At 67.1% G+C, this 56638-nt stretch carries 53 protein-coding genes (2 of these 53 cut by a window edge); 27 read left to right on the top strand and 26 right to left on the bottom strand.

Annotation, left to right across the window (positions count from 1 at the left end):
* From BST38_RS07560 to BST38_RS07545, 4 genes are all read right to left on the bottom strand, one after another.
* Positions 1 to 1634: the 5' portion of an ABC transporter substrate-binding protein/permease gene (locus BST38_RS07560; protein WP_420872561.1), read on the bottom strand. Its footprint begins 100 nt before the window's first position; only the first 1634 of its 1734 coding nucleotides appear in the window; the start codon lies at positions 1632 to 1634; its stop codon lies off the left edge, out of view.
* Between the two features lie 121 nt (positions 1635 to 1755).
* Positions 1756 to 2409, bottom strand: a complete 654-nt coding sequence (locus BST38_RS07555; protein ID WP_083142642.1) for a GntR family transcriptional regulator — start codon at positions 2407 to 2409, stop codon at positions 1756 to 1758.
* Between the two features lie 36 nt (positions 2410 to 2445).
* Positions 2446 to 3255, bottom strand: coding sequence for an LLM class F420-dependent oxidoreductase (locus tag BST38_RS07550; RefSeq protein WP_083142641.1), 810 nt, complete (start codon positions 3253 to 3255; stop codon positions 2446 to 2448).
* Positions 3256 to 3350: 95 nt separating this feature from the next.
* The gene (locus BST38_RS07545; protein WP_083142640.1) at positions 3351 to 5423 is read right to left on the bottom strand and encodes a PhoX family protein; all 2073 of its coding nucleotides are present in this window, start codon (positions 5421 to 5423) and stop codon (positions 3351 to 3353) included.
* 430 nt (positions 5424 to 5853) lie between these two features.
* Here BST38_RS07545 and BST38_RS07540 point away from each other — a divergent pair, with 430 nt between their 5' ends.
* A complete protein-coding gene (locus BST38_RS07540; RefSeq protein WP_133057212.1) occupies positions 5854 to 7707 on the top strand; it encodes a cadherin-like domain-containing protein in 1854 nt (617 codons plus the stop codon).
* On the opposite strand, the gene BST38_RS07535 is transcribed toward BST38_RS07540, so the two are convergent.
* Complete coding sequence (locus tag BST38_RS07535) at positions 7704 to 8600, bottom strand: Rv0045c family esterase (protein ID WP_083142638.1); 897 nt, start codon at positions 8598 to 8600, stop codon at positions 7704 to 7706. The two genes, BST38_RS07540 and BST38_RS07535, sit on opposite strands and share 4 nt — an antisense overlap.
* 66 nt (positions 8601 to 8666) lie before the next feature.
* Between BST38_RS07535 and BST38_RS07530 the strand changes: the two genes are divergently transcribed.
* On the top strand, positions 8667 to 9869 hold the full coding sequence (locus BST38_RS07530) for an enhanced intracellular survival protein Eis (protein WP_083142637.1): 1203 nt from the start codon (positions 8667 to 8669) through the stop codon (positions 9867 to 9869).
* A 98-nt stretch (positions 9870 to 9967) separates the two neighbouring features.
* Here BST38_RS07530 and BST38_RS07525 read toward each other — a convergent pair whose 3' ends face one another.
* The 3 genes from BST38_RS07525 to BST38_RS07515 form a co-directional block, all read right to left on the bottom strand.
* Positions 9968 to 11056 (bottom strand): inositol-3-phosphate synthase, encoded by a 1089-nt coding sequence (locus tag BST38_RS07525; RefSeq protein WP_083142636.1) that lies wholly within the window; start codon positions 11054 to 11056, stop codon positions 9968 to 9970.
* A 70-nt stretch (positions 11057 to 11126) separates the two neighbouring features.
* Complete coding sequence (locus tag BST38_RS07520; protein ID WP_083142635.1) at positions 11127 to 11672, bottom strand: PadR family transcriptional regulator; 546 nt, start codon at positions 11670 to 11672, stop codon at positions 11127 to 11129.
* Between the two features lie 139 nt (positions 11673 to 11811).
* Complete coding sequence (locus BST38_RS07515) at positions 11812 to 12690, bottom strand: DUF1707 SHOCT-like domain-containing protein (RefSeq protein ID WP_083142771.1); 879 nt, start codon at positions 12688 to 12690, stop codon at positions 11812 to 11814.
* 134 nt (positions 12691 to 12824) lie between these two features.
* On the opposite strand from BST38_RS07515, the gene BST38_RS07510 reads away from it, so the two are divergent.
* The 8 genes from BST38_RS07510 (at position 12825) to dnaB (ending at position 22081) form a co-directional block, all read left to right on the top strand.
* Positions 12825 to 13259, top strand: coding sequence for a DUF5318 domain-containing protein (locus tag BST38_RS07510; RefSeq protein WP_083142634.1), 435 nt, complete (start codon positions 12825 to 12827; stop codon positions 13257 to 13259).
* On the top strand, positions 13252 to 15864 hold the full coding sequence (locus BST38_RS07505; protein WP_435404618.1) for a transglycosylase domain-containing protein: 2613 nt from the start codon (positions 13252 to 13254) through the stop codon (positions 15862 to 15864). Before BST38_RS07510 ends, BST38_RS07505 begins: the two co-directional genes overlap by 8 nt.
* Positions 15865 to 15944: 80 nt before the next feature.
* Complete coding sequence (locus BST38_RS07500; protein ID WP_083142770.1) at positions 15945 to 17474, top strand: glycosyltransferase family 87 protein; 1530 nt, start codon at positions 15945 to 15947, stop codon at positions 17472 to 17474.
* A gap of 152 nt (positions 17475 to 17626) precedes the next feature.
* Positions 17627 to 17917, top strand: coding sequence for a 30S ribosomal protein S6 (gene rpsF / locus BST38_RS07495; protein ID WP_083142632.1), 291 nt, complete (start codon positions 17627 to 17629; stop codon positions 17915 to 17917).
* A 92-nt stretch (positions 17918 to 18009) separates the two neighbouring features.
* Positions 18010 to 18513, top strand: a complete 504-nt coding sequence (locus tag BST38_RS07490; protein ID WP_083142631.1) for a single-stranded DNA-binding protein — start codon at positions 18010 to 18012, stop codon at positions 18511 to 18513.
* A gap of 40 nt (positions 18514 to 18553) precedes the next feature.
* Positions 18554 to 18814: a 30S ribosomal protein S18 gene (gene rpsR / locus BST38_RS07485; RefSeq protein WP_083142630.1), complete on the top strand. Its 261-nt coding sequence runs from the start codon at positions 18554 to 18556 to the stop codon at positions 18812 to 18814.
* An 11-nt stretch (positions 18815 to 18825) separates the two neighbouring features.
* Entirely contained in the window at positions 18826 to 19281 is a 456-nt protein-coding gene (rplI, locus tag BST38_RS07480) for a 50S ribosomal protein L9 (RefSeq protein ID WP_083142629.1), read from the top strand.
* 484 nt (positions 19282 to 19765) lie between these two features.
* Positions 19766 to 22081, top strand: coding sequence for a replicative DNA helicase (gene dnaB, locus BST38_RS07475; RefSeq protein ID WP_083142628.1), 2316 nt, complete (start codon positions 19766 to 19768; stop codon positions 22079 to 22081).
* 181 nt (positions 22082 to 22262) lie between these two features.
* On the opposite strand, the gene BST38_RS07470 is transcribed toward dnaB, so the two are convergent.
* Both BST38_RS07470 and BST38_RS07465 read right to left on the bottom strand, forming a co-directional pair.
* Complete coding sequence (locus BST38_RS07470) at positions 22263 to 22547, bottom strand: DUF4873 domain-containing protein (protein ID WP_083142627.1); 285 nt, start codon at positions 22545 to 22547, stop codon at positions 22263 to 22265.
* Positions 22544 to 23455, bottom strand: a complete 912-nt coding sequence (locus BST38_RS07465) for an AurF N-oxygenase family protein (protein WP_083142769.1) — start codon at positions 23453 to 23455, stop codon at positions 22544 to 22546. Before BST38_RS07465 ends, BST38_RS07470 begins: the two co-directional genes overlap by 4 nt.
* Before the next feature lie 113 nt (positions 23456 to 23568).
* Between BST38_RS07465 and BST38_RS07460 the strand changes: the two genes are divergently transcribed.
* Together BST38_RS07460 and BST38_RS07455 are read left to right on the top strand one after the other, a co-directional pair.
* A complete protein-coding gene (locus BST38_RS07460) occupies positions 23569 to 24831 on the top strand; it encodes a PucR family transcriptional regulator (RefSeq protein ID WP_083142626.1) in 1263 nt (420 codons plus the stop codon).
* Entirely contained in the window at positions 24816 to 25187 is a 372-nt protein-coding gene (locus tag BST38_RS07455) for a nuclear transport factor 2 family protein (protein WP_083142625.1), read from the top strand. The genes BST38_RS07460 and BST38_RS07455 overlap by 16 nt, the downstream gene beginning before the upstream one ends.
* 43 nt (positions 25188 to 25230) lie before the next feature.
* Here the strand turns inward: BST38_RS07455 and BST38_RS07450 are convergent, their stop codons facing one another.
* Positions 25231 to 26070, bottom strand: a complete 840-nt coding sequence (locus BST38_RS07450) for an oxidoreductase (RefSeq protein WP_083142624.1) — start codon at positions 26068 to 26070, stop codon at positions 25231 to 25233.
* Positions 26067 to 26423 (bottom strand): nuclear transport factor 2-like protein, encoded by a 357-nt coding sequence (locus BST38_RS07445; RefSeq protein ID WP_083142623.1) that lies wholly within the window; start codon positions 26421 to 26423, stop codon positions 26067 to 26069. The genes BST38_RS07450 and BST38_RS07445 overlap by 4 nt, the downstream gene beginning before the upstream one ends.
* Positions 26424 to 26575: 152 nt before the next feature.
* Between BST38_RS07445 and BST38_RS07440 the strand changes: the two genes are divergently transcribed.
* Complete coding sequence (locus tag BST38_RS07440) at positions 26576 to 27403, top strand: MerR family transcriptional regulator (RefSeq protein ID WP_083142622.1); 828 nt, start codon at positions 26576 to 26578, stop codon at positions 27401 to 27403.
* A gap of 13 nt (positions 27404 to 27416) precedes the next feature.
* Here BST38_RS07440 and BST38_RS07435 read toward each other — a convergent pair whose 3' ends face one another.
* Positions 27417 to 28079 carry a CIA30 family protein gene (locus tag BST38_RS07435; protein WP_083142621.1) on the bottom strand — a complete coding sequence of 221 codons (663 nt, stop codon included), beginning with the start codon at positions 28077 to 28079 and terminating at the stop codon, positions 27417 to 27419.
* 2 nt (positions 28080 to 28081) lie between these two features.
* Positions 28082 to 28552, bottom strand: a complete 471-nt coding sequence (locus tag BST38_RS07430) for a DUF4174 domain-containing protein (protein ID WP_083142620.1) — start codon at positions 28550 to 28552, stop codon at positions 28082 to 28084.
* A 161-nt stretch (positions 28553 to 28713) separates the two neighbouring features.
* Between BST38_RS07430 and BST38_RS07425 the strand changes: the two genes are divergently transcribed.
* On the top strand, positions 28714 to 30453 hold the full coding sequence (locus tag BST38_RS07425; RefSeq protein WP_083142619.1) for a hypothetical protein: 1740 nt from the start codon (positions 28714 to 28716) through the stop codon (positions 30451 to 30453).
* A gap of 9 nt (positions 30454 to 30462) precedes the next feature.
* On the opposite strand, the gene BST38_RS07420 is transcribed toward BST38_RS07425, so the two are convergent.
* On the bottom strand, positions 30463 to 31233 hold the full coding sequence (locus BST38_RS07420) for an IclR family transcriptional regulator (RefSeq protein WP_083142618.1): 771 nt from the start codon (positions 31231 to 31233) through the stop codon (positions 30463 to 30465).
* Positions 31234 to 31302: 69 nt separating this feature from the next.
* On the opposite strand from BST38_RS07420, the gene BST38_RS07415 reads away from it, so the two are divergent.
* Positions 31303 to 32775, top strand: coding sequence for an MmgE/PrpD family protein (locus tag BST38_RS07415; RefSeq protein WP_083142617.1), 1473 nt, complete (start codon positions 31303 to 31305; stop codon positions 32773 to 32775).
* Entirely contained in the window at positions 32772 to 33311 is a 540-nt protein-coding gene (locus BST38_RS07410; RefSeq protein ID WP_083142616.1) for a YbhB/YbcL family Raf kinase inhibitor-like protein, read from the top strand. The genes BST38_RS07415 and BST38_RS07410 overlap by 4 nt, the downstream gene beginning before the upstream one ends.
* A 2-nt stretch (positions 33312 to 33313) precedes the next feature.
* Here the strand turns inward: BST38_RS07410 and BST38_RS07405 are convergent, their stop codons facing one another.
* On the bottom strand, positions 33314 to 35134 hold the full coding sequence (locus BST38_RS07405; protein ID WP_083142615.1) for a helix-turn-helix domain-containing protein: 1821 nt from the start codon (positions 35132 to 35134) through the stop codon (positions 33314 to 33316).
* Between the two features lie 49 nt (positions 35135 to 35183).
* A complete protein-coding gene (locus BST38_RS07400) occupies positions 35184 to 36590 on the bottom strand; it encodes a glutamine synthetase family protein (RefSeq protein ID WP_083142614.1) in 1407 nt (468 codons plus the stop codon).
* 244 nt (positions 36591 to 36834) lie between these two features.
* Here BST38_RS07400 and BST38_RS07395 point away from each other — a divergent pair, with 244 nt between their 5' ends.
* Complete coding sequence (locus tag BST38_RS07395; RefSeq protein ID WP_236645047.1) at positions 36835 to 37605, top strand: creatininase family protein; 771 nt, start codon at positions 36835 to 36837, stop codon at positions 37603 to 37605.
* Positions 37602 to 38387: an alpha/beta fold hydrolase gene (locus BST38_RS07390; RefSeq protein ID WP_083142612.1), complete on the top strand. Its 786-nt coding sequence runs from the start codon at positions 37602 to 37604 to the stop codon at positions 38385 to 38387. Before BST38_RS07395 ends, BST38_RS07390 begins: the two co-directional genes overlap by 4 nt.
* A gap of 22 nt (positions 38388 to 38409) precedes the next feature.
* On the opposite strand, the gene BST38_RS07385 is transcribed toward BST38_RS07390, so the two are convergent.
* Complete coding sequence (locus BST38_RS07385; RefSeq protein WP_083142611.1) at positions 38410 to 39279, bottom strand: alpha/beta fold hydrolase; 870 nt, start codon at positions 39277 to 39279, stop codon at positions 38410 to 38412.
* Between the two features lie 124 nt (positions 39280 to 39403).
* On the opposite strand from BST38_RS07385, the gene BST38_RS07380 reads away from it, so the two are divergent.
* The 3 genes from BST38_RS07380 (at position 39404) to BST38_RS07370 (ending at position 42672) form a co-directional block, all read left to right on the top strand.
* Positions 39404 to 40321: an LLM class F420-dependent oxidoreductase gene (locus BST38_RS07380; RefSeq protein ID WP_083142610.1), complete on the top strand. Its 918-nt coding sequence runs from the start codon at positions 39404 to 39406 to the stop codon at positions 40319 to 40321.
* A 46-nt stretch (positions 40322 to 40367) separates the two neighbouring features.
* Positions 40368 to 41552, top strand: a complete 1185-nt coding sequence (locus BST38_RS07375; protein ID WP_237160696.1) for an epoxide hydrolase family protein — start codon at positions 40368 to 40370, stop codon at positions 41550 to 41552.
* Between the two features lie 142 nt (positions 41553 to 41694).
* Positions 41695 to 42672: a methyltransferase gene (locus BST38_RS07370; protein WP_237160695.1), complete on the top strand. Its 978-nt coding sequence runs from the start codon at positions 41695 to 41697 to the stop codon at positions 42670 to 42672.
* Positions 42673 to 42685: 13 nt separating this feature from the next.
* Here BST38_RS07370 and BST38_RS07365 read toward each other — a convergent pair whose 3' ends face one another.
* From BST38_RS07365 to BST38_RS07335, 7 genes are read right to left on the bottom strand one after another with little or no spacing between them, the layout of a single operon-like run.
* A complete protein-coding gene (locus BST38_RS07365; RefSeq protein ID WP_083142608.1) occupies positions 42686 to 43405 on the bottom strand; it encodes a TetR/AcrR family transcriptional regulator in 720 nt (239 codons plus the stop codon).
* 53 nt (positions 43406 to 43458) lie between these two features.
* Positions 43459 to 45117, bottom strand: coding sequence for an MCE family protein (locus tag BST38_RS07360; protein ID WP_083142607.1), 1659 nt, complete (start codon positions 45115 to 45117; stop codon positions 43459 to 43461).
* Positions 45117 to 46289: an MCE family protein gene (locus BST38_RS07355; protein ID WP_083142606.1), complete on the bottom strand. Its 1173-nt coding sequence runs from the start codon at positions 46287 to 46289 to the stop codon at positions 45117 to 45119. The genes BST38_RS07360 and BST38_RS07355 overlap by 1 nt, the downstream gene beginning before the upstream one ends.
* Positions 46286 to 47611, bottom strand: coding sequence for an MCE family protein (locus BST38_RS07350; RefSeq protein ID WP_083142605.1), 1326 nt, complete (start codon positions 47609 to 47611; stop codon positions 46286 to 46288). Before BST38_RS07350 ends, BST38_RS07355 begins: the two co-directional genes overlap by 4 nt.
* A complete protein-coding gene (locus BST38_RS07345) occupies positions 47608 to 48675 on the bottom strand; it encodes an MCE family protein (RefSeq protein WP_083142604.1) in 1068 nt (355 codons plus the stop codon). Before BST38_RS07345 ends, BST38_RS07350 begins: the two co-directional genes overlap by 4 nt.
* Positions 48665 to 49696 (bottom strand): MCE family protein, encoded by a 1032-nt coding sequence (locus BST38_RS07340; RefSeq protein ID WP_083142603.1) that lies wholly within the window; start codon positions 49694 to 49696, stop codon positions 48665 to 48667. The genes BST38_RS07345 and BST38_RS07340 overlap by 11 nt, the downstream gene beginning before the upstream one ends.
* On the bottom strand, positions 49696 to 50898 hold the full coding sequence (locus BST38_RS07335) for an MCE family protein (protein WP_083142602.1): 1203 nt from the start codon (positions 50896 to 50898) through the stop codon (positions 49696 to 49698). The genes BST38_RS07340 and BST38_RS07335 overlap by 1 nt, the downstream gene beginning before the upstream one ends.
* Positions 50899 to 51131: 233 nt before the next feature.
* Between BST38_RS07335 and BST38_RS07330 the strand changes: the two genes are divergently transcribed.
* The 3 genes from BST38_RS07330 to BST38_RS07320 are packed head-to-tail and all read left to right on the top strand — an operon-like array spanning position 51132 to position 53224.
* Positions 51132 to 51893, top strand: coding sequence for a hypothetical protein (locus BST38_RS07330; RefSeq protein WP_083142601.1), 762 nt, complete (start codon positions 51132 to 51134; stop codon positions 51891 to 51893).
* A 60-nt stretch (positions 51894 to 51953) separates the two neighbouring features.
* Positions 51954 to 52412, top strand: a complete 459-nt coding sequence (locus BST38_RS07325) for a MarR family winged helix-turn-helix transcriptional regulator (protein ID WP_237160694.1) — start codon at positions 51954 to 51956, stop codon at positions 52410 to 52412.
* Positions 52409 to 53224 carry an NAD-dependent epimerase/dehydratase family protein gene (locus BST38_RS07320; protein ID WP_083142600.1) on the top strand — a complete coding sequence of 272 codons (816 nt, stop codon included), beginning with the start codon at positions 52409 to 52411 and terminating at the stop codon, positions 53222 to 53224. The genes BST38_RS07325 and BST38_RS07320 overlap by 4 nt, the downstream gene beginning before the upstream one ends.
* Positions 53225 to 53247: 23 nt before the next feature.
* Here BST38_RS07320 and BST38_RS07315 read toward each other — a convergent pair whose 3' ends face one another.
* Positions 53248 to 53751, bottom strand: coding sequence for a GAF domain-containing protein (locus BST38_RS07315; RefSeq protein ID WP_083142599.1), 504 nt, complete (start codon positions 53749 to 53751; stop codon positions 53248 to 53250).
* 121 nt (positions 53752 to 53872) lie between these two features.
* Here BST38_RS07315 and BST38_RS07310 point away from each other — a divergent pair, with 121 nt between their 5' ends.
* The 3 genes in view from BST38_RS07310 to BST38_RS07300 are tightly spaced (each overlapping or abutting the next) and all read left to right on the top strand, a layout consistent with a single transcriptional unit that may run on beyond the window.
* Positions 53873 to 54862, top strand: coding sequence for a TIGR03885 family FMN-dependent LLM class oxidoreductase (locus tag BST38_RS07310; RefSeq protein ID WP_083142598.1), 990 nt, complete (start codon positions 53873 to 53875; stop codon positions 54860 to 54862).
* Positions 54859 to 56538: an alpha-amylase family protein gene (locus BST38_RS07305; protein WP_083142597.1), complete on the top strand. Its 1680-nt coding sequence runs from the start codon at positions 54859 to 54861 to the stop codon at positions 56536 to 56538. The genes BST38_RS07310 and BST38_RS07305 overlap by 4 nt, the downstream gene beginning before the upstream one ends.
* On the top strand, positions 56496 to 56638 hold the beginning of the coding sequence (locus BST38_RS07300) for an epoxide hydrolase N-terminal domain-containing protein (protein ID WP_336385738.1). 286 nt of this gene lie beyond the right edge of the window; the window shows 143 of its 429 coding nt (coding positions 1-143); the start codon lies at positions 56496 to 56498; its stop codon lies off the right edge, out of view. The genes BST38_RS07305 and BST38_RS07300 overlap by 43 nt, the downstream gene beginning before the upstream one ends.

Raw genomic sequence — 56638 nt, 5'->3', positions numbered from 1 at the left:
AGCGGGATCGTCAGCGCCAAGTAGAACAGGCCCGCGGCGACCAGCGGGGACAGATTTCCGGTCTGCGCGTTGAGGTCACGGCCGACCTGGAACAGCTCCCGCTGATTGGCGATCAGGCCGAGGAAGTACACCAGCGACGACGCCTTCAGCAGCGAGATGAACTGGTTCATCAACGCGGGCAACACCCGGCGGACGCCCTGCGGGATCACGACCAGCCGCATCGACGTCGAATAGCTGAAGCCCAGTGCGCGCGACGCTTCCAACTGGCCGGGATCGACGCTCTGGATGCCGGAGCGGAAGATCTCCCCGATGTAGGCCGCAGCCATCAAGCCGAGCGCGGCGATGCCGAGCGGGTACGGGTTGTTGCCGGTGAGGTGCCCCACGACCGGCCCGATGCCCAGGCCGATCAGCAGGATGATCACCACTTCGGGCAGGCCGCGGAAGATGTCGGTGTAGACGCGCGCCGGCCAGCGCAGCCAGCGCGACCGCGAGATGCCGGCCACCGCGAGCGCCATGCCGAGCACCAGGCCGATGATGCTCGCCGACACCGTCAGGATCAGTGTGTTCGGCAGCCCGGTCGTGAACAGGTCCGGGATGGCCCGCTTGTACAGATCCCAGTCCAGGAACGCGGCCCGCAGCTGGGACAGTGTCGATTTCGGTTCGGCGGGACCGGCCGGGGCAGCACTTTCCTTGTTGCGTTCGGCCAGTGCGGTGAAGTCGGGCAGTTGCGGGTCGGGTGCCGCCTTGGACCCCGGCTTCCAGCCCGGCGGCAACGCGCGCGGCACCCAGTCGGAGTACAGCCGCGCCCAGGTGCCGTCGGCGATGATCGCGTCGAGCCCGGAGTTCAGCGCGTCGATCAGTGGCTGATTGTCCAGCGCCACCGCCCACGCGACGAAATTGTCGAGACTGAAAGTGTTTTCGATGATCTGGGCGGGATCCCCGGGCTGTACGGTGCCCTGTGCCTGCTGTGACGGCGCCACCCACGCGTCGAGCTGACCGGACTTCAGGCTCGCGTACACGGTGTTGTAGTCGGGGTACTTCACCGGTTCGAGCTTCAGCGTGTCGATCACGTAGGCCTCCTGCACGGTGCCCTGCACGACACCGATGCGTTGACCTTCGGCCAGCTTGTCGAAGCCGGTGATCGGTGAGCCCGTCGGCACGACAAGGGAGAAGTAGCCGAAGTCGTAGCCGTTGGTGAATCCGACGGTGCGGCGGCGCGCGTCGGTGGTGGTGATCGACGAGGAGCCGACGTCGAAGCGCCGCGCCGCCACCTGGGCCAGCAGCCCGGAGAACTCGGTGCCGACGAAGTTGATCTGCAACCCGAGCTTGTCGGCGACCGCGCGCAGCAACTCGTTGTCGAATCCGGTGAACTGCCCGGCCGAGTCGATGCAGATGCTGGGCGGCGCGTCCGAGAGCGTGCCGACCGTCAGTGTTCCCGGCTGGCTCAGTCCGAGCGCGGTGACGTCGACGGAGTCCAGCGGTTGGACGTCCGGGGTGGTGTATCTGTCGGCTTCGGGGCCGGTGGCCGCGGTGGCGAGGTTGGTCGGCAGCGCGCTGGCGCTCTCGGGACCGGGCGGTGAGCACTGGTCCGTCTGCGCGGCGGCCGGCGCGGCCAGGCCCATCGCGGCGATCATCCCGATGACCAGTGCCAGGGCGAACGTCTTCACGGACAGTGGCGATACCCGCAGGCTGCTCATTCAAAGCAACGTAGCGCGCCCCCGGCCCGGCCCCAAGGGGGACCGGGGAGCGAGGGTGTCAGCCGCGCAGCACCCCGCGCCGGATGAGATCGGCCATCAGGATTCGCGCCATCGTCTCGGACCACTGCGCACACGCCTTGCGCGCCGACTCGGGGTCGCGGCCGCGGATGGCCGTGAGCTCGACCTCGTAGAAGGGCAGCATCGCGTCTCGGTGTTGCAGGTAGGACTGCCAGAACGCGTGGGGGATGAACGTCTGTGACGAGTCGATCGCGGCCTGGAGCCGGGGTCCGGCGTAGTGGGCGTTGATGGTGGTGCGGAACCTCGTGGTGTGAGTGTCGAACTGGCGGCAGTCACATCCGTTGCGCATCTGAGTGATCTCCGCGGTGAGCTCGGAGACGATCGCCGGGTCCGCCGCGGCCGCCGCCCGCGCCGAGGCCAGCCCGCTGAGTACTCCGTAGAGCTCGTGATGCTCTCGCAGCGTGTACTCGTCGAATCTCTGCACATACGCGCCACGGTGGTATCGCGTGGCCAGGATGCCGTCGTGCTCGAGCTGGACCACCGCCTCCTGCACCGGAACCCGGCTCAAGCCCAGTGCATGCGCGATCTCGTTGCGGTCCAAGCGATCTCCGGTGCGGAGCCGACCGGTCAGCACCATATCGACCACGTGAGCGACCACGAGGTCCTTCTCCTTCACCCCGTACTTCTTGGGCATGGCGGCGCCTGTCTTTCACGATGCCGGTCGGCAGGGTCAGTTGGTACCGGCGTGGCGGTCGCGCCACCGGCACAGCGTCTCGGCCTGGGACAGGTCGTAGTCGGGGCCGTTCACGCCGACGGTCAGCATCGTGACACCCAGCGACGTCAGCGCCTCGGCGTTCTCCAGCAGCGCGTCCTCGGTGCGGCCTTTGGCCTCGGCGGCCCGCTCGATGGTCGCCGGATCGCGCCCGACGTCGGAGCAGTGGCGCGCCAGGACCTCGGACTTGCGCGGGTAGGTCTCGGTGTCGGAGAAGGAATGCCAGATGTGGGCGTGCTGGGCGACGAGCCGCAATGTCTTCTTCTCGCCGCCACCACCGATCAGGACCGGGATGTCGCGCAGCGGTTGCGGATTGAGCTTCGACAGCCGGCTCTCGATACGCGGTAGCGCGGCCGCGAGGTCGTCGAGGCGGCTGCCCGCCGTGCCGAATTCGTAGCCGTACTCGTCGTAGTCCTTCTCCTTCCACCCCGATCCGATGCCGAGGATCAGCCGCCCGTCACTGATGTGGTCGACGGTGCGCGCCATATCGGCCAGCAGCTCGGGGTTGCGGTAGGAGTTACAGGTGACCAGCGCGCCGATCTCGATGCGCGACGTCTGTTCGGCCCACGCGGCGAGCATGGTCCAGCATTCGAAGTGCGCGCCGTCGGGGTCGCCGTAGAGCGGGAAGAAGTGGTCCCAATTGAAGGCCACGTCGACGCCGAGGTCTTCGCAGCGCTGCGCCGCGGCGCGGATCAGGTCGTACCGCGGCGCGTGCTGAGGTTGGAGTTGGACGCCGATGCGGACGGGTCGGCTGGTCTCGGAGGTCATGCCCGAGGTTAGCCCCCCGCGAGCACACACAAACTCGCAACGACACGCGGCGACACGCCGGAGTTTGTGTCTGCTCGCGAGGGAGAACGCGGGGCCTACACGCCGATGTTGCCGCCTGTCTTCCACACCGCCACCACCGACGGCCGGGCCGTGCCGTTTCCGCCTTCGGGCCAGCGGGATTGCGGACTGTCGATGGTGTTCTCGTCGTTCTCCCCGGGGTGCTGCACGCACACGGTGACGAGGTCGTCGGTGACGACAGGCCCGCAGGTCTCTGCGCCGAGCGGCACGGTCAGGAACTGTTTGGTCTCACCCCGATTCGGGCCGTCCAGCGCCACGGCGAACAGGCCGTCGTTGGAATCCAGCGCGTTGCCGTCGGTGGAGATCCACAGGTTGCCGTGGCTGTCGAAGGCGAGGTTGTCCGGGCAGGAGATCGGACTGACCTTCGTCTTGTCGAATCCGCCGTAGTAGGTGTCCGCGGCGGCCGGATCCCCGCAGACCAGCAACAGATCCCAGGTGAACGTCGTGCCGGCGTGGTCGTCGGTGATCTCCAGGATCTGGCCACTCTTGTTGTCGTTGCGGGGATTCGGTGCATCGGCGGGTGCCTTGCCGTCCGCGCCACGCCGGTCGTTGTTGGTCAGCGCGACGTAGACCTTGCCGGTCTTCGGGTTGGTCTCGATGTCCTCCGGGCGGTCCATCTTGGTGGCACCGACCTTGTCGGCGGCCATCCGGGTGAACACGGCGGCCTCCGCGGCGGTGACCCCGCCGACCAGGGACTGGGCCTGCCCGTCCGGTCCCGACCGCAGCAGCGGAATCCACGTGCCGGAGCCGGCGAACGATCCGTTCGCCGGCAAGGCGCCCGAGCCGTCGATCTCTTCGGCCGGGATCTCGCTGGAGAGCTTGGCGACGTAGAGGGTGCCCTCGTCGAGGATGGCCATGTTGTTCGCCATCGCGGCGGGATCGGCGCCGGGCTGAATTCTGCGGGAGGAGACGAACTTGTACATGTAGTCGAAGCGCTCGTCGTCGCCGGTGTAGGCCACGACGGTGCCGTCGGCGGTCACGTGGATGGTGGCACCCTCGTGTTTGAGCCGCCCCAGCGCGGTGTGCTTGACCGGCGTGGACGTCGGGTCCCACGGATTCAGCTCCACCACGTAACCGAAGCGGTTGACCTCGTTGGGTGTCTCGTCCAGGTCGAACCGGGGATCGAAGGTTTCCCAGAGCAATTCAGAGGGTTCGTACGAGATGCCGTACCGGCGCCGGCGGTCGGCGTCGACGGGTGTGGGCGCGGCGGAGCCTTCCTCCGCGCCGAAATAGCCGTGGAAGTTCTCCTCCCCGGACAGCACGGTGCCCCACGGTGTCACCCCGCCGGCACAGTTGGCGATGGTGCCGAGGACGGTGCGGCCGTCCGGGTCGGCCTGGGTCTTGACGAGCGGGGTGCCGGCCGCCGGTCCGGTGAGCAGGAACGGGCTGTCGCCGGTGATGCGGCGGTTGTAGCGCCCCATCACAGGCCTCAGGCCGCCGCCAGGTGTGCGTTCGACCTCCACGACACCCATCCCCATCGAGGCGATCTCGACGTCGAACTGATCCCGCGTCGGGGCGGCGGCGTCATAGCCGGGGAACATGAATTGTGGTGTGGCGTACTCGAAGTTGGTGACCAGCAGGAAGCGGTCCGACTGTCCGGGGACCGGCAGCAACCCGGCGAAGTCGTTGTTGAAGCCGAACTGCGTGCGCTGGGTGGCGCCGGTCTGCTTGGTGACGTCGAAGGCCGGGGCGCCGGGCAGGACGGGGTCGCCCCAGCTGATGACCACGGCCTGCTGGTAGCCGTCGGCGACGACGACGGCGTCCTCACTGTTGGGGGCGACCGACACGAAGTTCATGCCGGCCGGCGGCTGGGCAGCAGCGGACGCCGACGAGGTCGTCGGCGCGGGCTCGGAGGTGTTCGAGCATGCGGCCAGGACGGAACCGGCTCCGACGGCGAGCACGGCGACGCCGCCGGCCTGCAGGACGGAGCGGCGCGAGACGGCCTTGGCGATGTCGCCGAAGTACTCGTTGCCGCTCGTGTTCGGCGCCGGCTTCGAACACGCGTTACCGCACTTGTGGACACAGGTCACGTGCTGGCGCTTCGATTTGCCGTCATGGGTGACAAGGAGATTGAGCGGCACGAGCGCCATGGGATGTGATTCCTTCCAGCGGGGAGTTCGACCGGGGCTGGTCGGCCGAATGTGCGGGAAGTTACGGCAGCCAGACCAGCAGCAGGCGGATTACGGGTGAACAACAGTCGACGGACCGGTGTTCGCGCCGCTCCCTCGCCGGTCTGAGCCGTCCGAGGAATCTATGCGGAATTTGCTGACAGATGACAAAGCTGTGCGGTAGCGTCCCGCCCAGACTGTCGAGGGGGTCAATTATGTCGCAGCCGCGCGCGAAACGACCACGGATAAAACAAGATCAAAGTCCGCGGCGCGTGGCAGACCTCCCGGTTCGGCAGTGGCTGAAACTCGGCGCAGCTTCTGCGGGCATGGGCGCGGCATTGCTGGGCTTCACGCGCGAGCAGTCACTGGATCACGGTCATCGCAACATGGAAAGCACATAGGGGGCCGACACATGTCCACAGCCAGGCATCGCAAGGCGCGCAGGTCTGAAGATTTCGCGGTACGCCGCTGGTTGCACGCCGGCGCCGTGACGGCGGGCATGGGGGCCGCTCTGCTCGGCTTCGGTCTGCTCGGTGCGGAGATCGCCACCGCGGCAGCCGATACCGGCAGCGAGTCCGCGTCCTCAGGTGCAACCAACGCGGGCCCCTCGGCCGGCGAGGATCGCGGTTCCACGACGTCGGATGCCGACGCGTCGGATGCTGCGTCGGATTCCGGGTCGGGCGCCACCGGCACGGCAGATAACGCCGACGCCGACACCGACACCGACACCGACGACACCGACACCGACGACGCCGACGACGACGCCGTCGCCGAACGCGTGTCGGTCAAGCCGAAATCCCACCGGGCCACCGCGGCGGCCGAAACTGAGTCCGACGACGCCACCGCGGAATCCGAGGACGCCGCCGCAGAAGCCGACGACGGGGCAGCGGCCGACGGTGACGACACCACCGCCGTCGCGGAGCCGCCAGTCCGGTCCACCGCGAACGTCGACAGCGATGAGGAACCGGCCGACGAGGACGAGTACGACTGGCCTGTGGCGCCGGCACCGTACGTCTCGCCGCAGAGCGCGTATCAGATCCGGGTCGCGGAGATCCTCGACGATTGGACCGCCCGACACCAGGAGTGGGTCGACTCGCTGCAGATCTCGGACGAGCGCAAGGAGCGCATGCAGGAGTCGTTTTTGGCGATGCGCCGCACGTTCTTCAATCAGGCCCCGACGGTGGCGCCGGTCCAGATCACCGGCGTCCTCACCGGAGCGGTGACGGGCCATCTCGGCGGCGACGACCCCGACGGGGACCGCCTGGTGTACATCCTGACCAAAGCCCCGACGTCAGGATCGGTGACGATCAATCGGGACGGCACGTATTCCTACACTCCCGGTGACGATTTCAACGGCGTCGACACCTTCCGGGTCGCCGCGATCGATCTCGGCCTGCACATGAACCTGCTCCAGTTGCTGCGTCCGGTGAGTAGCGGTGTGGCGACGTCCCTGATCAACCAGGGCGCCATCAAGTTGGAGTTCACGGACAAGACGTCCTCGGACGACTGGAACGCAGAACGCTTGGCCGCGTTGCGTGAAGCGGCGGAGGAACTGATCGAGTACTTCCGGGTGACGGCGCCGGTGACGTTGACCTATGACCTCACCGAGGACGAGGATGACGACGACAGCACGCTGGCGTCGGCAAGCAGCCCTCTCGTCCAGAGCACCCCGGGCTTCTGGAAATCGGTGGTGCAGCAGAAGCTTCAGGACGGAGTCGACGCCAACGGCGCCGCCGCCGACGGCGAGATCGAATGGAACTGGAACAAACTCTGGGGGCTGGGCGACGACATCGCCGACAACGAGTACGACTTCAAGGCCGTGCTGCGCCACGAGATGTTGCACTCGTTCGGATTCACCGGCAGGATCCGGACGCCCGATGTGTACACCAAGCGCAACTGGTCCACCTATGCCAGCTTCGTGTCCGACAAGGACGGGGAGTTCGCCATCGGCGAGGACTTCCGGTGGGACAGCGCGTTCAATCCCAATCTCACCGGCGGCAACGGCGGCTTGTTCTTCGGCGGTCCCACCGCGGTCGCGGTGTACGGCCGGCCGGTTCCGCTGTTCACCCCGGACCCGTTCGAGAACGGTTCGTCGACCAGTCACACCGATGACGAGATCTTCAAAGACCCGCATCAGCTGCTGATGAACCACGCGACCGGCAAGGGCCCGTCGGTCAGGGAGATCAGCGCCATCGAGGCCGGCATCTTGATCGACCTCGGGTACATCGTGGTGGCGCGGCCCTCCCCGGAGGACTCGGACGCCTAGCCCGACAGCACTTTCCGCAACAGCTCGACCAGCACCCGCGGCTGATCGCTCTGCACCGAGTGGCCGGAGTCGGCGACGACGTGGACACCCTGGAAACCTGGTGCAGTGCGCGCGAATTCGTCGGCGTCGTCGTCGTTGACGAAGAACGAGTTGGCGCCGCGGATCAGCGTGGTCGGAGTGGTGAGCTTCGGGACATCGTCCCACAGCCCTTCGAAGCCCTCACCCTTGCGGATGCTGTCGTAGCGCCACGTCCACGAGCCGTCATCGAGCCGCTGGGCGTTGTGGAACACCCCGCGCCGCAACGACTCCCGGTCCCGATGCGGCGCGGCGGCCACGGTCACCTCGAGCATCGCGTCGAACGACGGGAACGTCCGGTCGCCCTGCACCAGCGCGACGGTGCCCTTCTGGGCGTCGGTCATCTCGGTGTGCCGTTCGGGTGCCGACGGCGTCACGTCGACCAGCACGAGCCTGCGCACCAGGTCCGGCGCCGTGACGGCCAGCCGCAGCGCCGTCAGACCGCCCAGTGACATCCCGACGACGAGCTCGGCGTCGGGGGCCAGCTCGCGGATCACCGGCTCGAGCGCTTCGGCGTTGAGCTTCGGCCCGTAGTCACCGTCTTCACGCCATCCGGAACGGCCGTGTCCCGGCAGATCCAGCGCCAGCGCCGACACACCGAGGCCGAGGATCACGGTGTCCCAGGTGTGCGCGTTCTGCCCGCCGCCGTGCAGGAACACGACCTGCGGATCGTCGTCGCCGAACCGCACCCCGCTGATCGGACCGTGATCGATCCTGGTCGCGGTGGGCAGGGGACCGGTCACGCCCGCCTGGTGGGCGTTCTCCTGCAGGAAGATGAACTCGGACAGGCTGGCCAGCTCGTCATCGGTGTCGTCCATGGTCTGACAGTACGCAGCCGATATTCGGATGCGGCCGAAGGCCCGCATGTGCCACGGTCGAATGTTGTGACAGCAGAACGAAGCGATCTGACAATCCGCACCGCCGACGAGGCGGACTGGCCCGCGATCGGGTTGGTCGCCGCGACCGGTTTCGGGGTGTGGCGCCCCGACGAGGCCGTCGAGGTCTGGCGGTCGATGATGCCGCCCGGCAGCGCCGTCGTCGCATGTGACGGCGACCAGGTTGTCGGTGTCTCGTTGTTCCTGGATCTGCAGCTGACCGTCCCCGGCGGGGCGGTGCTGCCGATGGCGGGGGTGTCGTTCGTGGCGGTTCTGCCCACGCATCGGCGCCGCGGCGCGCTGACCGCGATGCTGGCCGACCTGCACCGCCGCATGGGGGACTACCCGATCGCCGGGCTGGAGGCGAGCGAGGCGGAGATCTACGGGCGGTTCGGATACGGCCCCGCGACGGTGTGGGACAGCGTGGCGGTCGAACGTGAGCGGGCGCGGCTGCGGCCGGAAGTGCCGAATACCGGTGGGGTGCGGGTGGTGCGGCCGGCCGAGCATCGCGCGCAGCTCGAGGACATCTACGAGCGGTGGCGGCTGCAGACACCCGGTGGATTACACACGCCGGCCCGGCTGTGGGACGAGATCCTCGCGGACCGGGAGAGTTCCCGCGACGGGGGCAGCGCGTTCTTCTGTCTGCTGCACCCCGACGGGTTCGCGATGTACCGGGTGCACAGCGGCGACCGCAAGGACCGGGCGCACATCACCATGCTCGCCGCGGTGACGCCGCAGGCCTACATCGCGTTGTGGCGCACCCTGCTCGGGCTGGATCTGGTCGCGACGGTCGAGGTGGAGACCCACCCGGGCACCCTGTTGCCGTATCTGCTCACCGACCCGCGCCTGGTCCGCAGCACGTACACGCGTGACGGGTTGTGGCTGCGGATTCTCGACATCCCGAAGGTGTTGCAGGCGCGCACCTACAACGCGGATCTGTCTGTGGTGCTGGAGGTTTCGGATCCGCTGCTCGGTGGTGGCGGGCGCTTCGCGCTCCAGGTGCGTGACGGCCGGGCCCGATGCGAGCCGACCGACGCCCCCGCCGACGTGCACACCGATCTGTCGGTGCTGGGCAGCCTCTACCTCGGCGCACACCGGGCGTCGTCGTTCGCCGCGGCGCAGCGCCTGCGGTGCGCGGACCCGACGACGGTGGCCGCGCTGGACGCGGCGTTCGCGTCGGACGTGCCCGCCGAGCTCGGCTACGGCTTCTAGGGAAGGCTTCTAGAGACGGCTTCTAACGCGAGAGTGCGGGGAGATCGCCATTCCACGAAGGAACGCGATCTCCCCGCACTCTCGGCGGGATCAGAGGGTCAGCCCTCGATGAACTTCTCCAGCTGCTCGCGGGCGATGTCGTCGGCGAGCTGCTTGGGCGGGCTCTTCATCAGGTAGGCGGAAGCTGCCTCGATCGGGCCGCCGATACCGCGGTCCTTCGCGATCTTGGCGGCGCGCACCGCGTCGATGATGACGCCGGCCGAGTTGGGGGAGTCCCACACCTCGAGCTTGTACTCCAGGTTCAGCGGCACGTCGCCGAAGGCGCGGCCTTCGAGGCGCACGTAGGCCCACTTGCGGTCGTCGAGCCACGCGACGTGGTCGGACGGGCCGATGTGGACGTTCTTGTCCTCGACCTTGCCGGCCAGCGAGCCGGTCAGGTTCGAGGTGACGGCCTGGGTCTTGGAGACCTTCTTCGACTCGAGGCGGGTGCGCTCGAGCATGTTGAGGAAGTCCATGTTGCCGCCGACGTTGAGCTGGTAGGTGCGGTCCAGCGTGACGCCGCGGTCTTCGAACAGCTTGGCCATCACGCGGTGGGTGATGGTGGCGCCAACCTGGCTCTTGATGTCGTCGCCGACGATCGGCACGCCGGCGTCCTCGAACTTCTTGGCCCACACCGGATCCGAGGCGATGAACACCGGCAGCGCGTTGACGAACGCCACGCCGGCGTCGATGGCGCACTGGGCGTAGAACTTGTCGGCCTCTTCCGAACCCACCGGCAGGTAGGACACCAGTACGTCGACCTCGGCGTCCTTGAGGACCTTGACCACGTCGACGGCCTCGGCGTCGGAGACCTCGATGGTGTCGGCGTAGTACTTGCCGATGCCGTCGAGGGTCGGGCCGCGCTGCACGATGACGTCGGTCGGCGGCACGTCGGCGATCTTGATGGTGTTGTTCTCGGAGGCGAAGATCGCCTCGGACAGGTCGAAGCCGACCTTCTTGGCGTCCACGTCGAACGCGGCGACGAACTTCACGTCGCGGACGTGGTAGGCGCCGAGCTTGACGTGCATCAGGCCGGGAACGCTGGCGTTCTCATCGGCGTCCTTGTAGTACTGAACGCCCTGTACGAGCGAGGACGCGCAGTTGCCCACGCCGACGATCGCGACCCTGACGTCATTGCTTGCGGTCATGACGGCTTCTCCTCTGTCCTATCTTTATTGCCTGGAATTCGTATTACTGGCTGTTGCGTCGAGCGTGAGCTCAAGTCGGTTCGGCGCGCCCCTGCGCCGACTTCTCTGCCGCGATCAACTCGTTGAGCCAGGTGACTTCGCGTTCGCTGGACTCAAGACCCAGCTGATGAAGCTGCCGGGTGTACCGGTCGAATGAATTGCTCGCCCGCGCAATGGCTTCACGCAGGCCTTCGCGACGTTCCTCCACCTGGCGGCGACGGCCCTCCAGGATCCGCATCCGGGCCTCGGCCGGGGTGCGGTTGAAGAATGCGAGATGCACCCCGAAGCCGTCGTCGGAGTAGTTCTGCGGACCGGTGTCGGCCACCAACTCGGTGAAGCGCTGCTTGCCGGCCTCGGTGAGCTGGTACACGCGGCGGGCGCGGCGCACCTTGACCGTGCCCTCGGGTGCAGCGTCCTCGACGATCAAGCCGTCGGCCTGCATCCGGCGCAGCGCGGGATACAGGGAGCCGTAGGAGAACGCCCGGAACGCGCCGAGTAGACCGGTGAGGCGCTTCCTCAGCTCGTAGCCGTGCATCGGAGACTCCTGGAGCAGGCCCAGAATGGCGAGCTCGAGCATCTGGACACCTCCCGCTTAGATCGTTCCGATAGCTTTTCCGATAGCTGTAGCCGCTACGACGGCTCGACACCTCGCAGAATTGTATCGCGCCGATATATTGACCGCGACAGTTGTTCCCGTCTGAAATGAAAAGGGCAGGTCAGCGGTTTGCGGGCCAGATCGCCTTGGTGTCGCCGTTCGGGTACAGCTCGATGCGCCCGTTCCCGAACTCGCTGTTGACGATGATCTCGACGGTCACCGCGTCCGGCGTCGCCGGGTCCTTCGACGGGCCGATCCGCAGCCACGTGTCGTTGACGTCGGCGCGCGCGATACCGACGGTGTCCGGGGCTCCGCGCAGGATGGCCAGCGTCTTCTCGTAGTCGAACTTCGACAGATCGACCAGCCGGTCGTCCTCGGTGACCGTCGACGGCGAACCGGACGGGTCACCCCAGCCGCCGCGGTAGTAATAGGTCTGCGAGCGCCGGTTGTCCTGCGGATCCGGCCGGTCCAGATAGGCCATGTCGCGATGGATGTCGAGTTCGTAGCCCATCGTGCTGTCGAACTTCTTGCGCATCTGCTCGAACAGGCCGGTGAACCCGCCGAGGGACTGCAGCTGCCGCGGCGGGGTCAGCACCTGTGCGGCGATGCCGTCGTCCTTGGCGCCCGGATCGGTCTGGAAGCTCAGCGGAGACGGCGAATTGCCGTAGAGCCCCCAGCCGATCGCGATGCCGAGCACCACCAGCACCGCGGCGATGGCGACCTTGATGCCCCAGCCGGGCTGGGCCGAGACGTGGCGGTTGATCACCTTGGTGATCACCGGCGGTTCGGCCAGCTTCTTGCCGGTTTGCAGATCCGACACCAAATCTTGCAGCTGGCCCAGCGTCGAGGCGGTCGTCGCCGTCTTCACGCGCTCACCGTGTTCGGCCATCGACAGCTGGCCGTCGGCTAGTGCCTCGTCCAGGATCTGGCACGTCTCGGTGCGGTCGCTGTCCTTTGCTCTCGTCCACGATGTGCGACGCGCTGAGCTCCCCGAGGCCACGGTCAAGATCGTAAGAGTTCGCACGGTTCCGGCGCAGGCCAGAGGAGATCCTGACCGTTCTCGGCGTGTCCGGCCGCAGTCCCGGGCCGCACGTCGAGGGTCGGTGCGCTCGACGTGGACGTACTCTGGTCCACGTGCGATTGCAGCGACAGGTGGTGGATTACGCCCTGCGGCGGCGGTCCCTGCTCGCCGAGGTCTACTCGGGGCGCACCGGTGTCTCGGAAGTCTGTGACGCCAACCCCTATCTTCTGCGGGCGGCCAAGTTCCACGGCAAGCCCAGTTCTGTGATGTGCCCCATCTGCCGCAAAGAGCAGCTGACCCTGGTCTCGTGGGTATTCGGGGATCACCTCGGCGCGGTGTCGGGGTCCGCGCGCACCGCCGAGGAGCTTGTCTTGCTGGCCACCAAATACGACGAATTCTCCGTACACGTGGTGGAGGTGTGCCGCACGTGCAGCTGGAATCACCTGGTCAAGTCGTATGTGCTCGGCGCGGTGCCGCCCCCGAAGGGGTCACGCGGCCCGCGTCGCACCCAGACCGCGCGCGGTGCGGCGCGCACGGCCAGTGAATAGCGAAGGGCGCCACCACTCATCGGCCGATGACGCTCAGGATGGGCGTCGCGCGGCCGAGAGCATCGGCGCCAGAAGACCTGCCCCGCGGCCCAACGTCCCCCCGCCGCCCCGGCCTGCCGGCCACGCGGGACCGCCGCGCCCACCGAGGCCCGATGGTCAGCGTCGCTCGCCGGGGGTGCCGCCCGATGACCGGCACACCCAGGTGTTGCCGCCAGTGCGCGACGGCGCGCCGCCGCCACCGACCCGCGACCCGATCGACGCCGTCAAGAGCGCGCTGGACTCCCGGGCCCGGCGCAGGCCTGCGCGCCAACCGGACCGGCCCGCGCCGCCGTCGCCTCCCGCACCCCCGCCGCCCCCCGGCCGCGGTGGCGGTGGTGGCCCGACCGGCGGCGACGGACCGTCGGGGCCGCGGCGCAGCCTGCGCGAGCAGATCAACTGGACGTGGGTCCGGCGCGGATCGCTGATCGCCGCGGTGGTGCTGATCGTGCTGCCGCTGCTGACGTTCGGGATGGCGTACATGATCGTCGACGTCCCCAAACCCGGGGACATCCGCACCGCGCAGGTGTCGACGATCCTGGCCAGCGACGGCAGCGAGATCGCGAAGATCGTTCCGCCCGAAGGCAACCGGATCGACGTCAACATCGACCAGATCCCGGTGCACGTGCGTGACGCGGTGATGGCGGCCGAGGACCGGGACTTCTACTCCAACCCGGGCTTCTCGTTCACCGGCTTCCTGCGCGCGTTCAAGAACAACATCTTCGGCGGGGATCTGCAGGGCGGCTCGACGATCACCCAGCAGTACGTGAAGAACGCGTTGGTCGGTGACGCCCGCTCCGGTGTCGGCGGTGTCATCCGCAAGGCCAAAGAGCTGGTGATCTCGACGAAGATGTCCAGCGAGTGGTCCAAAGACCAGGTGCTGCAGTCTTACCTGAACATCATCTACTTCGGCCGCGGCGCCTACGGGGTCGCCGCCGCCGCGCGGGCCTACTTCGGAAAGCCGATCGAGGAGGTCACGGTCTCCGAGGGGGCGCTGCTGGCCGCGCTGATCCAGCGCCCGTCGGTGCTCGACCCGGCCGTGGATCCGGACGCGTCCGCGGTGCGGTGGAGCTGGGTGCTCGACGGCATGGTGCAGATCGGCGCGCTGTCGCAGGAGGAGCGCGCCGCGCAGGTGTTCCCGGCGACGATCCCCCCGGATCAGGCCTTCACGCAGAACCAGACCACCGGTCCGAACGGTTTGATCGAGCGCCAGGTCGTCAACGAGTTGATGGACATCTTCGACATCAACGAGCAGACGCTGAACACCGAGGGCCTGCAGATCACCACGACGATCGACCCGAAGATGCAGGAGGCCGCCGTCGACGCGGTCGAGGAGTATCTGGAGGGCGAGGACCCGGACATGCGATCGGCCGTCGTGTCGATCGATCCGAAGACCGGCGGGGTCAAGGCCTACTACGGCGGCTCGGACGCCAACGGCTTCGACTTCGCCCAGGCCGGTCTGCCGACCGGGTCGTCGTTCAAGGTCTTCGCGCTGATCGCGGCGCTCGAGCAGGGGATGGGGCTCGGCTACCAGGTCGACAGCTCCCCGCTGGAGGTCGACGGCATCAAGATCAGCAATGTCGAGGGCGGCAGCTGCGGCACCTGCAACATCGCCGAGGCGCTGAAGCGTTCGCTGAACACCAGCTACTACCGGCTGATGCTCAAGCTCAAGAACGGCCCGCAGGACGTCGCCGACGCCGCGCACAACGCCGGTATCGCCGAGAGCTTCCCGGGTGTCGAGCACACGCTGTCCGAGGACGGCGAGGGCGGACCGCCCAACAACGGCATCGTGCTGGGGCAGTACCAGTCCCGGGTCATCGACATGGCGTCGGCGTACGCGACGATCGCCGCGTCGGGCACCTACCACAAGCCGCATTTCGTGCAGAAGGTCGTCAACGCCGAGGGGCAGGTGCTCTTCGACGCCGGCCAGGAGGACGACTCCGGTGAGCAGCGCATCGACAAGGCGGTCGCCGACAACGTGATCGCCGCGATGCAGCCGATCGCCGCCTATTCCGGACGCGGCCTGTCCGGCGGCCGCCCGTCGGCGGCCAAGACCGGCACCAACCAGCTCGGCGACACCGGCCAGAACCGCGACGCGTGGATGGTCGGGTTCACCCCGTCGCTGTCCACCGCAGTCTGGGTGGGCACGGTCGACGGCACCAAGCCGCTGGTGACCTCCGGCGGCGCCTCGGTCTACGGTTCCGGCCTGCCGGGGCAGATCTGGAAGTCGACGATGGACGGTGCGCTCGACGGCACCGACAACGAATCGTTCCCGAAGCCCGAGGAGATCGGCGGCTACGCCGGTGTCCCGCAGGCCCCGCCCCCGCCGAGCACCACGGCGCCGCCGACCCCGTCGGAGACCGTGATCCAGCCGACGCTGGAGATCGCGCCGGGCATCACGATCCCGTGGGGCCCGCCGACCACCGTGCCCGTCGCGCCCCCGCCGGGCGGCGCGCCGCCAGGCCCGGAGGGTGTGCCCGGAGCGCCGGTACCGCCGGCCGACCAGGTGCCGCCGCCGGGAGCACCGGTGGCCCCCGGCGTGCCGCCCGGTCCGCTTCCGCCTCCGTGACGGCCGGCGTCGACGACGAGGCCGAGCGGACGTCACCCGCGCCGACGGCCAAAGACCTCCGCAGCCTCGACGCCCGCGACATGCCCAGCCGCACCGACACCATCGGCGCGGCGCTCTCGGAGACCATCGGCGGGCCCGTCGGCCGGCACGCGCTGATCGGCCGCACCCGGTTCATGACCCCGCTGCGGGTGATGATCATCATCGCGCTGGTGTTCCTGGCCCTGGGTTACTCGACCAAGGCCGCCTGCCTGCAGACCACCGGCACCGGCACCGCCGATCAGCGGGTCGGCAATTGGGAGAACCAGCGCGCGTACTACGAGCTGTGCTACTCGGACACCGTCCCGCTGTACACCGCCGAACTGCTGAACCTGGGCAAGTTCCCGTACAAGTCCAGCTGGGTGGAGACCGAGGCCGACGGCACACCGCGCATCCAGTACGACGGCGAGCCCGCGATCCGCTACATGGAGTATCCGGTGCTGACCGGGCTCTACCAGTACCTGTCGATGACGGTGGCCAAGACGTATACGGCGTTGACCAAGCTGGTGTCGGTGCCGGTCATCGCCGAGGTGGTGATGTTCTTCAACATCGCCGCGCTGGGGCTGGCGCTGGCCTGGCTGACGACGCTGTGGGCCACGGCGATGCTGGCCGGCCCGCGCCGCATCTGGGACGCCGCGCTGGTCGCGGCCTCACCGATCGTGATCTTTCAGATCTTCACCAACTTCGACGCGCTGGCCACCGCGTTCGCCGCCGGCGCGCTGCTGGCCTGGGCGCGGCGAAAACCGGTGCTGGCCGGGGTGCTGATCGGGCTCGGGGTGGCGGCCAAGCTGTATCCGCTGCTGCTGCTGGTGCCGCTGGCGCTGCTGGCGGTACGCACCGGGCGGCTGCGCGAGGTCGCCAAGACGACCGCGGCGGCGGTAGGCGCCTGGTTGGTGGTCAACCTGCCGATCATGGTGCTGTTCCCGCGCGGATGGTCGGAGTTCTTCCGGCTCAACACCCGTCGCGGCGACGACATGGATTCGATCTACAACGTGGTGAAGTCGTTCACCGGCTGGCGCGGGTTCGACCCCGAGCTCGGGTTCTGGGAGCCGCCGGTGGTGCTCAACACCGTCACCGCGGCGCTGTTCGCGGCGTGCTGCATCGGCGTCGGCTACATCGCGCTGACCGCGGCGCGGCGGCCGCGGGTGGCCCAGCTCGCGTTTCTGGTGGTGGCCGCGTTCCTGCTGACCAACAAGGTGTGGAGCCCGCAGTTCTCGCTGTGGCTGGTACCGCTGGCGGTGCTGGCGTTGCCGCACCGGCGGGTGTTGTTGGCGTGGATGACGATCGACATGCTGGTCTGGGTGCCGCGCATGCTCTACCTGTTCGGCGAGCAGAACATGGGGCTGCCCGAGCAGGCGTTCACCGCGACGGTGCTGCTGCGCGACATCGCGGTGATCACGTTGTGCGGCTTGGTGATCCGCGAGATCTACCGGCCACGGCTGGATCTGGTCCGCCAGAACGGCGTCGACGATCCGGCCGGCGGGGTGTTCGACCGGGCACCGGACGCGCCGCCGCGGTGGCTGCCGGACTGGCTGCGGCCGACGCCCCGGCTGGTGGCGGATCCGGCGCGCTGAGCGACCATGGGCGTCGTTCTGCGCGCCCGATCCGGCGGTGATTTCGCAGATCAGCGCCCCGGCCTGTAACCTGGGCAGGTTGCCGACGCAGGCGACCCTCCTGCCGCGGACACGCCGCGGCCGATCAGACCGAAGGAGGTGATGGGTTCCTTATGCGTCCATACGAAATCATGGTCATCCTCGACCCCACACTTGACGAGCGCACCGTAGCTCCGTCGCTGGAGACGTTCCTGAACGTCATCCGCAAGGACGGCGGCAGTGTCGACAAGGTCGACATCTGGGGACGTCGTCGTCTGGCGTACGAGATCAAGAAGCACGCCGAGGGCATCTACGCGATCATCGACGTCAAGGCCGAGCCGGCCACCGTGTCCGAGCTCGACCGTCAGCTGAACCTGAACGAGTCCGTGCTGCGGACCAAGGTCATGCGGACCGAGAAGCACTAGTCGAAGTGCACTGACGGGCTGTGCTCGTCGGAGCAGTTCCGTAGGCTCGCCTGCGACTGCTCTCGCACGCCGCCAACATCCAGGAGGACCTTGTGGCTGGTGACACCATCATCACGGTCATCGGAAACCTGACCGCTGACCCCGAACTACGGTTCACGCCTTCGGGCGCGGCCGTCGCGAACTTCACGGTCGCGTCGACCCCGCGCATGTTCGATCGCCAGACGAATGAGTGGAAGGACGGCGAAGCGCTGTTCCTCCGCTGCAACATCTGGCGCGAAGCGGCCGAGAACGTGGCCGAGAGCCTGGTTCGCGGTAGCCGGGTCATCGTCAGTGGCCGGCTCAAGCAGCGTTCGTTCGAGACCCGCGAGGGCGAGAAGCGCACGGTGATGGAGCTCGAGGTCGACGAGATCGGCCCGTCGTTGCGCTACGCGACGGCGAAGGTCAACAAGGCCAGCCGCAGTGGTGGCGGTGGCGGCGGATTCGGTGGCGGCGGCGGCTCACGCCAGCCCGCCAACAGCGCTCCGGCCGAGGATCCGTGGGGCAGTGCGCCCGCATCCGGGTCCTTCGGCGGCGCTGACGAAGAACCGCCCTTCTGATCAACAACCTCATCGAGTGATTTCTAGAAAGAGATAGACAATGGCGAAGTCCTCCTCCACGAAGAGGCGCCCGGCTCCGGAAAAGCCGGTCAAGACACGCAAGTGCGTGTTCTGCTCCAAGAAGGGGCAGACCATCGATTACAAGGACACCCAGCTGCTGCGTACCTACATCAGCGAGCGTGGCAAGATCCGCGCCCGCCGGGTCACCGGCAACTGCGTTCAGCACCAGCGCGACATCGCGATCGCGGTGAAGAACGCACGCGAGGTCGCCCTGCTGCCGTTCAGCTCGTCGACGCGATAGGGGCCGAAGAGATGAAACTGATTCTTACCGCTGAGGTCGAGCACCTGGGCGTCGCCGGCGACGCCGTCGAGGTCAAGGACGGCTACGGCCGCAACTACCTGCTGCCCCGCGGGCTGGCGATCGTCGCCACCCGCGGTGCCCAGAAGCAGGCCGAGGACATCCGTCGCGCCCAGGAGCTCAAGGGCGTCAAGAGCCTCGAGCACGCCAACGAGCTCAAGCAGGCCATCGAGGCGCTGGAGAACGTCGAGCTGTCGGTCAAGACCGCCGGTGACTCGGGCAAGCTCTTCGGCTCGGTGACGGCTGCCGACGTCGTGGCCGCCATCAAGAAGGCCGGCGGCCCGAACCTGGACAAGCGGACGGTCGACCTGCCCAAGGCGCACATCAAGACGACGGGCGACCACTCGGTCACCGTGCGCCTGCACCCCGACGTGAATGCGTCGCTGACGTTGAGCGTCGTCGCAAGCTAGCCAACTTCGGCTCGAACGGCCGGGTGTCGATCCTTCGGGGTCGATGCCCGGCCGTTCGGCGTTTCTCGTGGCGAACTTTTCTGACCAAAGCGATCCCAGCTAACCTAACCGACTGTTAACCTGCTGGGCCCCGCAGGGAAACACAACACGCCCGGGACGGAAACCCGGCACGACACGCCGGACGATTTCCCATCCACAGGTGTTCACCCCGTCTATGGTCGCCCCATCTGCGGAAACAGGATCCAGGGCGAGGTTTATCAACAGGTTCTCCCCAGCGCCTCAACATGCTCCACCAGAGCTATCCACACACCATCCACAGGATCATCAACAGGATGCGTTTGCGTCCAGGCCAGCAACGTCTAGCGTTGTCCGTCGCAGGGTTGGTTGCGCTTCCCCGCGGGGGGCTTGTCGGAGGCTGTGTCTAGCATCGCGACGGTAGCTTCGAACGTTTGTTCACATGCGATCGAGGAGGGAGAGGCGCCGCGTGGCTGTCGTCGATGACCGGGGTCGTCCGGGTGAGTACTCGGAGACGGAGCCGCCTCCCGGTGAAGACTTCGGGCGCCAGCCTCCGCAGGATCCCGCGGCCGAGCAGGCCGTGCTGGGCGGCATGCTGCTGAGCAAGGACGCCGTCGCCGACGTGCTGGAGAAGCTGCGTCCGAACGACTTCTACAAGCCGGCCAACCAACTCGTCTACGACGCGATCCTCGACCTGTACGGGCGAGGGGAGCCCGCCGACGCGGTCACCGTCGCCGCCGAACTCGACCGGCGCGGTCTGCTGCGCCGCGTGGGCGGGGCGCCGTATCTGCACACGCTGATCTCGACGGTGCCGACGGCGGCCAACGCGGGCTACTACGCCGAGATCGTCTCGGAGAAGGCGCTGTTGCGCCGGCTCGTCGAGGCGGGCACCCGCGTGGTGCAGTACGGCTACGCCGGCGCCGACGGGGCCGACGTCAACGACATCGTCGACCGCGCGCAGGCCGAGATCTACGACGTCACCGAGCGCCGCGCGGCCGAGGACTTCGTGATCCTGGAGGAGATCCTCCAGCCCACGATGGACGAGATCGACGCGATCGCGTCCGAGGGCGGAGTCTCCAAGGGTGTGCCGACGGGCTTCACCGACCTCGACGAGCTGACCAACGGGCTGCACCCGGGTCAGATGATCGTCGTGGCGGCGAGGCCTGGTATGGGCAAGGCGCTGAAGCTTGACACCCCGCTGCCGACGCCCACGGGATGGACCACGATGGGCGAGGTCAAGGTCGGCGACCTGCTGATCGGCGCAGACGGCAAGCCGACGCGGGTGGTCGCGGCGACCGACGTGATGGTCGGCCGACCCTGCTACGAGGTCGAATTCTCCGATGGGACGGTCATTGTCGCGGACGCCGAGCATCAGTGGCTGACCGAGACGCGGGCGTCGCGGAAGTCGTCCGCGATCCGTACGACCCGTGAGCTCGCCGCGACACTGGGTTCAGATCATTCCGTCGCCAACACCGCACCCATTCAGGGCGCGGCAGCGGATCTGCTGATTTCGCCGTACACGTTGGGTGCGTGGCTCGCAGACGGGACGTCGGCGGCCGCCCAGATCACCACGGCCGACCCGGAGATTCTGATGCAGATCGAGGGGGAGGACCGCGGGCTGTCGAGTGCGAGCCTGCGAGCGATCGGAGTCCTCGGCAACAAGCACATCCCGATCGAGTATCTGCGGGCGTCGGAGGTCCAGCGCCGGGCGTTGTTGGCGGGTCTCCTGGATACGGACGGCACGGTCACCAACGGCGGTGCGATCCAGTACACCGGCACCAATCGTCGCCTGGTGGAGGACGTCGCCGAGCTGATCGTGTCGCTCGGGTACCGATGCCAAACGATGAAGAAGTCGGTGCCCGGCCGTAGCGCCGACAGCTCGGTCGCCTACACGCTCAACTTCAGCACCGACCACACGGTTTTCGGGCTGCATCGAAAGGCCGTGCTACACAAGGAGCGTCGGCGCAGCACCAGCACCGTTCGGTCCGGGTCGCGGTTTATCACCGATGTACGCCAAATTGCGAGTGTGCCGGTCCGGTGCGTCGAGGTGGACAACGAGGACCACATGTACCTGGCGGGGCGGTCCATGATCCCGACCCACAACTCCACGCTGGGCCTGGATTTCATGCGGTCCTGCTCGATCAAGCACCGGCTGCCGAGCATCGTGTTCTCGCTGGAGATGAGCAAGACAGAGATCGTGATGCGTCTGCTGTCGGCGGAGGCGAAGATCAAACTCGCCGATATGCGCTCGGGCCGGATGAGCGATGACGACTGGACGAAGCTGGCGCGCCGCATGAGTGAGATCAGCGAAGCGCCGTTGTACATCGACGATTCGCCGAACCTGACGATGATGGAGATCCGGGCGAAGGCGCGGCGACTCAAACAGAAGGCTGACCTGCGCCTCATCGTGATCGACTACCTGCAGCTGATGACCTCCGGTAAGCGCGTCGAGTCCCGTCAGCAGGAAGTCTCCGAGTTCTCAAGGCAGATCAAGCTTTTGGCCAAGGAGCTGGAAGTTCCGGTGGTCGCGATGAGCCAGCTGAACCGTGGCCCGGAGCAGCGCACCGACAAGAAGCCGATGCTGTCGGACCTCCGCGAGTCGGGATCGATCGAACAGGACGCCGACATGGTGATCCTGCTGCACCGGCCCGACGCTTTCGAAACCGACGATCCCCGCGGCGGTGAGGCCGACCTGATCGTGGCCAAACACCGTGCGGGACCGACGCGAACGGTCACCGTGGCGCACCAGCTGCACCTGTCGCGGTTCTCGAATATGGCGCGGTAGGGGACAAAGCTGTAGGTTCTCACGGATCGCGGCGGACTCTGACAGGTGATGGCGGATCCGCCAGCCGCTTACCTGCGACCGCCGTGTGTGCAGCGCCTGCCCAGCCGAAGCCACTGACTGACAGCGCTGCCATAGCGCTGCATGGCGTGCGGTCGGAATCCGACAGCGCGCAAGGGTTGATTCACAACGGATATGGGGGTCGGCCGGTGCCGCTGATCATCAGGTGTCCGTCAGCAGTCCGTTCGACGAGGCGTCCGAGGGCGTCGTGGTCGTCCATGCGCAACCGCACCGGCTCGCCGGCAGGCTTCACATGGTCGGGTGCGTCGAACACAGTGCCCTGCCAGTGATAGTGCCCGTCGAAGGGATTGACTGATCCCTTGAGGCGCACTCGCACCGCGTGCCGCGCCTCGCCGACGATCAGATCGGCCGCCCCGGTGTAGACGCCGTCATGGCCGACGGCACTCACAGGAAGTGGCTCCGCTTCCACATCCGGCGGGCCAACGGACCCATCAAACCCAACTCCTCCAAAAACTCGCCCAGCGATGCGAAGCCCAGCTTCTGCACATCGTGAAAGTGCTTGTTGGCCCGCGCTTGTCGTTGTGCGGCGGCTCCGTCGAGCCCGACCCGCTGATAAAGGCCGCGCCGAGTGAAGTTCTTCAGGTACAGCGTGGCGCCGAGCCCGTGCAGGTTCGCCAGGATCCATCGGGTACGCAACGGCATCTCGGCGACGTCGCGGCGGATTCCGTCACGCGCGAACTGGATGTGGCGCGCCTCCTCGGTCACGTGGATCCGCATCAGCCGCTGCACCAGCGGCTGTACTTCCTGACCGTCCTCCAGGATCCTGCGCTGTAGGGCGTCGAAGATCTCTTCGCCTACCAGCGCCGCGATCCACAGCATCGGACCGCGGAAGATGAACGGCATCGTGTTGACCGACCGCGCGTGACGTCCGGTCGGCCAGAACGGTTCCACCCCGATGCGCCTGATCGCCTTGCCGAACATGAGCATGTGTCGGGCCTCGTCACCGAGTTCGGTCAGCTCGTAGAAGGTGCTGCCCGCCGTCGGTGAGGAACGGATCATGCCCCGCAACAGTGACTGGTTGAGCATGTTCTCGAACCAGATGCCCATCGACAGGTAGTTGACGAGTTCGTGGCGCGACAGGTCGATGCGCTGCTGCACACTCATCTGCTCCCACAGCCGCGTCCCGTACAGGGAGGACATCTGCGGCGGCAAGAAGTACTTGTCGTCGGCCAGCGGGGCGGCCCAGTCGATGTCGACGACGGGCTCGTAGGACTTCTTCGCTGACCCCTTGAGCAGCCGCACCGCAACCCCTTCCCTGTCGGGGCGGCTCACGATGGGGGCAGGAGTGGCGGTCATGTCGCCATTGTCGATGTCCAGTGGGGGCAGGGTCTCGCCCACAGCGGCTAATCTTTGGCGCCCGCATTGACCTTTTCGGTCAGTCACCCCGGGAGGGGCCCTACTATCGCGGTATGCCGGAAGCGCGCAGCGACGCGACGAGAACCGTCGAACTGCCGCTGCGGACGCTGGAGGCGATGCGTACCGGACTTCCCGCGCTCATCGACCGGATGGTCGAAGCGGTCACCGCCGAGGTGCCGTCATTGGCCCAGGCGGCTCAGGAATCCTGGCGGCCGATCATCGACGCGTCGGCGGCCCAGCTGTTGAGTTCACTCATCGACGGCCTCCGCCCGGCGGCAGGCGCGGGTGCGGCGGTGCCGATGCAGGAGGTGCTCGACACCGCTCACCGGTTCGGCCGGCGCGAGGCCCGCAACGGTCGACCGCCGGAGGTTCAGCTGGCGGCCTATCGGGTCGGTGCCCGCGAACTGTGGCGCGACTGGAGTGCGCTGGCTGCTCACGACGGTGTGGACCGCGACCAGATCAGCGCCTTTGCCGAGATGTTCTTCGCCTACCTCGATCTGATCTCCGCGGCCGGAGTCGCGGGCCACGCCGAGGAACAGGCCAGGTCGGGTCTGGACCGTGAGCGCCGGCGCGAGCGCCTGGTTCGAATGCTGTTGGGTGACGCGACTTCCGGGGAACTCGACCTGGCAGCCGAGTACGCATCATGGGCCACACCGCGGACGTTGACCGCGGTCGCCATACCCAGCGCTCCGCAGCGCGGACGCGCCGCCGTCACGACGGATCCGCGCACGCTGCACGTCCCGCACGACGCGATCGACTCACACATCGGTCTCCGGGTCATGCTGGTCTGCGACGTCGGAGGTGCAGCGCGCCCGTCGTTCCTGGCTTCCCTCAACGGGTCCGGTGCCGTGGTGGGGCCCGCCCGCGACTGGAAGAACGCCAAATCCTCGATTCGACGGGTGATGCGCGCTGTGCACGTGCGGTCCACCGACTCTGCGGCGGTGCTCGACACCGAAGAGTTTCTTCCGGAGTTGGTCGTCAGCGCCGACGCCGAGGCCCTCGCGGACCTTCGTACGCGCGCGCTCGCACCACTGGTCGATCTCTCTGAGGCGGCCCAAGAGCGGCTCACCGAGACATTGCGGTCGTGGTTGCTGCACCACGGGCGCAGAGACGACGTGGCCGCCGATCTGTTCGTGTCTCCGTCGACAATCCGATATCGGCTACGACAGCTGCGTGAGGCCTACGGCGAGCGACTGCGCGATCCGCGGGTGATCGCCGAGCTGACAGTCGCTCTGGCAGCAGGGTCGGACATACAAGCGGGACGCCAGGTCACGACTCCACCGATCGAAGGAGAAGATCGATGTCCGATGCCATAGCGAGGTTGATGCACCAGAACCTCATGGCGGTCTTCAATGAGCGCGACGAGGTCAAACGCAGGATGGCCATCGACAGCACCTATACCGCGGACGTCCGCTGGACCGACGCCGAGGGGGTCACCACCGGGCGCGAGGCGCTCGAAGCCAAATGCGCGGCGTTGCAGTCCGGTTTGGGGGATCTTCAGTTCGAACCGGACGGCTCGGTCCACGAGCTACCCGGCTTTGCCCACCTCGCCTGGAAGTTGGTCAATCCGGCCGACGGGCAGATTCAGATGAGCGGCTTCGACGCCGTTCTCGTCGAGGACGGTCTGATCTCGGATCTGTGGACGGTACTCATTCCGCCGACGGGCGCGTAGCCGCGCGCCGTCGTGCCTGCACCGCCACCCGAATGGGCGGGCCCTACGTAGGGAAATCCGCGCTACGAGAGAGCTTTTCGCTCGCCCGGATGTCGGCCAAGGTCTGCTCCAGCGTGTCGACCACGGCGTCGTATCCGCTGTTGCCCAGAACCAGCCGAGGCGGAGACCAATCCTGTTCCATCGCGGCGATCACCGCACGGGCACCGCGGTGCGGATCGCCGGGCTGCTTACCGTCCATCTCGACGAAGGTGGCGCGCACCTGCTCGAGCATCTCGTGGTAATCCGGAATCGGCTCCGCGACAGGCTCATCGGCGAAGCCGGCATAGGCGTTGGTGCGGAACGCCCCGGGCTCGACTGCGAGCACCGAGATGCCCTGCCCGGCCACTTCGTCGCGCAGCGCGTCGGTGACGGCCTCGATGGCGAACTTCGTCGCGCTGTAGTAGCCGAACCCCGGTGCTGCCACCAGCCCGGCCACCGAAGACACGTTGACGATCCACCCGCTGCCGCGGGCGCGCATCCCCGGCAGCGCCGCACGGACCACCGTGAGCACCGCGAAGAAGTTCAGCTCGAACATCGCCCGCACCGAGGACTCGTTCATCGCCTCGATCGATCCGAACCAGCCGCGGCCGGCGTTGTTCACCAGGACGTCGATGCCGCCCATGTGCTCTTCGGCTGCGCGCACCGCTTGGCGCACCTGCGCCGCGTCGGTGACGTCCAACGGCACGACCAGAGCGCGGTCGCCGTACTGGTCGGCCCATGTCGCCAGCTCGTGCGGGCGCCGGGACGTGAGCACCACGCGGTCGCCCGTCTCGAGGGCCGCCTCGGCGAACGCGACGCCGAAACCGCCGGGCGTGCCACCGGTGATGAACCATCTCCTGCTCATGGCTCGATCACCACCCGGCTGATCAGCTCCCCGTCGAAGGTGAAACGGTAGTGCAGGTCGGCGACGCCGCCGGGGAAGTCGCCCTCCAAGTGTTGCCCGACCTCGACAGTCGTACCGGGCCGCCGTTCGAATACTGTCGCGCCGGTGAATTCGGTGGTGTAGGTGTACTCGCTGGCCGCAGTCGCGATCCAGTTCCCGATGTCGTCATGTCCCTTGTAGTCGTGGCCCTCGTCGGTGACGACGGCATCGATGGTGAGGGTGGCCAGCGCTTGATCCACCTGGCGGGCATCGAGCGCGGTCATGAACGTTCTTACGGTGTCCGGGAGTGCATCCCAGTGTGTGGTGTTGGTCATGACGCCACGATGGAGGTTGCCGTTAGGGGAAGGTCAACCCCAGGGCGCAAAAATTTTCGCGACGCGCCGTGATGTTGCCCTTCCCCCAGGGGGAGAGTGCACGATGGCGTCACCCGCCACGGCAGGGGCAGCAGATCGCAGAGGAGGACGCCATGGGCGCACGGGTTTCGATCGGCGATTTCGCCGTGATGACCAGCCTGAGCAGAAAGGCGCTACGGCACTACCACGACAGCGGGATCCTCGAACCAGCACACATCGACGCCCACACCGGTTACCGCTTCTACGACACCAGCCAGGTCGATCATGCCCACATCATCCGCCGGTTCCGATCACTCGGGATGTCCATTCCCGACATCAAGGCGCTGCTGACAACCGACGACGCCGCGGCCCGTACCCAGATCATCACCACCCATCTCGAACAGATGGAGGCGCAGCTGCAGCAGACTCGGGACACCGTGGGCGCGCTGCGCGAGTTGCTTTCCCCCGTTCACGTCCCCGCCCACGTGGAGGTGCAGCACAAGCCGGCGCTCGCCGTGTGGTCCGTCGGTGCCACCGTCGACGTTTCCGATATCGACGACTGGTTTGGCGCGGCGTTGACCACACTGCGCGACGCGGTTGCGGCGGCGGGGAGAGAGCCTGTGCTGGTCGTGCCGGGAGGCCTCTACGACCGAGCCCTGTTTCTCGAATCACGTGGCGCAGCGACGATGTTCGTCCCCGCTCCAGAATCCGCGGACCCGCCCGACGGCGTCCTCGCCGAGGTCTTGCCTCCGGCCGAGTTCGCGGTGCTCACGCACGCCGGTGGCCACGACGGCATCGACCGCAGCTACGCGGCGCTCGGACGCTACGTGAACGAGCATCTGATCAGCCATCAGGGACCGATCCGTGAGCACTACCTCGGCGCGACGCCTTCGAATCCGATGACGTTCAGCGCCACGGAAATCTGTTGGCCGATCTTCAGCACCACCGCGCCGCCGCACTGAAAGTCGAATCAGATCAGGACTGACCGCCGAGGGTGGCGTCGACGCCGCTGAGGGTGATCTCGAACGGCCCCTGTTGCTTGTCGAGAATGTAGACCGATATCTGGTTGATGAGCGACGGGTCCATTGTCCGCGGCGCATCGGGTGCGGGATCAAAGCGCATCCCGACGGGCTGGAAGCCCGTGACGGGCAATTCATAGGTTCGCTGGACGCCGGCGTCGGTGGTGAAGCGCTGGATGTAGGACCAAGGCTGCCCTTCGATGCCCGCCTCGAGGACGTAGGTCTTGCCGTCACCCTGTCCGCGCACGCGCAGCGATGTCGCGCCTGCCGCCAGTCGCCCGAGGGTGGGGTCCTGGGGGCTGCGGGCCGAGGCGAAGCCGCCGTTGTTCGCCAGCGAGATGGTGCCCGAGAACACGAGGCCACCGTCTCCGAACGCGACCTGCGAGGTGGATACACCACCCATGACGGGGTCGTTGACCGTCGTCCAGGTGGCCACCTCGCCGGGATCGTCGAGGTCGACCAGAACGACGTCGGTCCCTTGCGATTCCGCTGTCGGCGAGGTCGTCGGCTCCTGGGCATTGGCGGGTTGCTCGGTGCCTCCGCAGGCCACCACCAGGAGTGCCGAGCAGGCGACGGCGATGCCGGCGAGCCGGCGCTGTGACAGGTGGCCTTTGCGCATTCTCAACACCCACTCGGTTCGGCGGTCATCTCTCGGCTTCGCATCGGCATGCCGTCGATCACGGCGTAGATGGTGCGCAGATCCGGTACGTCGGTGACGCGAAATTTCTCGCCGCCATCTTTCCCGATCAACACGACCGCGAAGTCGTTCCCGCCGATGCCGAATCGGTCGGCCAGGCGCTGGGCCTCCTCGGCGCCGATCACGCGACCGTCGAGCATGCTGGTGCCTTCGGTCACGGCCCGGCCAAGCACCATGTCCCGAGCGACGAAGTCACATCGGGCCGCCGCGATTCGGCTCATCGTGTCCGCGAGGCGGGGGTCGGTGTCCGTCGGAGCGAACACCAGCAGGGGGCGACGCTCCCAGCGGTAGTCCTCGAGTCCGGCAGCCGCGGCGGTCGCGGATCCGAGCGCCACCGCGGCCAGGATCACGACCAGCACGAGTGCCGATCGCCGGGCATGGAGTGGGGTCGCCATAGTGCTTCTCGAGCTTACGCACCGACGCGGCGGCCACCCCGGCTCGCACGGTGACACAAAGATGACCAGATTCCCGAAACTGTCTGCTCCACCGCTGTGCTGCTTTACCTTGAGCCCGACTGCAGCAACGTGGTCGTCAATATCGAAGGTTGGGGAAATCTATGGCACAGCTGTCAGCGTGGATGGGTGCAGGCGTGGTGGCGGCGGGCGTGTCCGCGGCGATGATCGCCGGGGCCGACACCGCAACCGCCGATACCGGCTCCGGGACGACGGGCGGCACCGCCGGTGCGTCCGACACCGCCGCCGAGCGCCACAGCGCGAAGCCGCCGAAACGCGAAACCGAGGATGCCGACACCACGGACTCCGACACCAAGGACTCCGACACCAAAGACGCTGACACCAAGGATGCTGACGCAGACTCGGAGGACGCTGGCGTCGATGACGCGGAGGCCGGCGATGCCGATGCCGACGACGCATCCGATCCGGCCGAGGAGAGCGTGGAGCCGGACGTCGAGGTCGGCCCCGGCCCGGACCCTTCCGGCGCCACGCCCGTGGTCGACGACGAAGACACGACCGAACCCGAGTCGAATGCTGCACAGCCTGTCGGCACCACCGAGCTGCCAGAAGACCAGACCAAGGCCCCCGCTTCGACCGACCCACAACCCGCGCAGGACGCCGCTTCCCCCGAGCCGCAGAGCGCTCTGTCGGTCGACCAGGTTGCCGCCCAACGGGTCTCGGCGACCGTCGAGGCGTCGGCTACCTCGGCCGTCTCGGCCGAGGCGCCGTCGCGCACGCTGCAGGACGTGCTGCAATCCCTGTTCACCGAGATCATCGGGGCGGCCATCCGGTTCGTCGCCGGCCCGCCGGTGGTCCCGGCGGGCGTCAACGTCACGGTGCGCACTTCCCGGCTGGAGATCACCGAAGGACGCTTCGTCAGCGCGCACTGGTACTACCCGGACGGTACCGAACTACCGGAGCGGTTCATCTACCTGCAGCACGGCTTCCGGGGCGTCGGCGCCATGTACAGCAAGACCGCATCCTGGCTGGCCGAGCGTACCAACAGCATCGTCGTGGTCCCGACGCTGTCCTCGAATCCTCTTGTGCGAGATGGGTTCTGGCTTGGCGATGACCAGGTGTACCGCGCGACTGCCGATCTTCTCCTCGGGGATCGCGACGCGCTCATGGCCAGCGCGGTGGCCGCGGGCTTCGCCCGCAAGTACGGCGCCGAGGCCACGCTGCCGCAGCGGTTCACCCTGGTCGGCCATTCACTGGGTGCGGGGGTCGCCGCGGGTGCCGCCGGCTACTACGCCGATGCGGTCGAGGCCAGTGGCGCGGTCAACCAGCTGGCCGGGATCGTCACACTCGACGGCGCGCCCCCCGGGTCGGTGCTGGCTGATGCTCTCGACAAGCTGGAAAGTCTCGGCGCCTACGTGCCGGTGATCGAGCTCGGTGCCCCCCGGAAGGACGGCACGCCGCGCCGGGTCGATGCGGCGCTCAACGACCACCGGCCCGGGCACTTCAACGGGGTGGTTCTCGACGACGGGCAGCATCTGGATTCGATGCAGGGCGGAAGCTGGGCCATCCAGCTCATCTCGTATCTCAACCAGGGGTTTCCGACCGAGCAGAACAAAGAGGCCGCACAGACTCTGATCGCGGGGTGGATCAACGACATCTTCGCGGGCCGGATCGATTCGTCGACGGGTGTGTGCGCGGGCGAGGGGTGCGCGGGAATCTACGACGAGCCCGGGCAGGCGGTATCGGTGGAGACTGCGAAGGGGGCCGCCACCGGGGTGGTGATCGGTACGCAGGTCGCTCTGGAGAGGACCGAGTTCCGCCCTCCGGCGGTGACGTCTCTGGTGTCGAGGCGCTCGACCGCGTTGCGTCTGGCGATCGCGGGGTGACCTGGGGCTTCAGAGGTCGAGCGCCTCGATCGTGGCCCCCGGGTTGGGGCCCAGCAGTGCGGCCAGCCGCGGGCTGAGATCTCGGCATGCGCCCAGCAGCGGCCCCACCAGGCGCGAAAGCGCCTGAGGCCGCACGCGCTCTGCGGGCCCGGCGATCGTCATGGATCCCAACACGATTGGTGCAGTCGCCGGATTATCGGGTGTGGCCAGCAGGGGTACCGAGACGCCGTTGACACCGGGATGATTCTCGCCGTAGGACGTTTCATACCCCCGGTCGCGAATGGCGGTGAGCTGCTGGGGCGTCACACCGTCCAAGTCGACGTCGGCAAGCTCCGTCTCGGGCAGGTAGGCCAGGATGATCCGGCCACTGGCGCCGGATGCCAGCGGTGAGCGCTCCCCGAGCACCCCGGCCGGGTCGAGGAGCGGCCCTGAGCGCGCCGGCACGCCCAACACCAGCACCCGAAAGTCGCCGGCCCGCAGGTGCACCACGGCGGCCTCCCCGCTGACGGCCGCCAGCCGGGCGACGATCGGGTGCATCAAGCGCAGCATGGCCGGTCGCGGACCGATGACAGTCGCCAGCGCCAACGCCCGGCTGGCCAACCGGTAGCCGGACCGGCCGAGATGGTGCACGTAGCCCTCATGTTCGAGTGCCTGCAGAATGCGGAACGCGTTCGACTCCGAGAGGCCGGCGCGGGCGGCGACATCGCGCAGCGTCGCCGGTTGGCGCATCCCGGCGAGGGTGTCCAGCACATGCAGCCCGCGCAACGCGGTCGAAGCCACCAGCCGATCGTACTTGCCGATTGCGCAAGTTAACTGGCGTCGGCCGCACCTGTTCTCTGCACTGGGTGCATGACCACATTCACCGAGCATCCCCCGGCAGTAGACACAACCGGCCACGGTCCCAGCGCCCCCGACGGCCCGACGGGCCGGCTGGTGAACTGGGTGGGCACCCTGGAATGGGACCAGGTGCCCGACCCGGTCCGGACGCGGGCGGCCCACCTGGTTTTGGACGGCCTCGGCTGCGCGCTGGTCGGGGCGCAGCTGCCCTGGTCGCGCATCGCCACGGATGCCGTCTTGGGTGTCGAGGGCCACGGTGCTGCGGCCGTCATCGGGACCGGGCGGACCACCACCCCGTCCGGCGCCGCACTGCTCAACAGCACCTTCATCCAAGGCTTCGAGCTCGACGACTTTCATCCCGTGGCACCGCTGCACTCGGCCTCACTGCTGATTCCGGCACTGCTCGCGACGGCGGCGCACCTGGACCGACCGGTGAGCGGGCAGGATCTGCTGACGGCGGCGATCGTCGGCTTCGAGACCGGCCCGCGGATCGGCTACGCACTGGGCGGCACCGAGATGTTGTCCCGCGGCTGGCATTCCGGTCCGATCTTCGGCGGGATCGCCGCCGCGCTCGCCGGCGGCAAGCTTCGCGGGCTCGACGGCGAGCAGCTCGAGGACGCGGTCGGCTTCGCCGCCACCCAATCCGCGGGACTGATGTCTGCCCAGTACGAGGCGATGGGTAAGCGGATGCAACACGGTTTCGCCGCCCGCAACGGCTTCTATTCCGCCGCGCTCGCGCAGTCCGGCTACACCGGCATCGATCAGGTCCTGGAGCGTCCCTACGGGGGCTTCCTGGCCGTCTACGGCGAGGGCCATCACCCCGACGCCACGGCGATCACCCGCGGTCTCGGCGACGACTGGGAGACCACCGCCATCATGGTGAAGTCCTGGGCGGTGATGGGCGGCCTGCACGGTGTGGTCGAGGCCGCCCGCACTCTTCGAGATCGCCTGGCCGGCCGCACGATCGAGCGCATCGACATTCGCGTCGGCGACGTCGTCTACCACCACGGCTGGTGGCAACCGCAGCGGCCGCTGACGGCGATCGGCGCCCAGATGAACATCGGTTACGCCGCCGCGGTCACGTTGCTCGACGGTGTCGCGTTACCGCAGCAGTTCACCGCCGAGCGCCTCGACGCCGACGATGTGTGGCAGCTGCTGGAGCGCGTCCACGTCGAATTGGACACCGGCATCGACGCATTGCCGCCGATGGAGCGCTTCCAGACGCATCTGACACTGACCTTCAGCGACGGCAGCACCGAGACCGCCTCGGTGATCGCGCCGCACGGCAACCCGTCGGATCCGGTCACCGACGACGAGATCGTGGACAAGTTCCACAACCTCGTCGAGCCCCTCATGCCCGGGGACCGTGCCGACGCGATCGAGCGCGCGGTCCTCGCGCTGCCGGAGGCCGACGACGTCGCACCGCTGGTGGAGCTTCTATCCGGTCCGGTCGGAAGGGGACTGGATCTGAGACGCGGCGCATGAGTAACCTCGGCTGCCTGCTCCGCGGAGTTCGGGCCGGTGGTCACCGCAGCAGGCTGGCGGGCATCGACGTTCCCGAGACGATCGTCGTCACCAGCGATGCCTTCGACGATGGCGGAACCATCCCGGTCGAGTACGCCGGTAAAGGCTTGGGCGACAACCGATCACCGGCGCTGCACTGGTCCGGTGTGCCCCACGGCACCGAGGCGCTGGTGCTGATCATCGAAGACGACGACGTACCGCTGCCCCGCCCCCTGACGCACACGATCGCGATCCTCGATCCCAGGACCGACCACATCGACGCGGGTGCACTGCAACCCATCAGCACCGAGATCCGGTTCATCAAAACCCCGCTTGGACAGGGATATTCAGGGCCACGTCCGATACCCGGTCACGGTTGTCACCACTACCGCTTCCATCTGTTCGCACTGAATGCCCCGGTGCCCGCGACCGTCACCACCAAAGGCCGACTCTTGCGGTCGATGAGCGAGCACGCGATCGCTCGCGGCACGCTGACCGGTGTCTACCAGCGGCCCTGACCTCAGTCGTCGCTCGTCGCTCCCGGCGCCCGGGTGCGTGACAGGTGCACCTTCAACGCGAGCTGCAGCGGGAACCACTCCGACGGCTCCATCACGTCGATGCCGCTGAGTTCGGCGGCCCGAGCCAGCCGCTGAGTCAGGGTATTACGGTGCACGATGAGCTCACGGCTGGCCACGCTCTGACTGCGATAGTGCAGGAACACCGCCAGCGTGTCGAGTAGTTCGGTGCCCTTGACCCGGTCGTACTCGGCGATCCTGGCGATCGCCGTGGCGTACCGATCACGAATGGTGTCCACTCCGGAGACGCGCATCAGCAGCATGTGATGCCCGACGTCGTCGAGGGTGAAGACGCCGTTCGGATTGTCGAGGCGGCTGCCGATCGCCATCGCGTCGCGCGCCTCGGCCAGTGCGCTCCCGAGCTCCGCCGCCGCCGACACCGGCCGCGACACCCCGAAGGTGACGGCGTGCCCGGCAGCTCGCAACCGGGAACACACCTCCAGCAACGGTATTCGCAGCGCGTCCACCGACGCGTCGTCGCCGTGCCACGGCACGATCGCCACCGTCTGGTGCGGGGTCGAGGAGAACAGGGTGCCCGAGGGCAGCGCCGCGCTGTCGGCCAGCAGCTCGCCGAGTGCGGGGGTGGCCGGGCGCCGCTCTGCCGCGCGTAACGCGACGGTGGAGGTGCTGGCCACCACGAAAACATGACCGGCCGAGGCATCCAACCCGACGGCCGCTGCGCGGGAACGTAACTCGTCGGCGCTGAGCCGTCCCGCGGTCAGATCGCGCAGGAACCAGTTGAGCCTGTTGCGGGAGAACAGTTCATCGGTCAGCATCGCCAACCGGATCGCCAGCGCGGCCTGATGCGCCACGGCTGCGGCCAGGGCCGTCTCGGCGATGGTGAACCGCCGGGCGGTCAGCCGGTAGCAGGCGAGCACGCCGAACTCCTCGGCGCCGACGCGCACCGGGCAGCTCGTCACCGCGCCGGCGATACCCTCGAACGCACGGTTCACCGACTGCGCGGCGCTGTGCCAGTCCGTGATCCCGTTTCGGACGTCCATGTCGACGGTGAGCAGTCGCGCGCGAAGCGTCTCGACCTCGGTTCCCGGCGCATCGGTGCGCACCTTGGTGTGCATCCGGTCGGCACCCGACGGATCGGTCACGAGGGCGACCACCACGTCCACCTCCCCGGCTTCGGCGAGGAACTCGACCGCGTAATCGACGGTCGCGCCGGTCGACGACCCCGAGGCGACCATCGACGCCAACTCGGTGAGGCCGTCGGCCACCGCGCCCAGGCGACGTCCGGCCTGACGTTCCCGCGCGGTGTCGAACACGGGCGCGACGAGTGCCGCCATCCGTTCGACGAACTCCACCTCGCCGGGCTCGAACTGATGACCGGTGGTGGCCCACACCGTGATCGATCCCAGCGGCTCCGCGCGCGAGGAGACGATCGGCACCGAGAAGATCGCGCCGTAACGCTCCTCACCGATACCGGGGTAGGGCAGAAATCTCGGGTCACCCGCGGGCTCGTCGGGCACCAGGTAACTCTGCTTCGTGGCGGCCACCCATCCGGTGACGCCCTCGCCGTAGGCCAACCGCAACGCACCCACGTGCGAGGCGGCGGGGCTTTCGGTCGCGCCGGTCAGCACGAGTTCCCTTGTGGCGGTGTCGTAGACGTAGGCGTAGACATCGCGGGTGGTCCGCTGCGCCTGGATCGCCTCGGCGACACCCTGGGCGACGAGCGCCACATCGTCGGTGGAGAACAGGACCTGCGCTATGTGCTCGACGGCGCGCAGTTCCACCTGCGGTAGCGAGTCATCGGGCATGACCCATCGTAATTCTCCGGATCCGTGGCCGGGCAGCATTGCCGGTGACTCAGATGCGGGTCAGATAACGCGCGGTCTCCCAATCGCTGACGGCTTCGCGGTGGCGGTCGCGCTCCCAGATGCGGGAGGCCAGATAGTGGTCGACGAACGCGTCGCCGAACGCGGTGCGGGCGGTGGTGCTGGATGCGAGCGCGTCGACGGCTTCGGCCAGCGAGCGGGGGAGAAGCGGTGCGTCGCCGTCGTAGGCGTTGCCGAGTACCGGTGCGGGCGGCTCCAGTTGGTTCTCTACGCCGTGCAGCACCCCGGCCAGGCACGCCGCCAACGCCAGATAGGGATTGGCGTCGGCGCCCGGCAGACGGTTCTCCATCCGGCAGGCCGCTTCGTCATTGGCGATGGCGCGCAGCGCCGCGGTGCGGTTGTCGGTGCCCCACACCGCTGCGACCGGCGACCAGGACCCCGGCACACGACGCTTGTAGGAGTTGACCGTCGGGCAGTACAGCGCGGTGAAGTCGCCCATCGTGGCCAACTGACCGGCCACCGCGTGGCGCATGAGGGCCGACGGGCCGTCGCCGGACCACATCGCGTTGCGGGCGGGCTGGGCCAGCGACTGCATGCTCTGGTGGATGTGGGCACTGGAGCCGGCCGCGTCCGTGGACACCTTAGCCATGAAGGAGGCGAGATATCCGTGCTGCTCGGCGATCCGCCGCACACCGTTCTTGTAGATCGCCACGCGGTCGGCGGTGGTGAGCACGTCGGCGTGCTCGATGTTGATCTCGATCTGGCCGGCGCCGTACTCGGTGTTGGACGCCAGGATGGGGATGCCGCAGGCGCGCATGCCTTCCCGGATCGCCCCGATGACATGTTCGAGCGCGCTGTGCCGGTTCAGGCTGAACGTCGCGATGCCCGGTGCCGCGGGGGTGAGGTCCCGGTATCCCTTCGCGGCGGCGGTCTCCGGCGTCTCGCGGTAGAGGTAGAATTCCAGTTCGTATCCGGCTGTGAGCTGGTAGCCGAGCGCAGCGGCGCGCGCCACCTGGCGGGCCAGCACCGTGCGCGGGGCGACGGGCACCGCGGAACCGTCGGTGTGCACGACGTCGCACAGCACGAACGCGTGTCCCGGCTCCCACGGCACCGGTCGCAACGTCGTGAGGTCCGGCATCAGCACCACATCGGAATACCCGGTGTGCCAACCGGATAGCGTGAAGCAGTCCATCAACGTGTCTTCGATGTCCCAGCCGAAAACGATGTTGGGGATCGACGATCCACGGGGTGCGATCGAGTCCAGGAAGAAGTCGGCCGGCACGAACTTGCCGCGCATCTGGCCGTCGAGATCGGTCATCCCGAACTGCACGGTGGTGATGTGATGGCGTTCGAACAGTGCACGGGCGGCGTCCACGGCGGAGCCCGCCCGTCCGTTCACCGTCCGGGTCTGCGTGCCGTCAGTGGACACGTCGGTCATCGTCGAACTCCTTCCGAAGCAACGGAGTCACCTGACATCGACTGCATCGTCGCCCCCACGGACAGTGGTTCGGGTGCACGACGAACCTAACCCGGCTGCGTCGACGCGGTCTGCGTGCAGGGTGTCCATAGTTTCATGGCATGCCGGCCCCAGGCCCCGTTCGGCGACATAGCTTCTGCTCACGGCCGAACCGGTCGTCGACGCCGCGAGCGGAGGATGACGCGGAATGCCCAACTGGTGCGACATGAATCGCGATGAGGTGGCGGCGGCCGCACGTTCGGGAGCGGTCGCGGTCCTGCCGCTGGGGGCGATCGAACAACACGGCGCCCACCTGCCCACCGGCACCGATGCCCTGCTGGCCGTCGCCGCCACGGCCGCAGCCGTCGCACGCACCGGCGACGTGCTGCTTCCCGCGGTGGCGTACGGTTGCTCGCTCGGGCACACCGCGCGGTGGCCGGGCACGGTGTCGCTGTCGGTCGAGACGTTGACCGCGATCGTCACCGACATCGGGCGCTGGGTCCTCACCTCCGGCTTCCGCAAGCTTGTGGTGATCAACTCCCACGCCACCAACGGCCCCTCGGCGCAGAGCGCGCTGCTCACACTGCGGCACGAACATCCCGCGCTACGAACCTGTTTCGCATCGCTGTACGACATCAGCGCCGAGGCGCACGCGGGCTACTTCAGCGACGCCACCGATCCGCACGCGAACGTCGCCGAGACCTCGATGGTGCTGCATCTCGACCCGGGACTGGTCATGCTCGACCGCGCGGTCGACGAAGAGGACCGCACCGCTGGGCGTGTGCTGACCTATCCGATGCCCGACGTGACTCACAGCGGCGTCGTCGGCCGACCCACGTCGGCGTCCGCGCAGACCGGCACGGCCCTGTTCACCGCGGTCGTCGACGGAGTCACCCGCCTGCTGGAACGGGTCCGCGCCGAGACCGAACCGTTTCCCGATCGCACGGCGGAGTCGCCGTGGAACAACCAGCACATCCCCACGAAAGGACCGTTATGAACATCCCCTTCCGCAGTCTGCTCACCTGCGCCGCATCTGCTGCGGTGTTCCTCGCCGCGGTCGCTCCCGGCGGCCCGGCGCACGCGCAACCCGGGGAGGTGAAGAACGTCGTGCTGGTCCACGGCGCCTTCGCCGACGGGTCCGGCTGGCGGGGCGTTTACGAGGATCTCGTCGGCCGGGGATACCGGGTCACGATCGTGCAGAACCCTCTCACCTCGCTGAGCGACGACATCGCCGCGACCCGCCGCGTCGTCGAACGCCAAGACGGGCCCACCCTGCTCGTCGGCCACTCTTACGGTGGTGCCGTGATCACCGCGGTCGGAGTGGACCCGAAGGTGAGCGGGCTGGTTTACGTCTCCGGACTGGCGCCCGATGCCGGCGAGACGATCGCCCAGCAGTACGCCGACTACCCCGCCCCACCCGCCTTCGTGATCGAGACCGGACCCGACGGTTTCGGGTTCCTGAACGCCGAGAAGTTCAAAGCCGGTTTCGCCGCGGACACCACCGACGAGGTCGCGGCGTTCCTGCGCGACGCCCAGGTGCCGATCAACATGTCGATTTTCCAAGACGTCTTCACCGACGCGGCCTGGCGGACCAAGCCCAGTTGGGCGGTGATCGCCACTCAGGACCAGGCGATCGACCCCAGGATGCTGCGGCAGAGCGCCGATCGGATCGGCGCACAGATCACCGAGGTCGCAGCCAGTCACGTCGCGTTCCTCACCCATCCCGGGGTCGTCGCCGACGTGATCGACAGAGCCGCCAAGGAATCGGGCCAGATGTGAGTGTCGTCAGGGCGCCAGGCGATCAACCGTAGGCTCGGTGCAGGAAGTCGTCGACCAGTGGCACCACATCGTCGAGATGGGTCTCCAGTAGCCAGTGGCCGCCACCGAGAAGATGCAGCGGTGCGCCGGGCAGGTCGCGGTGATAGGCACGGGCCGACTGCTCGGGCATATAGCCGTCGTGCGGACCCCAGACGATCAGCGCGGGAGGCTGCTGCTCACGCAGGTATGCCTGCTCGGCCGGAAACCACGCCAGGGTGGTCGGCTGATCCTCGAGCAGACGGATCAGGTTGGCGATGCGCTCGGGGGTGTTCATCAGCGACCAGTGCAGCGTCCACAGGTCGGGACCGATGCGGTCGGCGATGTCGGCGGGAAGTTCACCACGGAACTCGCTCTCGAAGCCGCCGAGCGTGACGTGCTGGGCGATCGCACGCCGTGCGCCCGGGCCGGGGTTGTTCCAAGACTCCCTGAGGAAGTCGTACTTAGGACCTAAGGTGTCCTCGTAGATGTCGCCGTTCTGGATGACGAGCCCGGCGACTCGGCCGGGATGGGCCATTGCCAATTGCAAACCGGCCTGGGAGCCGTAATCGTGGAGCCAGATGACGTAGCGGTCGAGCTTCATCGCGTCGACAAACGATTGCAGGAAGCCCGCGTATGCGGCGAAGGTGTACCCGAAATCGTCGACGGAAGGCGTTGCGCTGTAGCCGAACCCGGGCAGGTCTGGGGCGAGGAGGCGCCAGCGGTGGCCGAGTGCGGCCATCAGGTTGCGGTAGACATACGACGAGGCCGGGTAACCGTGGGGGAGCAGCAGGACGGGGGCATCGGCAGGGCCTGCGGCGCGGTAGAACGTGTCGACGCCGTCGACCGTGATGCGGTGGTGGGTGACGCTGCTCATGCCCGTTCCAACACGTCCCGAGCCGTAGTCGTTACCGCCGAGATGGACCGCGCAGCCATGGCCCCGGAGGTGGCCGGCACTGCGCTTCGGGAATACGACCGCTCTGTGACAGGTCGTACTAGCCATGACCGTGAGACTTGGATTACAGATACCGAACTTCTCCTACGGCCTACCCGTAGGCGAACTCTTCGCGGCGGTGAAGTCGCAGGTGCAGGAGGCTGAGGCCGCCGGATTCGACACCGTGTTCCTGATGGACCACTTCTATCAGCTGCCGGGCTTGGGCGCCCCGGACGAACCGATACTGGAGGCCTACACCACCTTGGGAGCGCTGAGCGCCGTCACCGACCGCGTGCAGCTCGCGACGTTGGTCACCGGGAACACCTACCGGAACCCCACGTTGCTCGCCAAGGAGATCACCACACTGGACGTGATCAACCGCGGGCGCATGATCCTGGGCGTCGGAGCGGGCTGGTTCGAGCTGGAGCATCAACAGCTCGGCTACGAATTCGGCACGTTCGCCGAGCGATTCGAGAAGCTGGAAGAAGCTCTGCAGATCATGATTCCGATGATCCACGGAGACCGGCCGACCTTCGAGGGCAAGTGGTACCACACCGAGAGCGCCATCAACGAGCCGCGCTACCGCGACCATATTCCGGTGTTGCTCGGCGGTAGCGGTGAGAAGAAGACCTTCCGGCTGGCAGCCCGGTACGCGGACCACCTCAACATCATCGCGCCCATGGACGAGCTTCCCGCCAAGTTGCGCGTGCTCGAGGAGAGATGTGCCGAAATCGGTCGTGATCCAGCGACCTTGGAAACCAGCGGCTTTCTCACCGTGGTGATCGACGGCGAACCCTCGGTCGACATGGAGGAAGCTACCGGCGGCCGCGCTGTCCACGGCACACCCCAACAGGTCGCCGAGGAGATCCAGCGACGTGTGTTCGACGTCGGAGTCGACGGGGTGATCATCAACCTGCCGACGCACGGCTACACGCCAGGGCTCGTCACGAAGGTGGGGGAGGCGCTGAGCCAGCTGCCCAGCTGATCGCACGCCAACCGGGGCGCGATTGCCACCAACCGTAAGGGGGGCGATGAACAACAGCCACCGCGGCACCGGCACGCCGGATATGCCGGCACCTTTCACGTGGCACGCCACCGACAAGCAGCTCGCCGACCTCCGCGACCGACTTCGGGCCACTCGATGGCCCGATACCCCCGATGACGTCGGGTGGTCGATCGGTGTGGACACCTCCTATCTGCGCGAGCTCGTCGAGTACTGGGCGAACGACTTCCAGTGGTCCGAACAGGAGGAAGCCCTCGCGACGTCGCCGCGCTTCTCGGTGCCGATCGACGGACTCGACATCCATTTCGTCCACGCCCGAGCCGCGTCGCCTGACGCACTGCCCCTGGTGCTGAGTCACGGGTGGCCCGACTCGTTCTGGCGATACTCGAAAGTCATTCCCCTGCTGACCGATCCGGGCCGTTACGGGGCCGACCCGGCCGATGCGTTCGATGTCGTCGTCCCCGACCTACCCGGGTTCGGGTTCTCGCAGCGGCCACCGCAGGCCCTCGACGCCATTGAGGTCTCGCGAATGTGGGCGCGTCTCATGGAGATCCTCGGTTACCGGCGCTTCGGGGCGGTCGGCGGCGACATCGGCAGCAGCGTCAGCCGTTTTCTCGCCCTGGACTTCCCGGATCGTGTCGTCGCGGTGCATCGCATGGACGCCGGGTTGCCGACCGGCGACCCGACGGCGAACGATCTGACACCGGCAGAGCGGCAGTGGATCGCCACGGCAACGACGTGGGGTGCCGTAGAGGGCGCGTACGCCGCGATACACCGCACCAAACCGCAGACCGCCGCCACCGCCCTCAACGATTCGCCGGCTGGTCTGGCCGCGTGGATCGTGGAGAAGCTCCGGGCGTGGAGCGACTGCGACGGCGATATCGAGAGTGTCTTCACCAAAGACGAGATCCTCACCAACGTGTCGATCTACTGGTTCACGTCGACGATCGGCTCGTCGATGCGGATGTACCGGGCGAACGCCCAGATCGACGCCGGACAGCTTGCCCGGCGCATCGAAGTGCCCTCGGGCTATTCGTTGTTCGCCGGCGACATCGTGCGACCACCGCGCGAATGGCTGCACCGAATGAGCAATGCCGTCTACATCAGCGAACCCGCTCACGGCGGGCACTTCGCCCCATTCGAGCAACCTCAGCTCTACGCCGCGGAATTGCGCGACTTCTTCCGTCCCTACCGGCATCGCCAGCCCTGGTAGCTGTTTTCCTAGGAAGACGGGTGCCTGTTGCGGGCGCCGCCAAACACGTTGACTCTCCGGTGACAGGGGCAATACCACCGAGCACTGGAGAGTTGTGATGTCGAGTTCCATTCCGGCCGAAGTCGGGGATTACGACCGAATGATGGCACTGCTCACCGGCTACTGGGTCAGCCAGATGGTCAATGCCGCTGCGATCTTCAACATCGCGGACCATCTCGCGGCCGGCGCCGACACGGCTGATGCGATCGCCGATGCCGAATATGCCGACCGCGACGCCATGCGCCGGCTGTTGCGGTCCTTGGCCTCGATCGGGCTTGTCACGTCCACCGACGGCGCGCGCTTCGGCGCCACGTCCTTGCTGGGCACACTCCGCAGGGACGATCCGAACTCGCTGCGCGGCATGGTGCTCGCGATGAGTGCACGGGGGCACTGGTTGCCCTGGGGGCGGTTCGTGGACGCGGTCCGCACGGGTGACCGGCAGATCAGGGCCGCGCTCGGCTTCGAGAACGCGTTCGATTATTTCGGTGCGAACCTTGATGAGGCCGCCGTGTTCACCGAGGCCATGTCCAACCTCAGCGCCGCTGTGGCGGCCGAGATCGCCCAGGCGATCGATACGGCGGGCGTCGACCGGGCGTGGGACGTCGGCGGCGCGAACGGCGAGGTCATCCGGGCGATGATGCGCGCCAACCCGCATCTGCGCGGGGGCGTCTTCGATCTGCCGCACGTGGTGCCTGACGCGGTCGAGGCCGCACGCCGCGACGGATTGCTCCCTCGCTTCACAGCGACCGGCGGCGACTTCTTCAGGTCGGTTCCGGGCGGCGATCTGTACGTGCTCAAGTTCATCCTGCACGACTGGGATGACGACAGCTGCATACGAATCCTCAAGAACTGCCACGCGTCCCTGCAGGCGGGCGGCCGCGTCGTCGTCGTCGACTACCTCGTCGGTGAGACCGGCGCCGCGGGCCTGCCGCCGCTCATGGACATGAACATGCTCGTCATGACCGGTGGGCGCGAGCGCGACATCGCCGAGTTCGATGCGATCTTCGACTCGGCCGGGCTGCGGCGTACCGGCATCACCCGGGCCGGTCAGTTCGCCGTCATCGAGACCGTGGCCATCTAGACCGCGACGTGTGTCAGCGCTTACGCGGGCGGCGTTCAGCGGGGTCGGGCTTGTTCACGCTCAGGTGGTCGATCAACAACTGCGCCATGGCATGCCGTTGGGGTTCCGTCGGCAAGGGCGCGTCGCTGACCATCTGGCCGACCATCAGCCCCAGGGGTGCCGCCCACAGAAGGTCGGTGATCGCGGCGGCATCGGGTGTCGACGTGCCGATGAGCGCAGCGATGCGTTCGAGTCCGGGCTGGAGGCTGACGAGTTGCTCCATCCCGAGCGTCGAGCGCAGCGATCTGGTCGCGATCAGGATCTCCATCGCGGTGAGGCTCGCCGGGTTGAGGAAGACCTTCCATGCGGCATCGGTGAGCGCGCGCATGCGGTCCGCGGTGTCCTCGATGCCCTCGACCTCGTCGGCGAGTTCGTTGATCGACGTCACCAGGGTGGTGATGGCGTGATCGATGACAGCGGTCAGTAGGCCGTCGCGGTCGCCGAAGTGGTACTGGACAACGCCGGTGCTGACTCCGGCCCGTTCGATGATGTGGCGGGTGCTGGCCGCCGAGAAGCCTTCCTCGCGGATGCATCGGATGGTCTCTTCGATGACCAGTTCGCGTGTGCGGTCGGCGCGTTCCTGGCTTCGGTGCCGGCTGCGGCGTGGTGCGGAACCGCTCGTCTGCTTGTCCGCCGTCGGTTCGTGGCTCGTGCGGGCCTCACCGGCACTGCGAGGTGGCTTTCGAGGCGGCACGTATCGATCCTATTCGTGCCCGGCGTGGCGCGGCCGGAACGGGTCACGCATGGTCAGGTCCGCCGGGGGCTGAGCAGCAGATCGACCCAGTTCTCGGGCGGCGGTGCCTTGCTGTCGGCGGCGGCGAAGACACCGATGTCGCCGTTGGGGTGTTGGAAGAGTCCGTTCGCCGAGTCGTAGACGGCCACCTGCGGGCCGAGTGGCTCCCCGGTTGCGGAGTGCGCGGCCGGGGCCTGCCGGCCGTAGGGCGGAACCCATAGTTCGGGTGGAGGGTGATACGGCAACGGCGGGGGTGGCGGACCCGGCGTCACCGGCGGTACCGGCGGTACCGGTAACGGGTACGGCGCGAACTCGGCGGGCCCGGGACCCGGGGGAACCCCGGGTGGCAGTTCGGTCACCGGCGGACCAGGGTCGTAGTCGGCACCGGGCGGAGTATAGGGAAACTTGTTCGGCGGCAGAATGTTCCGCGGATCGGTGATCGGTGTGTTCTCGGGGACGGCGGGACCACGCCAGGCTTGGTTACCGATCGGGACGTATCCGGCGGGGTCGCGGCAGAGTGCGACGGTGGGCGCGCGCTTGCCGGGGAACTCCTGGCACGGATAGTTGCGGGCGCCCCGCACCACGAGCGACGAGCTCTGGGGCACTTTGCAATACATGTCGTCGGGGATCTCGCGCAGGGTCTGGTTGCCGGGTGAGCGGATCTGCGTCGGCGGGATGAAGCCGACGTTGCATGGGGGAGGGTCGTCGAGACCGAGCTTGAAGTCGACCTTTGTGCCTTCGTCGGGCGGATACTGTTCGGCGGAGCTGATGAGTACGGCGGTCACGGCCGGCAGCACCACAAGCGTCTGCTCGATCGACTTGTGGTAGATCACCCCGATGCGGCCGAAGTTGGCGAGATTGGCGGCCAGCATCGGAAATGACGGGCGGATCCCGGCGAAGGTGTCGGTGGCGGCGTCAGCTGCTGACGGGGCGGTTTGCAGCAGAGTCCGCAGTTGCGGGTCCGCGGCCCGCAATTCGGTGGTGAAACGGGCCAGCCCGTCGGCGAGCGAGGTGATGTTTCGTCCGCTGCGGATCTGCGTGTCCAGGAAGGGGCCGAGATGATCGATCAGGGCGGTGGTGTCGTCGCGCGCGCCGTTAAATTCGCCGAGAAGCGCAGTGGTGGAACGTATCAGACGCGCGACTTCGGGACCGGACTGATCGAATGCGGTGGCGGTCTCGCGGAGTACGTCGTCGAGCTGGCTGCGGTCCAGTGAGTTGACGAGGTCCTGGGCTTCTCGTAGGAGGCCGGCCACGTCTCCGCTGAGTGTGGTGTGCGAGCGATCGATGACGGACCCGTTCCTCAGCGGGGTATCGGATGCGTGGTCGGGCGCCGGGATGAGGTCGACGTACTGTTCCCCGATCGCGGAGACGCTCTTGGCCGCGGCGATGACGTCGGCAGGGATCGCGACGTCCGACTCCAGCCGCATGTGCACATCGACGCTGAGGTCGTCGGTCAACTCGACAGCGGTGACGCGTCCGACGGTGGACCCGCGATAGGTGACGTTCGCATTCGGATAGAGACCGCCGCTGGCGGCGAAGTTCGCGGTCACGGTGTAGCGCCCGATGCCCAGCGTGTCGGGCACCCGCAGGTAGAAGATGGCGACAGCGCCGAGGGCGAGGACGGTGATGACGGCGAAGACGCTCAGCTGCCAGCGAATGGTGCGGCCCAGCATCAACGTCCGCCCGTCGAGGATGTGGCCGGAGGGATCTTGAAAGGGTCCGCAGCCTGACCGGACAGGTCGGCTTGCTCGCCGATCAGGAAATCGGGGGTGGTCAGGATCTCGCTGAGGTGCTTCATGTTGGGGTCCAGCGGCGAGGTGGTGAAGAAGTTCTCGCCGAAACGGCGCTGGGTCATATCGAGGGTGGCGATGGCGTTGAGGTAGTCCCCGCGCACGGCTTGTTTGATACCGGTCTGGGGGAACGGGTAGGTCACCATGATGGGCAGCGCGTCGATCAGTTCCTGCGCGTGGTCGGCGAGCGGCTTGACCACGGCGTAGGCAGCGGTGATGTCCGCGGCGATGTCGTCTGTGGTCTGGGCGAGGATCCTGGCGGTGACCTCGCTGACACGCTGCAGCGCGGCGAAGGTCTCGACGATACGGCCGGCGTTGGCGTTCAGCGTGCGGGTGGCCTCGGGAAGTGCGGCCAGCGCATCGGCGACGACGGTGTCGTGCGCGGCGAACTTCGAGGCCACGCGGTTGATGGAGTCCATCGCGGCGACGATGTCGTCGCTCTGGCGACTGACCGCGGCGGTGAGGTCGGCCAACTCCGGTAGGAGGTTGGTGAACTGGCCGGTTCGCCCGTCCACGGCACGGTGAAGCTCGTCGGTGATGTTCTGCAGCACACCGAGATTGCCCTTGTTGACGACCAGTCCGAGACTGGAGAGCACCTCTTCGGTCGTCGGGTAGCGGCCGGCACGCTGCTGGGGAATGTGTGCTCCGTCGACGAGGACGCCCACCGCCGGTTCGGCCGACGGCGCCCGGAGCTCGACGTGCTGGGAACCCAGCAGCGACGTCTGTCCGAGCGTGACGGTGGCATTGGCCGGCAGATGCACTGACGGATTCAGCGACAATTCCAGCGCCGCATAGAACGTGCCGTCGGGCCGTTGCCTGACCTGCTGGCCTGACACGCTGCCGACGGTCACGTCATCGACGAGCACCGGCGAGTTCTGTGGCAGCGTGGACACATCGGGAAGTTCCACGGTGATGGTGAACGCGCCGGCGCCGTGGCCCGCTGTGCCGGGAAGGTTCAGCGAGTTCAATCCGCCGAACGCGCAGCCCGTACCGATGACAGCCGTGGAGCCGAGTGCGGTGAGAATCTTCGCGGCGCGGATCGTTGACCTGCTCATCGCCCCGGTCCCGCCGGTGTCGGCGCTGTGTCGGCAGCTTCCGCCGGTAGCAGCAGACCGGCAAGGTCGGTGTCGGGCGGCATCGTCGGCGGGGTCACCCCGGGCAATGGGAGCCACTGTAACTGCGATACCGGTGTCTGGGCCTTGGCCTGGGTGGCGGGGGTGTCGTAGATCATCTGGCCCTTGTAGGCGGTGATGGTGTTGATCGGGTGGAACAGGACGGGCGGGAAGTTCATCATGATCCTCTTGAGAACCGGGCCCATGCGTTGCCTGCAGATCTCGGTCCGCTTGAAGTATTCGGGCGTGCCGGCGGCGTCGAACACACCGGCACACAGAAACTGCACGGGATTGGCGATGTTGGGCAGCGACAGGATCGCACCGATCGATCCCTGCGCCGGGTTGTAGATGTTGTAGAAGTTCGCCAGCGCATTGGGTGCCACGTGCAGCACCTGCTCGATGTCTTCGCTGTGTTCGGTCAGCAGCGACGTGAACTCGGCCAGCTTGGTGGCCTGAGACCCGACTGTGTCGTTGTTGGTGTTGAGGAAGTCCCTGACCTGCGCGAGTGCACCATTGAGAGCCGCCAGCGAGCCCGCCAGGTCGGTGGAGCTGTCGGCGAAAACCTGCGACAGAGCGGCGACATGGCCGGTGAACTGCACGATCTGTTCGTTGCTTGTGGACAGCACGTCGACCAGGGTGCGCAGGTTCTTCACGGTCCCGACCAGGTCGAAGCGGGAATCGCCGAGGCGCCCAGCGGTTTGGGAGAGTTCCCGGATGGCGTCACGGAACGATTGGCCGTTGCCCTCGAAGGTGGTCGCGGCCTGGTTGATCGCGGCGCTGAGTGGCCCCTGCAAGGTCGTGCCGTGCGGGCCGAGCTGGGCCGCGAGCGAGGTGAGCTGGTCTTTGACGTCGTCCCATTCCACCGGGACCGCGGTGCGGTCGGAGGGGATCACCGCGTGGTCGGTGAGCGCCGGTCCGCCGTCGTACACAGGTGCCAGTTCGATGGTGCGTGCGGACAGCAGATTGGGGGCCACGATGATCGCGGCGGCATCAGCGGGTACGGGGACGCCGGAGCGGACGGTGAACGTGATCTCGGTGTGCGTCGGCCCTGGCGCGATTCGGGAGACAGTTCCTACTGGGACGCCGAGGATTTCGACATTGTCGCCCGGGTAGAGGCCCACCGCGGACGGGAAGTGTGCGGTGACGGTCAGCGGCGCCGACCGCGGCCAGGCGGTGATGACCCCACCGATCAGGGCGCCCAGCAACAGAAGGGCGAGCACCACCCGGGGCAGTCTGTGTTGAAGCGCTGCATTGAGAGTTCTCATGGTGACTTCGGCCTGATGACGGCGCGGTCGGTGATGAAGCCGCGGAGGAAGTCCGAAAGGCTGTCGGGCAGCTTGCCGGGTTGGAAGTACGCGTCGAGGAGGACCCCGCCGAGCGTGGGCGGGGGTACGCCGAAGACGTTGGCCTGGAATCCCGGACCGGAGCCGACGACCTCGCCGAGTGCGGTGGCGTACGAGGGCAGCCCGGTGAGCGCGGCGGAGAGGTGTTGGCGGCGTTCGTTGAGGTTGTCGAGAACGAGGTTCAGTCGGGTCAGCGCCGGTCTGAGGTGTTCGTTGTTGTCGTCGACAAATCCGCTCAGTTGGTCGGAGACCGCCCGGATGCCGGAAATCAGTTGGTCGATGGCCTGGCGGCGGGTCGCGAGCTCGGCGAACAAGGTGTTGCCGTCGGTGATCAGCTGATTGATCTGGTCGGACCGGGCGGCGACGACGTCAGACAGCGACTTGGCGTGTTCGAGCAGCTGTTGCAGCTTGTCGTCGCGCTGGTTGACGGTGCGCGACAGTGCGGTGATGCCGTCGAGTGCCGACCGCACCTGGGGTGTCGCGTCGCGCATCGCCGCGGTGAGGGTGTCGAGGGCCTCGACGAACGTGTCCTGGTCGAGTTCGCCGACGTTGCGCCCGAGGTCTTGCAGCGCGTTGTTGAGGGTGTACGGGGTCGTGGTGCGGCTCAGCGGTATTGCGGTGACGGTTCCGCTGCCGCGGGGAGTCACTTCGATGGAGCGTTGTCCGAGCACGGTGTCGGTCTTGATGGCGGCCAGCGATTGATCGCCGACCCGGATCTTGCGGTCGACGGTGAAGCTGACGCGCGCGGCCCTGGTCGAGATGTCGAGCTCGACGGTCTTGACCTCGCCGACGGAGAGCCCGTAGATCTGCACGGGATTTCCGGGCACGATGCCGCCGGCATGCGCGAAGTACGCGGTGTAGCGCTGGCCGTGCGGCCAGAACGGAAGGCTGGTATAGCCGAAGGACACCAGCACCAAACACACGACGATCGCGATCCCGAAGATGCCGGTGCGCAACGGATCTCGGCTTTGAAGGTTACTTGGCAAAGTCGCACCTGCCGTTGTTCGACGCGGGTGGTTTCACGGCCGGAAGCACAATGTCGCTTCCGGCAGGCCCATTGATCTTGATCTTGACCGAGCAGAAATAGATGTTGAAGAACGAGCCGTACGCCCCAAGCGCACTGAGCCGCAGATAGTCCTCGGCAAGAGGCTCGATGGTGGCATTGACGTCCGCTTTTCGGTCGTCGAGTACGGCGGCGAGGGGGCCGGCGTTCTCGATGACACCCTGGAACGGACGCCGCGCAGTGCGCAGGACCTCGGTGAGATCGCGTTCGGTGGCGGCCAGGGGTTCCAGCGCGTTGACGATGGGGTCGCGCCCGATACTGAGGGTGGTGATCAACTGCTGAAGCTGATCCACGCTGGTGTCGAGGTCGGTGGTCTTCTCGTCGGCAGCGGCCAGGACCGTGGTGAGGTTGTCGATGGTCTCGCCAATGAGCCGGTCCCGGCCGGCGATGGCGTGGGTGAAGTCGGAGGTGTCGGCCAGCACCGTGGACAGCGCGGCGCCCTTGCCCTGGAGCAGTTCGATGATGGCGTTGCTGACCTGGTTGAGTTTGGCCCCGTCGAGGCCTTTGAGGACGGGCCGCAGGCCCCCCAGGAGGGCGTCGAGGTCCAGAGCCGGTTCGGTGTTGTCACGCGGAATCGTCGCTCCGGCAGGAAGTTTGCGCAGTTCCCCGGGCCCGGCCAGGATCTCCAGATATCGGTCGCCGGTCAGATTCTGATAGCGGATCGCCGCACGGGTCGAGGTATAGAGCTGCTGGCGGTTGTCGACGGTGAAGCTGACGGTCGCGTGATCACCGGTGATGGTGATGTCTTTGACCGTCCCGACCGGGATGCCGGCGATACGGACGTCTTCGCCGGGCTTCAGGCGTGACACCGAGGTGAAGTCGGCGTGGAACGTCGTGCTGGAGCCGAAGCGGAACTGGCCGAACGTCAGGACCAGCCCCGCCAGCACCAGCAGCATGACCACCGTGAAGATACCCACCTTGACGGCGACGCCTCGAGTCGACATCAGTAGTCGTCCCGTTCCGCGTAGGCACCGTTGAACAGGAACTGCAACGTGGACGGAGCGTCGAACTGCAGCTCGGTGTTCGGCTGATACGGCACGTAGGCGTTGTCGGTGACGAGAAACGGTGGGCGGTACCAGGACCCGACGCCCTGCTTGGTCGGAAGGTCGGGCAATCCCCGACAGTTAGGTCCCCCGGAGGCGTTGACCAGCGGAAGGCTCTCCGGATACGTGTAAGCCGGTGAGCCCGGAATGAAGCCCGAATTGACGAACAAGGCCGGCTGGATGCCGCCGATGTAGGGGCCGAACTTCTTGTAGGCCTTCGCGAAGGAGGTGACCAGACAACCGAATTCGGGTGAGTAGTCACTCAGTACCTGTAAGGGGACGCGCAGGCGCTCGATGGCGGCGATCAGGTCGCTTTCGGCCGGGGCGAGGGTGTCGGCGCCGGTATTGGCCAGGCCGGTGGCGGCCAGCAGCGTGGCGCTGAGGTTGTCGCGCTCGTCGCCGACCGTGTCGCTGATGGTGGGAACGTTGCCCAGGGTGGACACTAGGTCGTTGGCGGCGGCGTTGTAGATGTCGCCGACATCGGTGAGCTTGCGGAGGCTTTCGTGCAACTCCGGCAGGTGCGGGTTCACCGCACCCAGGAACTCACTCGCGTTCACGAGACCTTCGCCGAGGTCGTTTCCGTTGCCGCGCAATCCCTCGGCGAGTGCGGTCAGGGTCGCGTTGAGCTCTACCGGGTTGATCTTCTGCAGCGTGTCTACCAGCGACTGGAACAACGTGTTCACTTCGACGCTGACATCGGCGGCCTGCAGATGCGCATGCGGCGGGAGCCGCTCGGCACTCGGCTGCGACGGGGGAAGCAGTTCGACGGACTTGGCCCCGAACACGGTGCTGCTAGCTATCCGAGCGGTCACATTGGCAGGAATCTTCGCCAGTTCGTCCGTGCGGATCGCGAGCGTCAACTGCGCCGAGACGCCGTCGTAGGAGATATCCGACACCGTGCCGATCGGGACCCCGAGGAACTTCACCTTCGCATCGCGATCCATCACCAGACCTGCGCGCGGCGCCGACAATGTCACGGTCGACGTAGGCGTGAACACGCCCTGATAGCCCAGGAAGGTCAGCGCAGCGGCGGCGACACAACTCGCCGCGAAGAGCGCCGCGGCCACACGAACCTTCGTGCGGCGCTTTCCCTGTGTCTCCACTGAACGCCTTCTACTCCAAGCAACTGTGGTTGTTCGCGCTCCGAGACGGCGCCCAACAACGCTGGGAGACAGCGCCTTGCCATCGCATGTTGAGCGACCGGATCGGAAAAACTATCGACCGTTATAACATCACACGTGATATAAAACTAGCGTTCGGTGATCTCGCAACGCGTGCCGAACTCCATCCGTCGCCGGATCGGACGGCGGCAACCTCGATGCGGAGGCCAGCGCTCATGACAGAGACGATCAAGCACGGTGACGTGGGGGAGGTGCGGGAGCGCCGCGGGTTCTCCTCGCTGCAGAAGTCGCTCTTCGGAGTCCTGGCCTTCTTCTTCGCGATCCACCCGGTGTTCTGGTACCTCGAAACCCGTGCGGGCGTCCCTCAGCCCGTCGCCTCGACGATCATGGTGGTGGTCGTCGTCGGGTGCTTCGCGACCGCGCTGGCGCTGCCCTGGCTGCGTATCGGGGACCGCCGGAATTGGACGCGGGGCGACCGCCTCGGCGCGATGGTGATCGTGTGGGTCTTCATCGCCCTCATCCCGCGCTTCATCTGGGAACTCCCCTGGCTGCTGTTCTTCGACCAGATCGTCGAGGGCGTCGAGAACGGGGCGCTCTGGACCTACATGTGGGCGCCCATCCTGCTCGGCGGCGACGCCCGCTACCTGACCGGTGACCCGCTGATCGTCTGCATGGAATGGATCGCGCTGTTCGTCGGCATCTTCGAGGCCTACGCGCTGTTCCATTTCTTCCGTAACGGCAGACGCTTCACCAGCAACCAATTGTCGCTGATCATGGCCGGCATGATCGTCGAGGTCACCTTGCCCGCCGTCTACTTCGGCACCGAGATCGCGAACAACCTCGAGAGCATGTCGTCGCCAGTGGAGATGTGGGTCAAGTTCGTCCTCATCAACGTCCTCTGGTGCACGATGCCGCTACTCACCTACTTCTGGGGCGTACGCAGACTCGTCAGTAACGATCTCGTCGTGAAGTTCTAACCGCCACGTAGGTATACGCCAGGGTTGACAGTTCGTCTGCCACCTGACAATGTTTGTCAGGTGGCAGACAAACTGGGTTCGGGGCCCCACGACACGATCGGTGCGTGGACCAAACGGTGCTACCTCGCGGCGCGTGCCGCCATGGAGGACGCGCTGCGGCCCTACGGCCTCGGGGCAACCCAGTGGTACGTGCTGTATCAGTTGGTGAACGCCGGGCCCACCCGGCAGCGCGACCTGCAGCGCATCCTGCAGGTCGAACGCGCGACGCTCAGCGCGGTCGTCATCACCCTGGTGAAGAAAGACCTGGTCGAGCAGATCCCCGACGGTCGTGATCAGCGACAGAAGCTGTTGCGTATCACCGAGACCGGGGAAGCGCTGTGGAGTGACCTGCCCGACCTGGCCCGAATCCATTCCGTGGCCTTCGACGGCCTCGATGCCGATGACATCGACGTCGCGATACGGGTGCTGCGCACCGCGACCGAGCGGCTCGAAAAACATCTGGGAAAGGACTTGTCATGAAGATCCTGGTGACCGGTGCGACCGGCTTGGTGGGTTCCCGCCTGCTTCCGCGCCTTGTCGAGGACGGCCACGACTGCCGCACCCTGGTGCGACGACGAGGGGCTGCGTCCGGTGACGTGACAGAGGTGGTCGGGGACCTCTCCGATGCCGAGTCGCTCACCCCCGCCGTCAGCGGTGTCGACGCAATCGTCCACCTTGCCGCGGTGTTCCGCACGTCGGACACCGAACTGATCTGGACGACGAACCGCGATGGATCCTGCAGCCTCATCGCCGCGGCGCAGGAGCACGCACCGGATGCGCGGTTCATCATGGCGAGCACCGCGCACGTCTACGGCGCCGAGTGCGCGCGTCCGGGCCGCGAGGACGACGAAGTCGATCCTGGCCACCCGTACCCGGCGAGCAAGCTGGCGGCCGAAAACGCCTTGCGCAGTAGCGGACTGACGTGGACGATCCAGCGGTACGGCTTCGTCTACGGTGACGGCGACGGTCATCTGGACGCGCTGCCGGGTCAAGCCGCCAACGCCGACATGCATCCAGCGCAGCGGATGAGCCTCATCCACCACCGCGACGTCGCGGCCGCGACCCGCCTCGCGCTCACCGGGGCCTTCGACGGGCGGATCGTCAACATCACCGACGAGGCGCCGACGTCGGTCTACGAGCTCGTCGCGATCGCCGGCGGGGATATGGGCTCGTCGGCACGGCCGCTGGAACATCCCTGGCATCTGCAGATGGACGGTGCGCTGGCACGCCGACTCGGTTTCCGGCCCGCCCTGCGCACCGTCTATCACGCCGTCGAACAGCAGGCGATGTGACCGCCTGCCTCGGCGCCGCGGCGCTATCCGCCCAACGCTGAGCCATCCTCGCGCACAACACTTTCCACGCTGTGTCGTAGTTCCTCCAACGCGTGCAGATCATCGTCGGAGTACTCCCGGGCGCGGTCGTCGAGCACGCAGACCGTACCGACGACGGTGCCGTCGGCCCCGTGCACTGCCAGCCCGAGATAGTTGTGGAGACCGAACTCCACCTCGTCCTCGTTGCCGGCGAACGTCTCGTCCTCGCGGGAATCCCGCACGAACAGGGTTTGGTCGGTGTCGACCACCCGCTCGCAGTACAACGGCACCCGACCTTCGTCGTCACCGGCCTTCTTGCCGGCCGCGCCGACGGTGTAGTGCCTCGACGCGTCACCCGCGGTCGCCGCGACCACCATCGAATCCGGCTCGGAGCGCATTACCAGGACCGACTTCACGCCCAGTTTCTCGACCAGAGCGTCGAGGTCTGGGGACAGGCCGGCCAATGCTTGAGTGGTGTCGGTGCGTGGTGGGGTGTGGTTGTCGGTCACCGCGTGATCGTGGCCCGGATCGGTGGATCAAGCAATAGTTGCACTCACGCATTCGGCTCCAGGTATCTCGGCGGCGAGGAATCAGGGTCATCAGCTGCGGCGGATATGGGTATCCGCGGGCATGACCGTCATCGGCTTTCACTGCTCGCACGAGCAGATCGCACCTGCTCAACTACTCAAAAACATCCAACACGCAGAGCGTGCGGGATTCACCGCCGGCATGTCCTCGGACCATTTCAGCCCGTGGAGCGAGCGGCAGGGGGAGTCGGGGTTCGCGTGGGCGTTCCTCGGCGCCGCACTTGCCACGACCAGCCTGCCGTTCGGTGTCGTCAACGCACCCGGCCAGCGCTATCACCCGGCCATCATCGGCCAGGCGATCGCCACGCTCGCGCAGATGTTCCCCGGCAGATTCTGGGCGGCGCTCGGCTCCGGCGAGGCGTCCAATGAGCGCATCACCGGAGAGGCGTGGCCGCGCAAGGAGGTCCGCGACGCCCGTCTTCTCGAGTGCGTCGACATCATCCGTCGCCTGCTGCGCGGCGAGGAGGTCAGCCACGAAGGTCTGGTGGAGGTGAACCGCGCCCGACTGTGGACGCTGCCGGAAACCACTCCCGATCTGGTCGGGCCGGCGGTGACCCCGCAGACGGCGGCCCGGCACGCCGCGTGGGCCGACGGGTTGATCACGGTCAATCAACCGGCCGAGACGCTGCGCCGGGTGCTCGACGCCTATCGTGACGCCGGGGGGAGGGGCCCTGCCCGGCTCCAGATTCACCTGAGTTGGGCACCCAGCGACGACGAGGCCACGGCCATCGCGTACGACCAGTGGCGAAACAACGTCTTCGATCCGCCCGTCTCGTGGGACATCGAGACCGTCGAAGCGTTCGACGTGATCGGCGGCGCGGTCTCGAAGGAGAAGGTCAGCGGCGCGGTGCGCATCTCGGCCGACCTCGGGCGCCACGCGCAGTGGTTGTCCGAATACGTCGCGCAGGGTTGGGACGAGTTGTATCTGCATTTCGTCGGCCAGGAGCAGGCCGGGTTCATCGACGCCTTCGGCGAACACGTGCTGCCGCAACTGTCTCCCACCGCTCCGGCCCCCAGTGGAGCGCTCGCATGAGGAAGATCGAGACCGGCGACCTGTGGTGGAAGAACGCGGTGTTCTACTGCGCCGACATCGAAACGTTCTACGACTGGAACGGAGACGGCAACGGGGACATCCGGGGCATGACGGAACGCATCGAGTACCTGTTCGACCTGGGTGTCACCTGCCTGTGGCTGATGCCGTTCTATCCGACGTCCCGCAAGGACGACGGCTACGACATCACCGACTTCTTCGGCGTCGATCCGCGCCTCGGCAACCTGGGAGACTTCGTCGAACTGGTGCGCACCGCCCGATCAAAGGGCATCCGCGTGATCATCGACTTCGTCATGAACCACACCTCCGATGCCCACCCCTGGTTCAAATCCGCACGGCGCAGCAAGGACGCCCCCTACCGGGACTACTACGTGTGGAGTGCCACCGAACCCGAGTCGAGCCCGGCCGACGTCGTCTTCCCCGACCAGGAGGACAGCCTCTGGGAGCGTGAACCCAAGACCGGTGAATGGTATCTGCACCATTTCTACAAACATCAGCCTGACCTGAACATCGCCAATCCCCGCGTGCAGGAGGAGATCTCACGCACACTCGGGTTCTGGCTACAGCTCGGGGTGTCGGGCTTCCGTGTCGATGCGGTCCCGTTCCTATTCGCCCGCGACGGCGCACCCGGCGACCCGGGTGTGTTCGACCCGTACGAATACCTCGGCGATGTGCGCAATTTCGTCAACCGGCGCGTCGGCGACGCGGTACTTCTCGGGGAGGTGAACGTGCCCTACGCCGACCAGAAGACGTTCTTCGGCGGTCCGGACGGTGACGGCCTCAACATGCAATTCGACTTCATCGGGATGCAGAACATGTACCTGTCGCTGGCTCGTGGTGACGCCGGTCCGATCGCCGAGGCCCTGCGTCAGCGCCCGTCGCTCGACGAGACCAGCCAGTGGGCCAACTTCGTACGCAACCACGACGAGCTCACCCTCGACAAGCTCGACGAATCCGAGCGGCAGGAGATCTTCGACGAGTTCGGACCCGATCCGGACATGCAGCTCTACGGCCGCGGCCTGCGCCGGCGCCTGCCCTCGATGCTCGGTGGCGACGAGCGCAGGATGCGGATGGTGTACTCGCTGGCGTTCTCGCTTCCGGGCACCCCGGTGCTGTTCTACGGCGAGGAGATCGGTATGGCCGAGAACCTGGACATCCCGGGACGTTTCGCTGTCCGAGTGCCGATGCAGTGGACTCGTGACGACAACGGCGGGTTCTCCCGTGCCCCCTCGCGCAAGCTCGGCCGTCCGCTCACCGACGGTCTGTACGGCCCGCAGCAGGTGAACGTCGCCGACCAACGCCACGACCACCAGTCGTTCTGGTGGTTCGTCCGCGACCTGATCTACACCTATCGCCAGCAGCCGGAGATCGGCTGGTCGACGGCCGAAGTGCTTGATCAGCCGAACCCGGCGGTGCTCGCGCACTGCTGCCGGGAGAAGACCGGCTGGACGATGGTGGCGTTGCACAACTTAGGGGCCGACCGGTGCATGGTGCCGATCCACCTCGCGGACGCACCGGAGGGGTCGACGCTCGTGGACCTACTGGACGGTCTGTCGGCTCATGAACTCGACCCCAAGGGCCGGATCGAGATCGGCCTGGAAGGTTATGGCTATCGCTGGCTGCGGTTACTGCGCCCAGGCGACGAACCGATCATCTGAAGCCTTTTCACTCCGGTCAGCGAGGAGCCGATCAGGACGCACCTGACCACGCGGACTGGTCCATCGGTGCCGACACGTCCTACCTGCGCGAGCTGGTCTA

The organism is Mycolicibacterium parafortuitum, from assembly GCF_002086815.1.
Classification (GTDB): Bacteria; Actinomycetota; Actinomycetes; order Mycobacteriales; family Mycobacteriaceae; genus Mycobacterium; species Mycobacterium parafortuitum.
Note: the sequence above shows the minus strand (reverse complement) of the source record. Positions and strands in the feature narration are given on the sequence as shown.

Coding starts and splice junctions, on each gene's coding strand:
- BST38_RS07555 (WP_083142642.1), bottom strand. CDS start 2,409: ATGCCCAAGAAGTACGGGGTGAAGGAGAAGGACCTCGTGGTCGCTCAC.
- BST38_RS07550 (WP_083142641.1), bottom strand. CDS start 3,255: ATGACCTCCGAGACCAGCCGACCCGTCCGCATCGGCGTCCAACTCCAA.
- BST38_RS07545 (WP_083142640.1), bottom strand. CDS start 5,423: ATGGCGCTCGTGCCGCTCAATCTCCTTGTCACCCATGACGGCAAATCG.
- BST38_RS07540 (WP_133057212.1), top strand. CDS start 5,854: ATGTCCACAGCCAGGCATCGCAAGGCGCGCAGGTCTGAAGATTTCGCG.
- BST38_RS07535 (WP_083142638.1), bottom strand. CDS start 8,600: ATGGACGACACCGATGACGAGCTGGCCAGCCTGTCCGAGTTCATCTTC.
- BST38_RS07525 (WP_083142636.1), bottom strand. CDS start 11,056: ATGACCGCAAGCAATGACGTCAGGGTCGCGATCGTCGGCGTGGGCAAC.
- BST38_RS07520 (WP_083142635.1), bottom strand. CDS start 11,672: ATGCTCGAGCTCGCCATTCTGGGCCTGCTCCAGGAGTCTCCGATGCAC.
- BST38_RS07500 (WP_083142770.1), top strand. CDS start 15,945: ATGCCCAGCCGCACCGACACCATCGGCGCGGCGCTCTCGGAGACCATC.
- rpsF (WP_083142632.1), top strand. CDS start 17,627: ATGCGTCCATACGAAATCATGGTCATCCTCGACCCCACACTTGACGAG.
- rpsR (WP_083142630.1), top strand. CDS start 18,554: ATGGCGAAGTCCTCCTCCACGAAGAGGCGCCCGGCTCCGGAAAAGCCG.
- rplI (WP_083142629.1), top strand. CDS start 18,826: ATGAAACTGATTCTTACCGCTGAGGTCGAGCACCTGGGCGTCGCCGGC.
- BST38_RS07465 (WP_083142769.1), bottom strand. CDS start 23,455: ATGACCGCCACTCCTGCCCCCATCGTGAGCCGCCCCGACAGGGAAGGG.
- BST38_RS07460 (WP_083142626.1), top strand. CDS start 23,569: ATGCCGGAAGCGCGCAGCGACGCGACGAGAACCGTCGAACTGCCGCTG.
- BST38_RS07455 (WP_083142625.1), top strand. CDS start 24,816: ATGTCCGATGCCATAGCGAGGTTGATGCACCAGAACCTCATGGCGGTC.
- BST38_RS07450 (WP_083142624.1), bottom strand. CDS start 26,070: ATGAGCAGGAGATGGTTCATCACCGGTGGCACGCCCGGCGGTTTCGGC.
- BST38_RS07445 (WP_083142623.1), bottom strand. CDS start 26,423: ATGACCAACACCACACACTGGGATGCACTCCCGGACACCGTAAGAACG.
- BST38_RS07440 (WP_083142622.1), top strand. CDS start 26,576: ATGGGCGCACGGGTTTCGATCGGCGATTTCGCCGTGATGACCAGCCTG.
- BST38_RS07435 (WP_083142621.1), bottom strand. CDS start 28,079: ATGCGCAAAGGCCACCTGTCACAGCGCCGGCTCGCCGGCATCGCCGTC.
- BST38_RS07430 (WP_083142620.1), bottom strand. CDS start 28,552: ATGGCGACCCCACTCCATGCCCGGCGATCGGCACTCGTGCTGGTCGTG.
- BST38_RS07425 (WP_083142619.1), top strand. CDS start 28,714: ATGGCACAGCTGTCAGCGTGGATGGGTGCAGGCGTGGTGGCGGCGGGC.
- BST38_RS07415 (WP_083142617.1), top strand. CDS start 31,303: ATGACCACATTCACCGAGCATCCCCCGGCAGTAGACACAACCGGCCAC.
- BST38_RS07410 (WP_083142616.1), top strand. CDS start 32,772: ATGAGTAACCTCGGCTGCCTGCTCCGCGGAGTTCGGGCCGGTGGTCAC.
- BST38_RS07405 (WP_083142615.1), bottom strand. CDS start 35,134: ATGCCCGATGACTCGCTACCGCAGGTGGAACTGCGCGCCGTCGAGCAC.
- BST38_RS07400 (WP_083142614.1), bottom strand. CDS start 36,590: ATGACCGACGTGTCCACTGACGGCACGCAGACCCGGACGGTGAACGGA.
- BST38_RS07395 (WP_236645047.1), top strand. CDS start 36,835: ATGAATCGCGATGAGGTGGCGGCGGCCGCACGTTCGGGAGCGGTCGCG.
- BST38_RS07390 (WP_083142612.1), top strand. CDS start 37,602: ATGAACATCCCCTTCCGCAGTCTGCTCACCTGCGCCGCATCTGCTGCG.
- BST38_RS07385 (WP_083142611.1), bottom strand. CDS start 39,279: ATGAGCAGCGTCACCCACCACCGCATCACGGTCGACGGCGTCGACACG.
- BST38_RS07380 (WP_083142610.1), top strand. CDS start 39,404: ATGACCGTGAGACTTGGATTACAGATACCGAACTTCTCCTACGGCCTA.
- BST38_RS07375 (WP_237160696.1), top strand. CDS start 40,368: ATGAACAACAGCCACCGCGGCACCGGCACGCCGGATATGCCGGCACCT.
- BST38_RS07370 (WP_237160695.1), top strand. CDS start 41,695: ATGGCACTGCTCACCGGCTACTGGGTCAGCCAGATGGTCAATGCCGCT.
- BST38_RS07360 (WP_083142607.1), bottom strand. CDS start 45,117: ATGCTGGGCCGCACCATTCGCTGGCAGCTGAGCGTCTTCGCCGTCATC.
- BST38_RS07355 (WP_083142606.1), bottom strand. CDS start 46,289: ATGAGCAGGTCAACGATCCGCGCCGCGAAGATTCTCACCGCACTCGGC.
- BST38_RS07350 (WP_083142605.1), bottom strand. CDS start 47,611: ATGAGAACTCTCAATGCAGCGCTTCAACACAGACTGCCCCGGGTGGTG.
- BST38_RS07340 (WP_083142603.1), bottom strand. CDS start 49,696: ATGTCGACTCGAGGCGTCGCCGTCAAGGTGGGTATCTTCACGGTGGTC.
- BST38_RS07330 (WP_083142601.1), top strand. CDS start 51,132: ATGACAGAGACGATCAAGCACGGTGACGTGGGGGAGGTGCGGGAGCGC.
- BST38_RS07320 (WP_083142600.1), top strand. CDS start 52,409: ATGAAGATCCTGGTGACCGGTGCGACCGGCTTGGTGGGTTCCCGCCTG.
- BST38_RS07310 (WP_083142598.1), top strand. CDS start 53,873: ATGACCGTCATCGGCTTTCACTGCTCGCACGAGCAGATCGCACCTGCT.
- BST38_RS07305 (WP_083142597.1), top strand. CDS start 54,859: ATGAGGAAGATCGAGACCGGCGACCTGTGGTGGAAGAACGCGGTGTTC.